This is a genomic window from Nostoc sp., assembly GCF_036916975.1.
In the GTDB taxonomy this organism is placed as follows: domain Bacteria; phylum Cyanobacteriota; class Cyanobacteriia; order Cyanobacteriales; family Nostocaceae; genus Nostoc.
Genome location: NZ_JBALFF010000031.1, coordinates 56,936 through 114,606 on the forward strand (window position 1 = coordinate 56,936; position 57,671 = coordinate 114,606).

The window sequence follows — 57,671 nt, forward strand, 5'->3', positions numbered from 1 at the left end:
ATTGTCATCGACCGATTGGGTAAACGAATTGCAGTTGAGCGATCGGAAAAATGGCTTAAGCTTTTGAGAGCCACATCTTTACCACCAACAGTATATATGGCGGCTAAGATTGCCACCTCGCTTCTCATTTGCACTGTGAGTCTTTTATTAATCTTCGGATTAGGAAGCTGGCAACTTGAGATGAGAATAGATTTAACTCAAGGGTTAGTTTTGATATCGAGCCTAATCTTAGGAATTATACCTTTTGCCATTCTCGGTCTTGCATTGGGTTATTTACTAGACCCCAAAAGTGCTGATTCCACTCTTAGCCTATCGCTAATTGTTGTTCCTGTTGCTTGCGGTTCAATTCCACTTCCAGTACCGCAAATCGTACAAGATTTAATTGCATTCTCGCCATTCTACCACTATCGGCAATTAGTTCTATCGGCGGTTAACTTCAATCACGATAACCAACTATTTCTACATTTACTTTGGCTACTTTGGGCTTGGGGTGCTTTTGGTTTATTGGCGGCTTGGTCTTATCAACGCGATCGCACCATTCAGTAGCTTCAACAGGATTGACACAAGAGATATGATACTTTTGATTTACTTGAGTTCACTTGATTAATTAATCTCTACCATAAGTGGACAATCCTCTGCAAGAGTTGCTACGCGATCGCATCCTTATCGATCATCTATTCAATAGTCGTGGTTTCGGTTTCAAACTGCACTTGTCGATACAAATTAGCGACGCCGAATAGCCCGTCGTATACATCGCTATTTCCACATCTGCCGAATTGCTACCCTAACCAACCACTAATGCTCTAGCATTTTATCTCGTAGATGTTTAATGCGATCGCGTCATTGCTCAGACGGAAAAACGTCAGCTAGAGGAGTGATGTCGCCAGCAGTAATTTCTTGCCGTACCATATCAGCTAGACGATCCCACTGAGTATCTGTTGTAGATTCAAACTGAGCTTTCCATCTTTGCTCATCTTCTATTTCGGCAAGGAGACGAGCAGCGATCGCATCCTGTTCAGCAACAGGTAAAGTTTTTAGTTGGGCGATGTCTACGACGGGCTATTCGGCGTCGCACGCTCAAGTAACTCAGTCATAGCTACCACACTCTTAAAACGTAAATGGCATCTTATCCATTATCGCTTCTTGGTGGCAAGTTGAGCGCTTCCTCACCCAAGCGATAGCCTTTCTGCGTGGGTAATTGCTGATTCGTGAGTATAAGATTCAGATTAACGTCCTAACATTTTATCCCGAAGATGTTTATGCGATGTGCAAACGGTTTGTTATGCCGCCGCGATCGCCGCAATATGTCACAATAGCAGGTAAAACAGTAAGAGTAGTTCTCACTAACCGTCATCCCCTATGCAAGTCAAAGATATGACCATCGAAGAACTCAAGCTTCTGATTCAAGAAACTGTTGCCGAAACGATTCAATCTCTAATGGTTGATCCTGATCAAGGCAAACAAATAAAGCCAGAAGTGAAAGAGCAACTACTCGACTCCCTACAACGTACTCAATCTGGAGAACGTGGAATCCCTGCTAAGGAAGTAGCAAAAAACCTGGGATTGACCTGGTAATGAGCTACGACATCGAATTTAAATCAGAGGCGATTATCGGGTTTGAAGCTCTCACCTCAACTATTCAAGAGCGCATCCTGCGTAAAATTCGCTGGTTGTCTGAGAACTTTCAGGACTTAACCCCTCAACCTTTGAGTGCTGATTTAAGCGGTTTGTTCAAACTCAGAATTGGGGACTACCGGATTATTTATTCCTTTGATACTGAAGCACAACTCATCACAATTCATAAAGTTGGGCATCGCCGTGATATTTACAATTAACAATCTGTCATCAGTGTCCCTTCAATCACACTCCAATTCAAGACTCAGTAGATTCACGTTAACGTCCTAGCATTTTATCCCGCAGATGTTTAATGCGATCGCGCAATTTCCCCGCCTCTTCAAATTCCAGTTTCTTCGCCGCTTCTTTCATCTGTGCTTCTAACAGAGTAATCAACCCTGGAATCTGTTCTAATGGCAGTTCATCTATATGTTCATCGACAACTTTCAAATCAGTTGCATTCAACCGCCGAGATACATCTAAAAAAGCCAAAATTGCATTACTTGATTTTTTGACAATTGGTTGCGGTGTAATCCCATGCAGTCGATTATGTGCCGTTTGAATACCGCGCCGTCTATCTGTTTCATCAATAGCTTTAATCATGCTACCTGTCATATTATCGGCATATAAAATTGCTTGTCCTTGGACGTGACGCGCGGCTCTACCAATAGTTTGAATTAAGGAGCGATCGGTTCGCAAAAAACCTTCTTTATCTGCATCCATAATTGCTACTAAAGAAACTTCGGGTAAATCCAAACCTTCCCGCAGCAAGTTTACACCAACCAAAACATCAAATTTCCCCTCGCGCAAGTTCTGTAAAATTTCAATGCGCTCAATAGAAGTAATCTCGGAATGTAAATACCTTACCCTTATACCGTGGTCTTGCAAATATTCGGTTAAATCTTCCGCCATCCGCTTAGTTAATGTGGTAATTAACACGCGTTCATGACGATCGGCTCTATCTTTAATTTCTCCCAACAAATCATCAATTTGTCCTTCTGTAGGACGCACAGAAATTTCTGGATCAACCACTCCAGTTGGTCGAATTACTTGCTCAACTATCCGATCTTCAGAAATTTCTAATTCCCAATTTCCGGGAGTTGCTGAAACAAAAATACACTGATTCACCTTTTGCCAGAATTCTTCTGCTTTTAAAGGACGGTTATCAGCAGCGCTAGGAAGTCGAAATCCATGTTCAATTAAAACTTTTTTTCTAGCTTGGTCACCGTTATACATGCCGCGAATTTGGGGTACTGTAACGTGAGATTCATCGATAATTAGTAGCCAATCTTTGGGAAAATAATCGATTAAACATTCTGGCGATTCTCCAGCTTGTCTTCCTGCTAGGTGACGGGAATAATTCTCAACGCCGTTGCAGTAACCCACTTCGCGCAGCATTTCTAGGTCATAGCGTGTACGTTGATCTATGCGTTGCGCTTCTAATAGTTTCCCAGCTTGTTCTAAGTCTAGTTTTTGCTGTTTTAACTCGGCTGCAATGTCATTACAAGCTACTTCTAGCCGTTCTTCTGGGGTGACAAAGTGACGTGCAGGGTAAACATTCACCGCCGACAAACTCTTGAGAATTTCCCCTGTCACCGGGTCAATATAGCGAATTGCGTCAATTTCATCACCAAAGAATTCGACACGAATAATCCGGTCTTCATAAGCTGGGCCAATTTCTAAGACATCACCCCGGACGCGAAATTTTCCCCGACCCATTTCTATGTCGTTGCGGCTATATTGAACATTTGCCAAATCCCGTAAAATTTGGCGTTGATTTACTTCCATACCTATCTGAAGAGGGATGGCAGCTTTCAGATATTCTGCTGGCATTCCCAAACCGTAGATGCAACTGATGGAAGCAACGACAATGACATCACGGCGTTCAAAAAGCGATCGCGTCGCTGAATGCCGCAACATATCTATTTCATCATTAATCGCTGCCGTTTTTTCAATATAAGTATCGGTAACGGGAATATATGCTTCTGGCTGATAATAATCGTAGTAGCTGACAAAATACTCGACTGCGTTGTTGGGAAAGAAATCTCGCAATTCGTTACAAAGCTGTGCAGCAAGGGTTTTGTTATGCGCCAGAACTAAAGTAGGCTTGCCAATTTTCTCAATAACTGCTGCTACCGAAAATGTCTTACCAGTTCCAGTGGCTCCGAGTAAAGTTTGGTAACGATTACCAGCTTGGATACTAGCAGTAAGTTGTGCGATCGCTTGTGGTTGATCGCCTGTGGGACTAAAGGGAGCTTGAAGACAAAATTCTGTCATACAGTTTTGCTGTAAATACCCTATCTCATGGTGACGATTCCGCCCTGTATCCATTCTAGCTGGCTTATTAGAGCAAATAAATAGTAATATTTATTTACAAAAATTATTAATTTAAATTTACTTATGTATCAGTTTTAAAGATTCTTATATCTATATGAGGTTTTTTAAGGTTAGACTCTAATGTATATGGGAAAAAATTTCATCTTTCCTTAATTATTGTAAAATTCAATTAACAAAACAGAGGTTTTCATTTATGACTATTAGCAACACTGGCAAAGCAACCAGTTCTCGGCAAAAGTATGCCAAGTCTCAAGGGGAAGCTAGAGAGGAAGTTGAAAATCAACAAGACCAGAGCTTGAATGCTGATAAAGTCGAGGAAGTTAATGAACTGCCAGTTGGAGCTACTGGGACACTCGCCATTTCTGGAATTCGTCCCATAGGCGCTAGCGACTTAGAAGTTGCTGAACACCTCTCAATTGCTGGGGTGCGTCCTGTTAGCACCAGTACCTTGGAAGTAGTTGAAACCTATAACTCAATGGGTATTCGTCCAATTGGCGCTAATAAATTTGAAGTCGTTGAAAGTATAAATCTCTCTGGGATTCGTCCAATTGGCTCAAGTTTATTGGTAATTGATGAAAGCTATTCCACCTTCGGTAATCGTCCAATCGCATCAAATGAGATTGATAATTCTGAAAGCCTAATGGGTTTTCTAGATTAGACAAAAAATATCCCCATAACTTTATAACCCAGTTCCGTACAAGAACTGGTTTTTTTTTACTATAAACTTAAAAGTAGAGATTACAATATTTGCACTTATTCTATGTCTTTTAGCATAGATACCTAAACTCTTCTTTCTTTATTTTATATTCAACCAACAGCCAAAACCCTTACTACAACTAACTTTATTAATTACGAATTACGAATTACGAATTACGAATTATTGAATCTGCCTTGTGGTGGAAGGCTTTAGCAAAAATTTTAAGCTAGTGTGTAAAGGTAATAACAAAATATTTCAAGGTTTGTTTACAGCTTTGAAGTAAATTTTTGTTTGATTAAATCAGGAGTACAAAATGAGCATTGAAGATCGCGCAAAAGCAGCTGCTAAAAATGTTGAAGGTAAAGCCCAAGAAGCTTTAGGAAATGTCACTGGAGATCCAGAAGATAAAGCTAAAGGTAAAGCAAAGCAAGCTGAGAGCGAAGTACGTCACGGGATTGAAGACGTGAAAGATAATGTCAAGAAAAATATTGACTAATAACTAATTTAAATTTTTTGCAGAAATAGGAATACAAATGGGGTGGATTCCATTTAGGCAAAAAATAATGAAGGATTGAAGATTGAAGGCTATACCTTTTTCCGCTCTTAGTAAGCGTGGAAAGTTAGAGAATTAGCTTGATTGGCATTAATATAGAGACGTAATAAATTACGTCTCTATATTATAAAATAAATGTATAACAAATTAGAGGAATAACCTCTATAGATTTCAAGTTTATAGTTTATTAAAATATAGGCCAAGATAAGCGATCGCTATAGGGCGATATCTACCACGAGCCTAGTTGCGCTAACAGGGCTATTTCATTCTATTTTTACGGCAGTTTTTAGGAATCTTTTTCAGAAAAATAAGAATTTAAACGCGATTTAAGTTGAGAACCGTAGTTTTTGCCCTCACCCTAAATCCCTCTCCCAAGTCTGGGAGAGGGACTTTGAAAACGTCACATTTTAGAATGAAATAGCCCTAGTTGCGCTAACTTTGCCCTGAAAATCATTCCAAATATCAAAAAATTGTAGTAATATACCACAGGCGTTAATTATCTTCAGCTACATCTGATTTTTAGCGCTTTTAAATTTACAATCAATGAGAATATACGGTGAGCCTAACTCTTTATTTCCTCCGTCACGGACAGACAGAATGCAGCCGCAATAATTCCTTTTGCGGTTCCATAAACTCAGAACTTACCCCAGAAGGGGTGGATATGGCAAAGGCTTTTGCTCAAGTATATAGTTCTATGGATTGGACAGCAATATTTTGTAGTCCAATGCAGCGAACTGTATTGACAGCAAAACCCTTATGTGAAGCAATAAAGATAGAACCACAACTCAGAGATGGTTTAAAAGAAATCAACTATGGTAAATGGGAAGGAAAAACGCCAGAAGTAATTAGCCATGAATATCACGATGATTATATTCGCTGGTCAGCAGATCCGGCTTGGAATGCTCCAACTGATGGAGAAATGGCTGTTACAATTGCTTCTCGTGCCTTACAGGTAATTGAAGAAATTAAACACAATTATAGTAGTGGTAATGTTTTAGTTGTTTCACATAAAGCAACTATCAGAATTATGCTGTGTAGTTTACTAGGGATTGATGTAGGACGCTTCCGTTTTCGTTTGGGATGTCCTGTTGCTTCGGTCAGTATTGTAGAATTTACCTCACATGGGCCGCTGTTAAAGGTTTTGGCAGATCGTAGTCATTTGGATGAGCAGTTGCAAAATTTACCAGGGACGTGAGGGAATAATCTAAACTATGTCACTTAGCCGTAGCGACCTCGAAGCCAAAAATGAACAGACAAGACTATTAGAAGCATCACACTCTGGAATAAAGCTAACTACTCTGAGCGAAGATGAGTTAGAGCGATCGCTCCATAAAACACTACAACAGCATCCGCCAAATTCTGATATTTGGATATTTGCCTACGGTTCGCTGATTTGGAATCCTTTAATCACATACGTCGAGCGCCGTGCTGGGATCATTTATGGTTGGCATCGGCGCTTCTGTACATGGATGATCCTCGCTCGTGGTACTCCAGAGAATCCAGGATTACTCTTAGGACTCGATCGGGGCGGTAGTTGTCGTGGGATTATTTATCGAATTGCTGCTGCTGATGTACCATCGGAATTACTGCTGATTTGGCGACGGGAGATGTTGGCTGGTGTCTACGTTGCTCGTTGGGTAAAGGTGTTTGATGGTACACAGCAATTCAAAGCGATCGCCTTCGTTGCCAATCGCCAACATCCCAGGTATGCCGATCGGATACCATTAACAACCACTGTTAATAGTATTGCCACCGCATCTGGAAAATTAGGTTCCTGCGCTGATTATCTTATGAACACTGTTGAGGGATTGATGGCAGAAGGGATTAAAGATAGACAATTACTTTTGTTACGCAAACAAGTACTGGCAAAACAACAAGCCCTTTTAGTTAGTGGCGGCTCTACTCAAGCTAATACTTCAGAATAACTGTTGTGAACCTCTAATTGAATAATTATACCGATAATGCTAAAATAATTTTTTTGTTAATAGATTAGTGAATTTTAATAAACATAAATTCTATTCAGTAGCATCCCAATTTTGGCTTAAATCTTTTCCCTCACCCCCAGTCCCTCTCCCAAATATGGGAGAGGGGAGATATAATTCTAGTTCCCCGAATCCCATATGACGGGGGATAGGTTAGGGGATGAGGGCTATCAAGGTTTTTGCACCTGACGGGATGCTTTCATTCTATTCAGTAGCGATCGCTAAAGCTGTTGTCTCTTGAGTATGGCTTACAGCCGTATTGACAACTGAGAGGGCAGTGGCACTGATACCGCACACAAAAATATCTACACAGGTTTCGATATAATCCTCACAGCTATAGCTGCCTTGAGTGCAATTTGCACTACGGCATAGCATTCCAGCTAATAACATTCCTTTAAACATATCAACTGCTGAAAATAGATCAATATCTGCTCTGACAGTACCTCGTTTCTGACTCGATTGCAGATAAGCTACCAGTTTTTCTCCTAAAGGCTTGGCAGCTTCTTGAATCACTTGTTTCGCTGCCTCAGGATGACGTTTGGCTTCTCCAATGAAGGTACGAATTAAGTCTTCCTGTGCTTCTAGCATAGTATTGTAAAGATGGCCATACCGGATTAAATCAATTTTTAGATCCTGCGTCCACGCTTGGGGGTGTGCAAGGGCTTCTGTTTGGAGCGCCAAGGCGTTTTTGATCACTGCTCCCAAAAGTTGTTCTTTGCTAGCAAAGTGGCGAAATAAAGTCACCTCATTCACACCAGCAACACGAGCTATTTCACGGGTAGTTGCTCCTTGAACACCTAAGCTAGCAAATACCTGTGAAGCGCCTTCTATCAAACGTGTACGGGTGAGAGTTGATGAACGGATGGCTTTATTCATTTATGCTAACAAGTACTTACTTCCATGATATGTTATGTGGAAAAAGCTGTGGCAATTTGAATAAAAATAATCTTGATACTAGCATTTTTAAAGTTATTGAAAATCTTATATTGGCTTAAACTTATTTCGGTGCAATAACTAATATTTTACTCATTTTAGTAACTGGAACAACTACTCCACTTCTTAAATAATGAGGCGCTTTTTGGATGGCAGTAAATCCCAGTCGTAAATAAAAGCCTTCGGCATAGAGGCTAGCAGTTGTAATTACCTTATTTATACCTTGATTAGTTGCTTCATCGCAAAAATGTTGGACTAAAGCACGCCCGACACCTTTACCTTGATATTTAGGATGGACATACAGCCCGATCAGTTCATCAACAATAAAACTAGCAAAACCTATAACAACATCTCCCGCGATCGCAACCCAGAAAGTTTCCGCTTTCATACTCTTCAAGATTTTTGAACCATCAGGTTTGTCGCGGTTATTACGCCAAGCTAAAAGTTCTTTTCGGGTGTAAAAAGTTGTAGGCAAAGCTTTGATGGCAGCAATATGAATTGCACTCAGCACCCACGCATCTGTTTCTTGGGCAGGCCGAAGAGATATTTGGTTAGCGCTCATAGGTTCAGCGCTGGTATGCAAAATTTTAGTTACGTAGCATTGAAAGCCTTGATTTCTCGTAGGGGCAATTCATGAATTGCCCCTACATTTCGTACTTGATGCGTAAGTCCTAAACTACTTTAGTGATCTTAGCAGTTTGCAATTGAGTCACAACTCGCTGGACAATCTGCCGTCTGATTTCCTGAGCATTGTGACTCGCAGCAGTAACGCGAGCAACTACAGCAGCAGGAGCAGTTTCGGGAGAACCACTGTTAAAAGGCGGTTGGGGATTGTATTCAATCCCTAGTTGAATTGCTTGAGCGATCGCTTCCCCGAATAACTCAGCAGCTAGAGCCAGCCCAAAATCAATGCCGGCTGTCACACCAGAGCCTGTAATTCGATTGCGATCAATGACAACCCTTTGGGTAACTGTCTCAACTCCCAACATCTCAAGTAAATCCAACGATAACCAGTGAGTAGTAGCGCGATAGCCCTGAAGTAAACCAGCCGCCGCTAAAAGCAGAGAACCAGTGCAGACAGCCGTAACGTAGCGGGCTTGTTTTCCTTGGGTTTTGAGAAAGTCGAGAAACTTTTCATCTTCCATTTTGGCATTGATCCCTGGCCCTCCTGGCACAAATAACACATCTAAGGCTGGGGCTTGAGCAAAGGTTGTGTCAGGTAGAAAAGCCAGTCCGAAATTGCTACGAATTGGTTCGAGTGTTTGGGCTAGCAAATATAATTGCACGTTTGGCAATTTTGCAAAGACTTCATAGGGCCCCGTGAAATCTAACTGCGTCAGATTTGGGAACAATACTATCCCAATGGATAGAGAAGAAACTTGTTCTGTAGCAATCATTATTTATACCCTTATTCACGAAAATCTTGATCTAATTGCTCCCCCAACTTGCCCAATAATATAACTCTTAAAATATAAATTACCGTAATTATATCGCCAAAAAGTATAATAAAACTAAATTACCCATAAATCTATCGACAAACCGTATATTATGGATAAAGCAATAAAATAACCAACTTCAAAAGACATATTTTGAAGTAATCAAGCAATATGTTTTGATATTTGGCTTATTTTGCAGTGCTTATTTGAATGTCTTCTTAAAGCTTGCTGATTCGACTATTTACCAAGCTGGAAGCCATTAGAAATTGAAAAGGAGTGAATGTGATCAACGCCATACAGATTAACGAAAACTTGACAACAACAGGACAAGTCATACCAAAACAGCTTGAGCAAGCTATTCAAGAAGGTTTTAAGTCCGTTTTAAATCTGCGATCGCCTGATGAGTTAGGATTTTCTCAGGATGAGCAAAAGGTAGCGGAAGCATTGGGGCTGCATTATACGAATGTTCCACTCAAGGTGGATTTAAAAAATTTAAATGAAGAGGCTATTACCAAAATCCTTACGACACTCGAACAAATCCCTAAACCAGCAGTGGTGCATTGTGCAGCCGGGATGCGATCGACTGGAATTGCGCTCTTAAGTATCGCAATCCAGGAAGGATTAACGCCAGAAGAAACCTTAGCAAGAGCTAAGAATCTGGGTTTTGGATTTTTTGAACACGCTGGTGTTAGTCCCCGGCTGAAGCAATTATTTGTGGACTATGTTAACAAACACGCGAAAGTAGCTGTGCCTAGTTGCTGAAACAGCAAGTTTAACAAACCTCTCCCTGTCCATAAACGTCAAGGTACAAATTTAAGGCGATCGCCCCATAATACCTGGTGGTTAAAAGCTTTTGCTTGAAGGGTATGAGGGTGCGATCGCCTTTCGTATAGCCATCAAGCTATGGGGAGAATAAGCACTGCCAAGAAAATCTAAAAATCTTATCTAAGACTATTGGATTATTTCAGAATAAGCGTTAAACTATTTCCATCAACCTAACCCAAGGTTTTTGGGAATTAATTAATGTCAAAAATTATATACGATGTCATCCAGCGTTTTGAGGTAGAAAACGGCGTTCCCCGTTTGATTTCAACAAATATTCAGGTGATTGAAGGCGGGGAAGATTTGCTGTCTTTAGCTACCAGTCTGCTGAATAAACTTGGTTTTTATGACAAGTTTGAGGAAAAACGCACATCTCAATACATAGGATATAAACTGAAAAATCCTGGAAAAGGAGCTAAACGTTATCAGCTTATTTTGGCTCAAAGAAAAGAAGGTTTATCTATTTCTATTCCTCAGGAGATATTAGAGCCGTATTTGCTAAAGCTAAACTTTTCAATCAATTTTTTTACAAAAATGCCTGAATTGAAAAATGTAGTAACAATGTTTCAAGAAATATCAAAATTTTATTGGATAAGACCTAGTAAAAGAAGCGTTTTTTTTGATTTAAGTAAAGAATATAGAGAAACTTTTGAAGGACAAATTTCAGGAGAATTTGAATTAAATTTTGAGGGTATAGCTTATAAAGAAGCCAAAAATACTTATTCTGATTCTAAAACTCAAAATATTAATGATATGCAAATCATTGATATAATCCAAAAAAAATATATAAGTAAGCATCCCCTTTCCAATTCTTTGGATAATAGTGACTGTTGTTTAAAAATTGGTAAAGACGACATAGGTAAAGATAAGCTTTTTCATTATGCTTACCAGGTAGCTATAAATTCAAAAGAAGTATTAGAAGAATTTGTCACTTATTTTGCAAAAATCCTCATGGAGCAACAATAATGTCTGTCAAAGTCAAAAGGCTAGTTAATGCCTACGAAGAAAGGATGTTAGAGTTTTTGCAAACTTGTGTAGATGATAGTTATAAAATTCATACACAGGTTAGTTTATGTCAATTTTGCGTACTAGACGAAAGCATTGATTGGGAACTAAAAAAATTCTTCTTTAGCTCTAATGTCGATGCTTTAATAACAAACCATGATTATAAACCTTGTTTGGTTGTAGATTTTCAGTCTTCATACCATGACTCAGATGAAGCAAAAGAGCGCGATCGCAAAAAAGCAACTATACTCGCTCTTGCAGAGGTTCCCTTACTTTATTCACGGGTGAAAGACTTTGGATTATTACATCTTTATTCTGAATCTGAAGAAGTAGTATGTAATTTATTTACAGGAAACCGACGCGAAAATGCCCAAGCCTTAATTAGAAAGTATTCCGAACAATCTTTTTCTTCTGATATTCGAGTTACAGCTTGCTAAACCAGAAGATGTTTGCACGCGAATCGCCATAAACTTCGGCGATGGCAAAATTAACAGACTATGGTATAGCTTTGGCTTCATAAAATTACTATAAAATATAAATAAGCTTTTATATCAAAGGAGCGGCTATCCTTCCAACAGCAGGACAAGCCCTAAAATGTGTCTACCTATGTCAATTATTGACGACTGCCTACAAACCAATTTACATGGTGCGTCTGGATGAGCGCACTGGAAAAATATTCATCTTGGCTGGAGAAGATATAGAAATTCTGATTAGTCGTGATGGCAACTGGGAATATCCATGAGTAAACCAAACTTTGATGCTATGAGCAAGGCAGAATTACGCGCTTACGTCCTTGCACACCAAGATGATCAAGAGGCTTTTTACGCATTTGCGGATCGTTTGACAGCAAAACCTCCCTCTGCGACTTATCCCGCATCAATGACTCCAGAAGAAATCCACAAGGCAATATTAGACATTATTCAACAGCAACAACTCAAACAGCATAGGCGCAGCCCGTCGTAGACATCACCAGACTCCGAAAAAACAGCATAAATTTTTAACACCCTTGCTCCCAGATATAACCAAGGTGGTACACTACATCAATGCTAGGGGTGCCTATATAACCAGGCTGAGATCACACCCTTAACACCTGAGTCTGGGTAATACCAGCGGAGGGAAGCTGTTTATTGAGGAATTACAATATGCGGACAGAATGGGTTGCTAAACGACGTGGGCAGAGTAATGTATCTCAAATGCACTACGCCCGCCAAGGTGTTATCACCGAAGAAATGCACTACGTCGCCCAACGGGAAAATCTCCCTGCTGATCTCATTCGTGAGGAAGTGGCGAGGGGACGAATGATTATCCCGGCTAATATTAATCACACTAACCTAGAGCCGATGGCTATTGGCATCGCCTCTAAATGTAAGGTAAATGCTAATATCGGCGCTTCTCCCAACTCTTCTAATCTTCAGGAAGAAGTTGATAAGCTGAATCTGTCCGTGAAGTACGGTGCTGATACCGTGATGGATTTGTCTACAGGTGGCGGTAATTTGGATGAAATTCGCACCGCCATCATCAAGGCTTCCCCAGTTCCCATCGGTACAGTACCAGTTTACCAAGCTTTAGAAAGTGTCCACGGCACAATCGAAAACCTGACTGCTGATGATTTTCTCCATATCATCGAAAAGCACGCCCAGCAAGGAGTAGACTATCAAACTATCCACGCAGGGATTTTAATTGAGCATTTGCCCTTGGTGAGAAATCGCATCACTGGTATTGTCTCTCGCGGCGGTGGTATTTTAGCGCGGTGGATGTTGCATCACCACAAACAAAACCCGCTTTATACCCACTTCCAAGATATTATTGAGATTTTCAAAAGATATGATGTCTCCTTCAGTTTAGGAGATTCCCTGCGTCCTGGCTGTACCCATGATGCCTCAGATGAAGCACAATTAGCTGAATTGAAAACCCTCGGACAGCTAACTCGCAAAGCCTGGGAAGATGATGTCCAGGTGATGGTGGAAGGGCCTGGACACGTCCCAATGGATCAAATTGAGTTCAACGTCCGTAAGCAGATGGAAGAGTGTTCTGAAGCACCTTTCTATGTTTTGGGGCCATTGGTGACAGACATTGCTCCCGGTTACGATCACATCACTTCAGCCATTGGAGCAGCGATGGCTGGATGGTACGGTACTGCAATGCTGTGTTATGTAACACCTAAAGAACATTTGGGTCTACCAAATGCCGAAGATGTGCGGAATGGGTTGATTGCCTATAAAATAGCGGCTCATGCGGCTGATATTGCTAGACATCGCCCTGGTGCAAGGGATAGAGATGATGAACTTTCTAAGGCGCGTTACAACTTCGATTGGAACCGTCAGTTTGAATTATCACTCGATCCAGAAAGAGCTAAGGAATATCACGATGAAACTCTGCCAGCAGATATCTATAAAACTGCTGAATTTTGTTCGATGTGTGGGCCTAAGTTCTGCCCAATGCAAACTAAGGTTGATGCTGATGCGCTGACAGAATTAGAGAAGTTCTTGGCGAAAGAAACTGTGACTCAAAGCTAATACCATTTTGGATTTTAGATTTTAGATTTTGGATTGAGAATCGTTACGGATATAGCGGTTCTCGCTTGAGTCAGGTACAAAAACCCCACCCCCAACCCCCTCCCCGCAAGCGAGGAGGGGGCAAAAAGCTTTGGTAGAGCGTACCCAGCCTACAATTATCCTTACAGCTATTTTCACGTAAATAGACCACTCACAGCGATCGCTCCGTCAAGGAGATAACGGGAAAAGTCAGGATTGCTGCCTGTTTCAATTCATATTTGGATTAACAGAATTTTATTAGTGGGATAGGTTCCAAGAAGTTGCGATCGCCTTTGAACATCATCGAAGTACATTCCCCTTACTGGATCGAGTTCAGGATAATGGTGCTTAAAACGTGTTCATGTAGGTCATGAGCGGATTTTCCACAGCTAACAGCATTATATAAAGATTGTATGAACTTGATTGTTGCTTGAGCAGAGATGTTATCAGTTTATATATAAAATTAACTTATGTCTTTTTGAGTAGAATTAGATATCACAAAATTATTTCTGATAAAAGAAGAAATTACGTTTTTGTCAAGAACAAAACAAAAATTCACAAGATATCGAATTTCAAATAAGTGAACAAAATACATCTCTGCGAAGAATAATTTTTCGTTTATAAATATTTATACTCCTATTTAAATGTATAATATATTACAAAAATTTATATGTTGAAGATTGGGTAAAGTAGTTTATTTGACTTGGGAATAGTGATAAAAAAAGTGTGTTAGCTAAGTAAATAGGTGTTAAAAAACAGAACTTGATTAAGAAATGTAAATTGCTTAAAAGCTCATATTTAAAGTATTTCTGGTGCTTTACAGAACTTTACCTAGTTTGGTTTAATTGTGCCTACCAACTTAAGTAAAATAAAACACTCGAAAAACTAATTTAAATAAGCTATTTAAGTTGAATTTTTGTAAATTATTCAAGTTCCTGATATTTATCGCTTAATTTCAAAGTCTCAACAAATAACGCAAATCACAAGGAGAAAATTATGTCTACACAACGAGCTAAATTTTGTAATACGCTTGTTACTACTCTTGCATTTCTCGGCATGGGTCTTCCCCTCAACAGCCTGCTACTCGATAAGGCTGCAATGGCACAATCTTTACTACCTAATTCTGCAACTTATGGTCAAGTGAAACTGACTAATTTGACACTTAACAACACTAGTAATGTTGTAATTGTTAATCCTGAAGAAAAGATTAATGGATCTACTAATTACACTTATAATTGTGCAGGGTGTCAAGGGGGATCTATTAATCAAATTATTGTGGGTATCGGAGGTCAAAATAACGCTCAAGCCTGTATCTACAATGGTTCTACCCAAGGTTCAGGCTCAAGTGGATTCACCTTAACAGCACCTAATGTACCTGGAATTTACTACATTCGCTTCCGCTATGCTCAAGCTTATGGATGCGACCAAGGGGCTTTGGGTTGGTGGCGAATCGATAAACCGCCTACATCTGAAGCCAATATAGGAATAATTATTGTGAGAGAGCCTACAGCACTCTGATGGGGCGCTTGTCGCCCCATAGCCAAAGAGCGATCGCACACTTTCCAATGTAACTGGAGTTTAGACTAGTCAGGAGTGCGAAACTGCTGAAAAATCAGATATAAAACTTTGTGAATAATCAATAGTTATATGTGCTAACTATTGATTATTCACAAAGTTAATTTTAACTATTTTCCCGCTATTTTGATGCTGTAGTATTTAATTATATTTAAGTTTAATTAATATAGGACTTACGCATCAAGTACGAAATGTAGGGGCAATTCATGAATTGCCCCTACGAGAAATCAAGGTTTTCAGTGCCTTGAAAGCGTAAGTCCTATAATAGTAATAATTTCAAGCTTTTCAAGACTTAACGGGAAAATTCATTACGATAGATGTAGTTAAAATACAGATAAAACTGCTGTAAGCTAATACGCTAGGCTTAAAATTCAATTTCAATGGTTAAGCTGCGAATCTTTCCTATATCTGCGTCAGCTTTATCTGCAACTTGAAGAGTCCAGGTTCCTTCGGGACTTTTACCTTTAAAGGCAGCAAGTTTAAGGGTATTTATCTCGTCATAAGTTGTTTTAATATTATCTGTAGCTCCACCCTGGCGATTGTGCAGAATTACAGGAAGTACACCTGTTTGCACTGGGGGAAAAAGAGTAACTATAAGATCCCCAATAAAAGTATGCTCAATGTCTACATTAACTTTGATGGATTTCATTAGGCTAGTACTAGCGATCGCCAACGATAATGTTGATGTTTGTAGGTCGTTAATTGGGATATCTTGCACTGCCTGGAATCTGCTGATGGGTGATCTTTGCGGTGGCTTGGCTAGTTCCACAGCTTTGAGAGCATTCATCCGACCGTAACCGTAGAAAGGACTACGACCATTGGTATCATATTTCCCTCCAGATGGATCAATGCGATCGCAGGAGCGTTTAATAATATCTCGCACTTCCTCACAACGCAGATTTGGGTTTCTAGCAATAATTAGGGCTGCGACACCAGCTGCACCCGGACAAGCACTAGAAGTTCCCCCGAATTGGTTCGTGTAGTTACCTGGGACATCACCCAGATTCGGATTACCCGAATTATAGCCAAGTACACCAGAGCGATCGCTTGTCCAAATTCCAGGGGTTTGAGAACTATCGCCATTGTTGCTAGGAAAGGCACACCAGACCGCCTTACCAAAGTCACTGTAAGCGCTTCTGGTGCCATAGTCGTTACAAGCTGCCACAGCAATCACCTTTTGGTAGCTGGCGTAGCCATCATTATCGACGCTTTCGTTACCATTGCCAGCCGCAAATAAAATTACACAGCCCTTACCGTTGCGTCCCTTATTAATTGCAAACTCCATAGCAAGGCGTGTCGAATCAGGTAGAGGTACTTTCTGGTTGTGTAGAGGATCGTTTGGATCATACCAAACTCCATCTGCTGGTCCCCAGCTACAAGAAATTACATCAGCACCATTTTGAGCCGCCCAAACAAAAGCATCTGCTTCATCCTGCGATCCTAGCGCCGAAGCTAAACGAATCGGCATCAGCTTTGCACCCGGTGCTACACCAGATGCACCAAAGTTGCCGTTGGCACAAGCTACTCCTGCACAGCTTGTCCCGTGGTTATCGTCGTTTCCCGGTCTGGGATTGTCAATTTTACGTGTGACATCACGCCGGGCAACAATTTTTCCAGAGGATTGGAACTCTTCATGCTCAAGATCCACGCCGTCGTCAATAATTGCAATAATCGCTCCTGTGCCATCGCTCAACTTCCAAGCTGCCTCAACGTTGACATGGGCGTTAATTAGCTTACCATTAATTGTTGTTTGCTTTAAGTGCCACTGCTGCGAAAAAACCTGACGTTGGCGTGATTCACGCACTAGTTCAGGATGGCACAGTTCAACTGATTCTTCATGCAAAAGTCTCTCGGCGATATCAAAGATGGCTATACCAGTATTTGTAGGTGCATTGACAAAATAAGCATTTTGTGCATATTCAAGTTGGCGTTTAATTGTTAAGCCGTAACGTCTTAAGACATTTTGACAAACCCCTGACTGTTCTTCGTTATGGAATTTAACGAAGAGGTTTTCGGTGTAAATTATCGGTTGATTGGATGCTGGATCGATAAGAACACGTCCGGCAAATTGGACTTCAGACTCATTGTTGAGAATATCACGGGCGCGATCGCGCAAAGCGACACCAAGAGTCGGAACTTTGGCTCGCAAAATTTCTACACCCGCTTGTCGAAACCGCGTTGCTAGCTCGAATTCATTAAGGATGCTGCGAGCTACGGGTGATACTGGTGCTACTTCAAAGGGTCTTGCACCGACAAGACCACTGCGGCTTTCGGTACGCACTACAACGTGTTCGTCACTGATAGCAAGTTCATATTGTTGGCCATTCTGGCCACCATAGCGAACTTGAACCATAATTTTATCTCCTGGGATATTTGAAATATTATTATCTTAAAAATCTGACAATTCACGTTATCTGGAAAATCTCACTTCTATAGCGCTTGGAGTTTGCATCAAGTACATTTTTAAACCTCACCCCCAACCCCTCTCCTTGCTCCCGGCTACGGTATACAGACAAGTCGTCCTCTACCTACATTTTTGTCAGAGTGAAACTGTCACACTCACCGATATCCCGCCCAGAACTAAAGTTCTTTGGCTTTTAGCTGAAGTCCACGCTTTGTGGACTGAACGAGCAATTTAGTCCACAAAGCGTGGACTTTAGCTATGAGACTCGGAATTCATTCCGAGGCGGGATAGAAACGCAGTGCGAGATTTATGAATCTTCAATATGAATAAAGGCGGATAGCTTGCATCCCGATGGAAGATTTGTATTCCATTACATACCATTGAAAAACGCTATAACATCATTAGAACTTGAAAAAAATGTTTTATTTCCCGGCTGAGTATTTTCTACAGGTGTATTCTTTACCCCTGATTCCTGAAGTGAGATTTCAAAAAGATTACTTTTCTGAGTATCCTGAACAAATTCGCGTTGGCAACGATGCTCAAGGCGGGCTACCCCTACGCACTGCTGTATCCTACACTCGGAAGCCTGGGTACTATGCAATACATTACAAGCACCCCCAGACCGTGGCACTAGGAGCAATTTTACAACTTAACGATGGTAAAATAGCAGTTTTTCCAGGCGAACCCAATCAATCAGAACAGAGGACACTAACTCCAATTTACACATTACAACCAAATGGTTCGATAGCAGTACCAACTGGGCTGGTTTTCATCCGCTTTGCTGAAGGCGTTGATGTGAAGTCGCAGCGCGAGGTAATTAATCGAGCCGGTTACGAAATAGTAGAAAGCCTTGACTATGCGCCTCACACCGCTTGGTTACGTGTCCAATCAGGTAATATTGCTGATGCGATCGCCCGGATTTCTCAGTTAAAAGTGATACCTACAGTTGAGAATATCGAACCTCAGATGCTTATGGAAAGAGGTTTGAGGCTAGGGCATTAATTTTTTCATTAACCTATAATCAACTCTACCACCGTAGGCAAAGCCCGTCGTAGCGATCGCTATTTTGGCAAAATGTCATCTAGTGAGTTTATCCTTCCCCGCTCCCCAATAGTAAAAGGCGATCGCAGTGGTCACAATTGCGAGAAACTGAAAGCAGATTAATTAGGAGAGGAGAACCTAATGAGTTGGACTAAAGTTCTTGCAGTCGAAGCACTTTCCCCAGGTACGCGACAAGTGGTGAAAGTTGGTAACCGGAAAATTCTGGTTTTGAATCACGAAAATCAGCTTTATGCTGTAGATAACAACTGTCCCCACTTAAAATTACCGTTGAAAAGTGGTAAAATCACTGAAGATGGGGCAATAGTTTGTACCTTCCATCGCAGTGCTTTTGACCTGCGGACTGGTGAGGTACAAGGCTGGTGTTCGTGGCCACCTGTTGTAGGTAAGGTACTCTCGATGGTTTCGCCACAAAAAGCATTGCCAGTATTTCCTATTCGTGTGGAAGAAGGTAGTATTTGGGTTGATGTTCAAGAGGAATAGCGCCCTCTGTCTGAACTTATTGGAATATATTAGCCGATCTATTTTTTAGGAGTTAAGCAACAAAAACCCCAGCTGATAAGTTTAGCTGGGGTTTTTCTCAAAATGCAACTATTTCAGAGATAAGTAAGTAGGCAAGATAAAACCAAACTATGTAACGAAAAGTAAAATCTCTGTATTTGGATCGTAGTTGCGCTTTAGCGCTAAAGCGCAACTACGAGCAGTGATGATTATTTGCGCCCACTTACTTATGCGCCCTTTGTGGTTCGTTCCTTATATATTTTGGCGCATCTTCATATCGTAATTGCGAATTGCGAATTGCGAATTGGTTTAACTTGTTGATTCTGAATGCTTAGTAAAGGAACTACTCTAGTAAAGTTGCCATACGGAAATTCAGGTTATATTAATTATGAATAATAAATTAAAATTATGTGGTTAGTAGCTGTTTTTATCTGTCTTGGTTGGATATTGTCTTTATGTTTGCATGAATTTGGTCATGCAGTAGTAGCTTATTGGGGTGGTGATACTTCCGTTAAAGATAAGGGATATTTGACCTTAAATCCACTCAAATATACCGAGCCGAGTTTGAGTTTGGTGATTCCACTATTTTTTCTCCTCATTGGTGGTATTGCTCTGCCGGGAGGAGCAGTTTATATTAATCAGAATCGATTACGCGATCGCAAATGGAAAAGTGCTGTTTCTGCTGCTGGACTGCTTGCGAATGTGATTTTAGCTTGCTTGCTGTCCCTGCCTTTTCAATTTGGCTGGTATTCCTTGAGGCTACATCAGAATTCGGTTTTGTATTTTTTTATTATTTCACTAGCTTATATAATTTCTCTGAATATATATATAGTTTTCATTAATTTATTACCTATTCCTGCTCTTGATGGCTATGGAATTATTGAGCCGTGGTTACCAAAACCAATTCAACAGCAATTTAACAAGTTTAGGAAATATGGAATTTGGGTGCTGATTGGTCTGTTATGGTTTGCTAGACCTTTCAATAGATTATTATGGGATTTGACTAATGAAATTAATCAATTTTTAGGCATTCCGCTAGACTTAGCCATTATAGCTAATGGGATATTTAGACAGTCATCACAGTATTTAGTACTAGGAATAATTTTGGTATTATGGATATTTAGAGATAAAAACAGAGATTTACAGCGCCAAGGCGATCGCCTATTTTCTTCGCAACAATACGAGCAAGCGATCGCCTGCTATGACAAAATTGTTAAAACGCAACCTAAAAATGCTGATGTTTGGTATTGGCGAGGCTATGCGCTTTATTTTTTAAATAAACATGAGGAAGCGATCGCCTCCTTTGACCAAACTATTCAAATTCAATCAGACTACCCTAATGCTTGGTTTCGGCGTGGTTATTCGCTTTATTCTTTACAAAGATATGCAGAGGCAATTATAGCCTATGAAAAAGCACTCTTAATTAAATCTGACGATCCAGAAATTTGGTATTATCGAGGAATTGTTCTTAAAGATTTAGAAAAATACGAAGAAGCTTTAGCAGCATACGACCAAGCGATCGCCATCCAGTCAGATTTCTACCAAGCTTGGTATAATCAAGGCGAAATTTTGGCAAAATTACAGCGTTACGATCAAGCGATCGCTGCCTATGATAAAGTGATTGCAATTAGACCAGATGATAGCAATACTTGGTGGTTACGAGGAAAAACCTTAGCAATACAGCAAGATTATCAAGCAGCTGTAGACTCTTATGAACGAGCAATCGCAATCGATTCTGACTTTTATGGTTTTTGGCTAGATCGTGGCAATGCACTTTATTATTTACATCGGTATGAAGATGCGATCGCCGCTTATGACAAAGTTATTGAACTAAAACCAGATAATACCGACGCTTTGAATTTTAAAGGTGTCGCTTTAATGGAATTACAAAGATATGAAGAAGCGTTAGTTGTCTATAACAAAGCAATTGAAATCAAGCCTGATTATCCTGAATACTGGTACAACAAAGCTTGTTGTTATGCGCTGCAAAGTAATGTAGCTTTGGCGATTCAAAATTTACAGCAATCAATAAAAGGCGAACCAGATATATTCTGGGAACTTGCTAAAACTGACCCAGACTTTGATAGAATTCGGGAACATTCGCTTTTCAAAAATTTAGTTGATAAGTAAGTGGTTCAAATTAAATATAAAACCTCACCCTCTATCCGGCTTCCCTCTCCAAAATATCGGAGAGGGATTGAGGGTGAGGTTTTATCTTATATTTAATTACGCCTACCTACTTAAGTAATATCATGTCCGCATAATTAGTTATGATTCCCACAGTCATTGCACCCCACCCCTTAATCCCCTCCCCGCAAGCGGGGAGGGGAGACAAAGCGTAGCTTTGGCGGGGTGGGGTTCTTCGGATTTAGTAAGTAATCAAGCGGACATGATATAAGTGGGTCAAATTAAAAATAAAACCTCACCCTCAATCCCTCTCCGATATTTTGGAGAGGGAAGCCGGATAGAGGGTGAGGTTTTATCTTATATTTAATTACGCCTACCTACTTATCTATAATCTTGCTTTTGAATACTCCCCAAACGAGCAGCATCACGAATATTATAGTCGGGTCGAGTAAAGCGATTTAGCTGCATCTCAAAAAAATCTCGATTGGCTTGTAAATGCTTGGGATTTGGGTCATCTAAAGGATATAAAAGTGCCGTTCTCAAGGCTTGAATTACCGCAGAAGTAACACAGTACATTGACCGTTGAAAACTAACTCCCAACTGAATCAACATATCTTCTTCACCCCGGCAATGTTGGCTGTAGTAATCAATAAGATATGGGGGCAAAAAGTGCAACATATCTTGCATTAATAATGTCGGGGGAATGCCAGCAGTACCCACTGGAAATACATCAGCGTAAAGAATACCATAGTGAAAGTCTTTCTGGTCTTCTGGTACTTGACGCGCTTGAGCATTATAAGATTTTGTCCCCCGGAAGGGTGCGGTGCGGTAGAAAACAGCTTCTACATAAGGTAATGCTGCTTCATATAGCCACATAAAACCCTTGGATTTGGGGACAATTTCGTAACATTCGCCACGAATATAAACGTGATGGTAAATGGGACGACCTGCGATCGCAAATATACCATTAACTAAGAAACTCATTGCCTCTGGGACGCTGCTAATGGTACCTTCGTCATAGCGATCGGACATTTCAAAGAACACTGGGGCCATGACTTCCCAGAATAAGCCCAGATTAGCGTAGTATGACATCTGGCGGCACTGTTCCAAAAACATATCGGGGAACAGGTTGTAAAGTCCCAGCATTACCGGGTTCCCTTGGAAGTAAGCTTTAATTGCCTTGTCAGCGTTGGCTTTGTATTCTTCTGAATCTAGGTAAGGGTCAAATTGTCCACCCATCCCTCTGTGCCATAACATCGCCCGCATACAAGCTTCGGCAAATTCCATGTTAATGCGATCGTGGAATAAGTGATGCAATAACTTCGGCATTTTGAAAGTTTCGCCCTTTTCAATAAATGCCAAAAGTTCTGGATGTGCAGTAGCTTCGCCGCGCCAAATTCGCAAATCGGCATCATCACCAGCATAATGATTATGCAGTTCTAAATACTTTTTGGGTAAGAAGTATTTAAAGAAGGGAAGCGGGTTTAAAAATTCGTTTTCAGCAATATAAAGTAGGTCGCGCCAGTAAAAATCCATCGGTACAGCATAAGCTTTATATAAACCGATGATTTGCATCAAATTTTCTGGAGTATCGGGTAACATTGCACCGCCTGCTTCAAAGCGGTGAATTACTTCAGCAAATTCGTGCTTGGAAGGAGGTAATTTAATTGCTGTTTTAATTGCTGTCATGGTAATCAGGAATGGGGAATGTTAAATAATTCGTAATTCGTAATTCGTAATTCGTAATTCGTAATTACGTTTTGTGACGAACGCACAAAGCGTCTCTAAGAGTTGAGTGCTGTTGTGGGGACGGTTTCCGACTCGCATTACAACGTGCGATTTAGCTGAGGCGTTCAATTCGCGCTGTCCTTCAAAGGGTAGGACTTAAACCCCCAAAGTTTGTTAAAGAGGAAGAAACTGTAATCTATTTCAGCGCTACTTCCGAGATTACGGTTTTTTCTAAGGAGGGAATTGCAGCCACCATTGTTGTAGTTGTGGATTCACTCCAACGGACTAACCAAGTGGGTTGTACTCCCAAAAAGATGATAAAAGCTGCCAAAATTAAAGCTGGTATTTTCTCAGACCAAATAACTTTAGGATAGTAGGCGAAGTTATCAAGTCTGCCAAAACAAGTGCGGTTGAGGAGGATGACAAAATAAACTGCGGTTAATCCGCTAGCTACTACACACAAAATTGTCGGAATCGGAAAGACAGAGAAACTACCTTGAAAGACGATAAATTCGGCAATGAATCCTGTTAAACCGGGAATACCTGCACTAGCCATCCCACTTAAAACTAGTAAAGCGCTAATTAGAGGTAAGCCGCGGATGGGACTCATCAAACCATTGAGTTTATCTAATTCGCGGGTGCCAACTTTGGCTTCTACGACTCCCACCAAGTGGAAGAGAATCGCCAGAATGATACCGTGGCTAAACATTTGGGCGACTGCACCAACGAGTGCTAAGGGAGTACTAGCAGCACCAGCTAGCACGATATAGCCCATGTGACCAACAGAACTGTATGCTACCATGCGCTTGATATCTTTTTGAGCGATCGCAACTACTGCTCCATAGATAGCGCTGACTGCTCCCCAAATTGCCAATGTCGGCGCAATAATACTCCAAGCATGGGGAAACATACCCAAGCCAAATCGCAACAATCCATAGGTTCCCAACTTTGCTAACACGCCACCGAGAAGAATCGCAATTGGTGCTGAAGCTTCAACATAAGCATCCGGTAGCCAAGTATGGAAGGGAACTAAAGGAATTTTAATCCCAAAACCTAATACTATCCCTGCTAGTAAAAGGAGTTGTTTTGCTGTTGATAGATTTTCTGTAGAGAATGCGTCAAAAGCAAAATTGGTAGAACCACTCAGCCATACCATACCCAAGAATGTTGCCAGAATTAATGCTCCTGAAACAGCAGTATAAATCAGGAATTTAATCCCAGCATAACCCCGTTTTGACCCTCCCCAAATGGAAATTAGTAAGTAAAAGGGGATTAATTCTAGTTCGTAAAACAGGAAGAATAGTAGTAAATTCTCTGCTAGAAAAGCACCTGCGACTCCTCCACTAACTAATAAAATCATGGAGTAAAATAACCGGGGGCGTTCAGTTTCTTTACTACTACTGTAAATAGAAATCCAGGTGAGCAGGCTATTTAACACCAACATTAAGATAGAAAGCCCATCAACACCTATTTGATAGCTCAATCCAAGGGTTTCGTTCCAGGGTAAATACTCTTTAAATTGCATCCCTGGATTGCTGATATCAAATTTTAGCAGGATAAACAGGTTCCAGAAGAAAACTATTCCCGAAAAAATTAATGCTGTTAAACGAATGCGATGTTTAGGGATACTTACAGGTAATATTGCTATGATAGCGGCGGCTAAAATTGGAAGCCAAATCAAAACACTTAACATGGTAATTTTTGTCCTTTGTCCTTTCTTCTTTGTCCTTCGTCCTTTGTCTTTTGTCCTTTATTACTTACTGACTAATGACAAAGGACAAAAAATCTAACTGACTATGCTGATTTTACCAGTATCTAAATCGTAATAACCCCCGACTATTTTCAGCTTTTCTGCCTTGATTAAATCAGATAAAACTGACGATGATTTCAATTTTTCAATTTGTGCTAAAACATTTGCTTTACAAGCATTTTCTAACTTATCTCCTGATTTTCCTTTTGAGCTTTCTACACTTGGTTTAATTGCCTCAAGCAAACTGCCAATTTGTCCTGGTACTTCAGCACCTTTGATTGCGGCACTTACTGCACCACATCTTTCATGCCCCACTACTATTATGACTTTGGAACCTAATACTAAACTACCAAATTCTAGGCTACCAATTTCTTCTCGTGTGGCAATATTACCAGCGACACGGCAGACAAATAAATCTCCAAGTCCTTGGTCAAAAACAATCTCTGAAGGCACTCGTGAATCTGCACAGCCTAGAATAGAAGCAAAGGGCTTTTGTCCTTTGGCAACTTCGACTAAACGCGAATGGGTTTGGTGGGGGCTTTTACGTTTATTTTTGACAAACCTTTCATTCCCATCTAATAATTCTTGCAATGCCTTGTCGGGGGTAATATCATCTTGGGCTGGGGCTTTCTCCTCGGCTGCAAGTAAGTTAGAGCTAAGTCCGGCTGTCAATACACCTGTACCGATCGCACCTGCACCAAACTTGAATAAACTTCTTCTGGAAAGATTGATTTGGGGATGTTGTCTGCTCATGGAATTCTTCTCAAAATATCAAACTGTTAACTTTTAGTTAGGATAGTTACTGCTACCCAAGTGTCGCAATTGGGAAAACCAAATTTAAAAACTGCACTCCCCAAAATTGCCAAGTTACCCACATTCCTAAAACACCTACTCCGAGAAGGACGGTTAAGGCATAAAACTGGGTTTGACCAGATGTACTGTATTTAAGACCTTCACCACCTAATAGCGAAAATAAACCAACAAAATTAACGATGCCATCGACTACAAAGCGGTCAATCATATCCGCAAGTTGGGAAATTTTGGCAACTCCAAAAATTATGGTCATTTTATAGAGTTTGGGGGTGTAAAAGTCGTATGCAAATAAATTTTGTAACCCTTGCCAAGGGAGGCGAATCGGTTTAGGAATGTTGCCTAAATAAATCACACCAGTTATACTGCAACCGAAAATACTCGACCAAATTAAAAGCAATGCGACATCTTTATTTAGGCTTGCCCAATCTGGTAAAAGTGATAAGCTTTGCAACACTAAAGGAAGATGTAGACTGACACCCACTAAAATCATCATTGGCAAAACCATCGGCCAGTGGGCTTCAGGCGATCGCTGACTCATTTGTGTAGGTTTACCGCCAAAAATTAAACCAAATTCTCTGGTTAAACTCACGGCTGTCAAAGCATTTACTGCTATCACTACTCCCACTAGCCAAGGTTGCGTTTCCCACAACCCATCTACTAGTTTCACCAACGCCCAAAAGCTACCCAGTGGTGGAAAACCAATTAATCCCAAAGTCCCGACGATAAAAGCTATTGCTGAAATCGGGCGACGTTTCCACAATCCCCCTAATTGGGTTACGTCTTGGGTGATGCTATTCCAGATAATTCCGCCAGTACTCATCACCAACAGGGCTGCGGATATCGCATGGGTGAGTACTAACAATAGCGCCGTTTCGTATTGTTGCACTCCTACAGCAATGAATACTAAACCCATGTAGGCACTGACAGAATACGATTGGCAGCGTTTAAGATCAATTTGAGCGATCGCAATTAAAGAAGCACCCAACGCTGTCACTACCCCAATAGCCACCATAGCTGAGGAAACTATGGGCGAGATGGTTAACACTGGTTCCAATTTAATCAGCACCCATGCACCACTAGCTACTACTACCGAATTCCGCAAAATCGTACTGGGAACTGGGCCTTCCATCGCTTCATCCAACCACAGGTGCAGAGGGAACTGAGCGCATTTACCCATCGGCCCAGCAATTAAGGCTAAACCTACCAGTGTCATTGTTGTCGGGTTGACGTTAGCAGTAGCCGCCCACTTGGCTAGTTCTGGATAACTCCAAGTTCCGGCTAAGGGCCATAATGCCAACACGCCCATTAGTAAGAATAAGTCTCCTACCCGCTTAGTTAAGAAAGCATCTCTAGCACCTGAGACTACTAACGGCTGGCTAAACCATAAGCCCACTAGTAGGTAGGTTCCCAGCGTCAAAACTTCCAAAATTACATAGCTGAAGAACAAGTTATTACATAAAGCAAGCGCACATAATCCCGCTTCAAATAATCCTAATAAGGAATAGAACCGTCCCCAACCCCAATCCATTTCCATGTAACCAATAGCATAAATCTGCGCTAGCAAATTCAAGCCAGCAATCACAACTACAGCGCCGACACTCACCGAGGATATTTCTAAAGCAATGGTGAGGTTTAAACCAGCTGTTGATAACCAAGGAATAAATACTTCTTGGGCTGGTTGATTCCAAGTTGCTTGTAAAGCGATCGCACTATGTACAAACGCCAAAAATGTCATTACCAAATTTACATAACCTGCCGGTCTTGGCCCCGTTTTCCGAATGATCCCCGGCGACCAAGGTACGGCTAATAAGCCACCTATTAAGGCATAGCACGGAACTAGCCAAACAGTCTCAAGTAGAAACTGAGCCATCAACTTACCTCTATATTTTCATCCAAAGTTTGGGGTTTTGAGTCAACTAGCGTTGATCCCTGCTAACCCAGCGATTTCTACGAGACGCTAAAAGCGAACGCAAACTCGCTATCGGCATCGCACATCAGACAACTTTATCTTTATTTAATTTTGTTAGAAATAGCTTACCGTTATATTTGTCCAAATGGAATTAAGTTATCTAAATAAATTTGAGATAACTACTGTAAATAAATCTTATATAAGAGACTATTGGAGTAATCAATAATAGCTATTGTTTTTTATCTATGAATTAACTGTATTTATCATGAGTTTTTACTTATTGACATAAATGATAAAAGACGCAAGTCCTTTGCGTCTCTAAAATTCAGCTAAAGAAATCACACTTGGGTAATTTTGTCAATTTGCCAACAAAAAGAAATAATTGCAGGCGCTTGGCTAAATTGGCTCATAGGTGCGGGTTTCATGTCTCGGTAGTCCAACAGTTGGACTAAGATCAGGTAAGCGATCGCTAAAATGACCGAAATCGCACCTGTAACAATGGCAATTATTTTCGAGCGGTTCATTAGTATTTCCGGTAATGCAAGTTATTTTGCTGTGTCTATATCTACATTAATACTTAAGACACACACCACACACTGGCCAATATACTTGCAGCCAATCAAAGTAACAGTTTAGACGTTCCGTTAGTAATCCATTCGAGTTATTTATCTTTACATAGTTTAGTTTTTTCGTGCCTACCTGCTTATTGAAGCAATATATGAATATGGAGTTTTGCTTACACTGCAAACATTTGCAAACTCTAAAAAGTCATCGCCAAGTTAAGATTAAAGTTAAGTAACAAGAGGCTTGTAGCCATTTGCGGTTACAGTTTCTTTATAGTTTATAAACATTATCTAAACAATAAGAGTGATAAACAAGCTACATATTTACTGTTATCTCGCTAGGATATTTACTAGGGCGGGATAGTTACTTATATTGAAATGAAAAGTCTCATGATTAGTATTACTAAATTAAATAAAATTGACTTTATAGTTGTAATTATTATTGTGATAATTGGGCTTGTGCATTTACCTTTTCCATTTGATGGAGATCAAGCATTTTTTAGGCTAGGTGCTTTAGAGATGCAACAAGGAAAGGTACTCTATCGTGATTTTTGGGATGTAAAACAACCGGGGATTTTCTGCTTTTATTATTTGGCGGGAACTTTGTTCGGTTTTAATGAGATTGGCATCCATGCCTTTGAACTTATTTACATGGTATTTTTTTCGATAATATTGCTGCTGACTTTAAAAAGCTATTTTCGGCATCAGATAATTGCAAGCCTAGTACCTTTGTTAACAGTTGGTGTTTACTATGTTGTTTCCGGCGCTTGGCATCTTACTCAAGTGGAAGCGCTGGTTGGTTTCCCATTATTCCTTTGTCTTTGGCTAACTTTTAAATCTTTTAAAAGCGAAGGAAAGCAAAGATTTATCCTGCTTTTACTCTCAGGCTTTATTGGCGGAATTGTCCTCCTATTTAAATTAATATTTTTGCTGATATTAGTTTCGTTTTGGCTGACTATATTGATGTATTCTCTATTAATAAAACGGCAGGGCATTCAACAAATATTTATTGAGATTTGTTTGCCAATTTTTCTAGGGATTATCTTTCCTCTTTTAGTCCTTGCCAGCTACTTTGCTTGGTATAATAGTTTTTCAATAGTGTATCAGACATTTTTTATATATCCACCTCTTATTCTTGCTAATTCTGCATTAAATCCAAAGGACTTAGTTTCGGGAATAAAATGGTTTTTACAGAATTTTTACCCTTTAGTTTTAATAACTCTTATTGCAATAGATGCTTCATTGCGTAAATCTAAAAATGTATTGACTTTGTTACTTGTTGTTTGGTGTTTTTTTGGTTTGAGTGTTATTGCTCTACAATATAAAGGATTTTGGGAATATCATTTTTTACTATTGTTTGTACCTATAGGTATTTTAGCAACTAAAGGGTTAGATGTATTATGGGACTCTTTAAAAGAATTAAGTTCCCAAATGCCGACATTTCTGTTAATATTTTTATTGTTCTTACCATTATCATCCACTCTTATAAAAAAGAGCGTGGCTCTGGTTAATAATAACTTTGCTTTAACTGAAGATACACGATTGAAATATCAGACTATCTTTAGAAAAAAATATCCATCCCTTCATTCAGAGGCTAACTTGATATCTCAACCAGGAAGCCTTAGTGGTGATATTTACGTAGCTGGCGATCCATCTATTTACTACTTTTCTGGTCGGAATCAAGCAACAATTCTACGTGGTTGGGCGCTTGAATATTATCTGCCTGAGCAATGGTTAGCACTTATAGAGCAGTTAGATTTATCAAAGCCTCCTTATATCTTTATTGATTATGTTCCCCAGGCTATAATCAAAAAAAGTTTTCCTAAACTGATAGAATTTGTTGAGCAAAAATACCAGATTTTACGTCAAAGTAATAACGGTATTTGGTATATCATCAAATGATAGGGGTAGGTTTCATGTTGTGGTAGTCTAGCAGTTGGACTAGGATGAGGTAAGCGATCGCTTCTTGAATTTACAGGGGTGAGCGTGTAGTTGAATTTGCTCACCTCTGTTAAGTAGAACATGACTTTAGATTTCTCCGGTCAAAATCTCCAAGGACGCAAGTTCAAAGGTAGCAAAGACTTTGTGGGCGCAAATAGATTTGGTGTAAAAAATTTTACTTTCTAGTGAGATTTACAAGTTAAGCCATTCAATAGTAATCTTCTAGTGTCAATGTTTACGCAAGTGTGGCTTGATTTCATGAATATGATGAACTTTAAAATCCAAGGCTTTTTTACGACGTTAATAATTGGTACTGTGTCAGCATTGACGATTTCAGATGCTATCTCTCAAAAGGTGAACGCCCAAGCTACGCCTTCTTGTAATAATGCAACCATAAAAGGTAGCTATGGAAGTAAATTGACTGGGACGTTTTCAGCAACGCCTATAGCTGTAGTTGGTTTAGTCCAGCTTAATGGAAACGGAAATTTTCAAGGAACAGATGCTGTTAGCAGTAACGGTAGTATATTTACAAACAGGACAATATCAGGAACCTATAATGTTAAAAAAGATTGTACAGTGCAGATAGTATTCACAAGTAGTCTTAATGAGAACGTTTTTTTAAGTGGTACTATTGTTGATGGTGGCAAGGAAATCTTTCTTTTCCAAACCAATCCAGGTTCAGTAATTACTGGTACTTTTAAAAAAGTTAACTGATTTACTCCATCTGTCTCAACGCTTGAAAATTAATGGGCGAAAGCAGAGTTCGTTTGTGTCGCTGCGAATTTCATTGCCTTGATATCAGGGCTATTTCGTTCTAGACATAAACCGCCCAGAACTAAAGTTCAGGTCTAATAGCTAAAGTCCGTTAAAACGGACTAAAACATGAGTCTTAGTCGTCTTTAGACGACTTTCGCTATACGCCTGGTGAATTCATTCTGAGGCGGACTAGATGAGAATGAAATAGCCCTGCCTCAGAATAAATTCTGAGGCTAATAGCAAAAGTCGTCTAAAGACGACTAATAAGTAGTAAGACAAAATTAATTACACAAATTTCGACCTGAAACCCTTATGTAGCCTAAAACCTAATATGTAAATATTTCTGTCCGATTACTTAAAGGCTTTTAGTCCACTTTAGTGGACTTGGGCTATTAGCCCGGAACTTTAGTTCTGGGCGGTTTATGTCTAGAACTAAATAGCCCTGGAGTTAGGGGGGATCTCTTTTGTGTAAGTCCTCTTCCAATTACGATTTATCTGGCCACGATCATATCTACTTTCTTCATTCTCAGGTAATTTTGGAATGTAGAGTTGAGTTTTTCCAAAATGTCTTTAACAGAAGAAATTCTTTCCCAATTACCCGGCGATGTTTTAGCAGGGTTACGCCAAAGCGATCGCATCTTAACATCTCTGCGCGAAAATTCCGCACCTATCCCAACCTTAGTTAAAGAAAATCAACAGCCTTTAGGTGTTGTAGACAACGATTTGCTTATCTGCGGTGGCACTTTAGGTATTTTAATTGGTTGCGCCTTGGCGGTAAAGGGACTGCGGGTAACGTTGATGGAACGAGGTATTTTGCGGGGGAGGGAACAAGAGTGGAATATTTCTCGCAAAGAATTAGATGTATTTGTAGAATTAAACTTGCTGACTGAGGAAGAATTAGAGAGTGCGATCGCAACTCAATATAACCCAGCGCGAGTTAGTTTTGCTGGCGGTGCAGAAGTTTGGGTAGAGGATGTTTTGAATATTGGTGTAGATCCAGTTTATCTATTAGCTACTTTAAAAACTCGATTTATCGCCGCAGGTGGAAAGTTGTTAGAAAACACACCCTTTACTGAAGCGGTGATTCATCCAGATGGGGTGATGGTAAATAACCAATTTAAAACTCGCTTATTAATCGACGCAATGGGACATCTTTCGCCCATCACTCAACAAGCCCGTCAAGGCAAAAAACCAGATGCACTGTGCTTAGTTGTCGGAAGTTGCGCCCAAGGTTTTGCAGAAAATAACTCAGGCGATTTAATATTATCATTTACAGCTTTGCAAAAGCAATGTCAGTACTTCTGGGAAGCTTTTCCCGCCAGAGATGGGAGAACAACTTATTTATTTACTTATATGGATGCACATCCCCAACGTTTAAGTTTAGAAGCTCTATTTGAGGACTATCTGCGTCTATTACCAGAATATCAGGGAGTGGAGTTGAGCAAACTGAAATTTCAGCGATCGCTATTTGGTTTCTTTCCCACCTATCGCCAAAGCCCCATCAAAACCCCTTGGAGTCGCATTCTACCAGCCGGAGATAGCAGTGGTAGTCAATCTCCTTTGAGTTTTGGTGGTTTTGGGGCAATGGTGCGTCACCTGAAGCGTTTAACGTTTGGTATTTACGAAGCACTAGAAACAGAACAATTATCTGCAAAGGATTTATCACTACTACAACCCTATCAACCAAGTTTGACTGTTACCTGGTTGTTTCAAAAGGCGATGAGTGTTGGTGTAAATCAGAAAATTGCTCCAGATCAAATTAACCAACTCCTCTCGGCGGTATTTGAAGAAATGCAACAGTTGGGTACACCAGTGCTAAAACCATTTTTACAGGATATAGTACAGTTTTCGGCACTAACAAAAACACTCTTAAAAACTGGTTTAGATCATCCGGTATTAGTTGCCAAGATAATTCCCCAAGTAGGTTTGACAAGTTTGTTAAATTGGATGTTACATTACAGTAATTTAGGTGTATACACTGCCTTGTTTTGGCTAAGTCCAATGTTAGAAATATGGATTAAGAATCAACCAAAAGAACAACAATATTATTGGCATCGTTTAATTGATGCTTGGAAGTATGGTTCTGGCGGTGATTACTCAGATTAAACGGGAGCATCCCAATTTTGGCTTAAATCTTTTCCCTCACCCCCAGCCCCTCTCCCTTCAGATGGGAGAGGGGAGACATAATTCTAGTTCCCCTTCTCCCATCTTTGGGAGAAGGGGTTAGGGGATGAGGGCAAACACAAAGTTTTTGCACCTGACGGGATGCTCCCGATCAAACTTAGAATTTTAGCTGTGTGAGGATAACATGATTGAACGCAAATCTTTAGGAATCAAATACTTTGCAATACTGATTGGTTTTCTGCGCGATCGCCAAGGATTTTTAGAGGAAGTTCGCCAAGGTACGAGATTACCAAATAAAATTATTTCTCTACTAGTTTGCAGTTCCTTATTTCTCGCCGCGTATGGCGGAATCATTGGTGCATACCATAGTTGGATGCAAGCTTTGTCTTCCGCTATTAAACTTCCAGCCCTTTATTTAATTACACTCCTAATTTGTATCCCAACATTGTACTTTGCTAACGTTATTTTTGGTTCAAAGCGGACTTTTGGACAACATTTAGCATTAGTTTTAACTGCTGTTTCAGTTACGAGTGTACTTTTATTCAGCTTTGCACCAATCACCCTCTTTTTCTTAATTACCACCAAGAACTACCAATTTTTAATTCTGTTAAATGTATTCATATTTGCATTAACTGGATTTATTGGTATTTCGTCTTTATATCAAGCCACAAATTTAGTTTTAGAACAAGATAATGAAGGTAGCAAGACACGCCAGAAGATTTTACAATTTTGGCTATTTCTTTACGCTTTCGTCGGTAGTCAGTTAGGATGGACTCTCAGACCATTTTTTGGCACGCCTGGTTCTGCCTTTGAACTATTCCGCGAAAGAGAAGGTAATTTCTATTTGAGCGTCATTAAATCTATTGGCTATCTCTTGGGAATCCATTAATTAGTAGTCTTGAAATCCTACCTAAAACTTGGTTTCGTTGCCCTAGCCCTAAAATTTAGTGATATAAATAAAGTTTCCAGTTGCCCAAAATTTAGGTATTTATAGGGCTGGAAGAATTGGAACCCTTGCGCCCTATACGTGTGTGTACACCGTAGGCTCCTCTGCTTATAAAGATCAATACGCTACAACAGAAGAAACCCTCTGCTAAACCTGTGAAAAAACGAGTAACCCTTACCTTCCCAAAACGCGCCGTACAAATGCCAGTCACTTACGTACTGGCCAAAGAGTTCAACGTTGCTGCTAATATTATCCGCGCCCAAGTTGCGCCAAATCAAATTGGCAAACTGGTAGTGGAACTATTGGGAGATATCGATCAATTAGATGCGGCGATCGAGTGGATGCGATCGCGCCATGTTAATGTTTCTTATACATTAGGCGAAATTGCGATCGACGAGGATGTGTGTGTCCACTGTGGCTTGTGTACTGGGGTTTGTCCTACCGAAGCCCTCACCCTCCACCCAGAGACATACAAACTCACATTCACGCGATCGCGTTGTATCGTCTGCGAACAATGTATCCCTACCTGTCCTGTACAAGCAATCTCCACTAACCTTTAATAATTCAAAATGTGTGCTTTCAAATTATCTACAAAAGTCAATAAAACTTAATTTAGCTAATTTGAGCTTGACATTTTATGATCGCACAAAAATTAATGATATTATCATCAGAAATGATTTAATATCATCCTTAAGTAGGTAGGCGTAATTAACATAAGATAAAATCTCACCCTCAATCCCTCTCCAAAGCATCAAAGAGGGAAGCCGCAAGCAGGGTGAGGTTTTATATTTAATTTGACCCACTTACTTAATATTTTTAGAAGCTATCGGACATCTAAAATCTCCGGGCAATTCAGGTTATGTGGAAAAGCTAACGATTAACCTAACCGCCTTCTTGAGAGTCTAAGAGGATGAATGAACAAGTTTTGGGCGAATATAATTCGCTACTACACAGGCTCTCGTCCGTCTGTGCAAACTAACACACTCATCAAGGATTTCAAACCCACGGAGGTGGGTTTAGTCTGTGTAGCCGCGATTTACAATCGCCCAAGTGAGTAACATATTAGACTTGTTCATTCAACCTCTAAGGGGAAAAAATCAAAGTCTCTTTCCTTAAAGGAAGAGAGAAATAGAAGTGAGGTTTTCCAGATACCGGGAAAAGTCAGATAAAATCGCCAGGGTGAATCTGCTCTTTAGACCTTTGATAGATATTGGATATTTCTCTAAGAGGATGCAAGTATTAATGCTCGTTAGCATACTTAATAATATTCATTGAATAAGAAATATCAAAACTAGATAGAAATTTTTAACTAATGTTATTATGCAATAACCTCATGAGGTAATCGTCATTTAAGATCAATTATGAAATTAGCCACACAACCCACGGTAAAAACTCTAGGAGACTACGCCTACCAAGCAATTGAAAAACACTTTAAGAAAACCTTGAAGTACGAAAAATCAGTAAAGAAAGATGAAGATCCAGAAGCGCTGCACCAAATGCGAGTGGGAATGCGTCGCTTACGGACAGCAGTAACTAGCTTTGGGCTAGCGGTGGATGTGCCGAAACCAGTCAACGATAAAAATATCGGTAAAATAGCCCGTCGTCTTGGTAGTTTGAGAGATTTAGATGTACTCAAAGAAAGTTTGGAAAACGATTATAAACCAAACTTACCCCGCAAAGAACAGGAATCTCTAAAAACAGCTTTTACAGCTTTGGCGAAACAACGTGAAGATGTACTATCGGATGTGCAAAAAACGTTAAAAGATGAATCTTACAAGTCTTTAAAAGATGTATTAGACAAATGGTTAGAGAAACCCAGCTATCAACCTTTGGCATCTTTTACCATTCAGCAGATCCTACCAGATTTACTTTTACCAGAAGTCAGTAATTTCTTACTGCATCCGGGTTGGCTAGTTGGCACCCAATTTGTAGAATCAGAAGTGATAATCCAGAAGAACTGGAAACCAGAAAAGATAGAAAAACAATTAACAACAGAAGGTGAAATTATTCACAGTTTGCGAAAAGAAGCTAAACGTCTACGCTACCAAATGGAGTTATTTACTGACTTATATGGCGAGTCTTACGCAGCTTACCTTACAGAAGTGAAAAATATCCAAGAAATTTTGGGTACGATGCAAGATAGTGCTGTTTTAACTGACTGGCTTACAAATGTCTTCAAGTCAGAAATTGAGAATGAGTTACCTACCCTTGCTACTTTGTTAACTGAAAATCGCTATCAGTCGTGGCAGAAGTGGCAACCCTTACAAGAACGGTATCTGAAAGTTGAAACTAAGCATAGCTTTCATTTAACAATACTGCACCCGCTTTCAGGAGTAATAGCCTAACGGGAGACACATCACTGTGTCTCCCTAGTCAGTACCCCTTAAGTTGATAAAGTTCTTATCTTGTAAAACCGACTCCTAGCGTATAAGAAAAATCAGGTTCAGAGTTGGTACCAAAGAAAGTTCCATTATTTTGAGGCAAGAAAGAATCTTTGCTCACTGAAACTGAGTACTGACCTGCACTCACTAAACCAGTGACTGATGACGAATTTTGACTGGTCACTAAAGTCCCATAGTTAAACAGTCCGATATTTGCCTTCCCGGATGTCGCTATGTTGATAGTGACGGTTCCTGGATTTGGTAAATAAAATGTAAAAATGTCAACATCAGGATTGCTACTCGATTGAACTGTTGTTAACTGGCCTGAAATATTAACTTTTGAGCCTGATGAGAAAGAACCTAAATCTTCAGGATTCCCTAGTGTGTTGTTTGTAGCTTCTCCAGCATTTTCCCGCTCATAGTAAAGGAAGTCATCGCTACTAAGTCTGAGATTGGTTTTTCCCTGCACAATACCTATTAGCTCATCTACCTGTCCCGATTGCCGTGAAAATATTCGTGTGTTGTTTCCAGAAACTTGCAGGCGGTAGTCCTGTGGAGTTCCTTTGAGTTGAATTTGATCTTGGCTAGAGTCGAAGTCAGTAATAGTAGCGAAGTCCCCAAAACCAGTAGTCGTAGGGTTGTTATCGTCGTAGAAAATATTTGAAGCGTCCCCTAAGACAAATGTATCTGCGCCAGCCCCGCCAGTTAAGATATCAGTTTCCCCTAGCCCCGGTGGAACCAGACTACCAGGATAAACACCGATGAGGATATCGTTTCCAGCCCCACCATTGAGTACGTCATTGCCAGGCCCGCCTTGTAGGCTATCATTGCCGTCCTCACCATTGAGGATATCATCGCCTAAATTACCATCTAGCGTGTCATCGCCCGCTCTTCCATTCAGAGTGTTGTTAAGACCATTACCATTGATGAAGTTGTTAAGACTGTTACCTGTACCGTCAGTGGCGTTACCTACGAATGCTAGTGTTAAGTTCTCCAGATTTGCGCCCAGTGTGTAGCTGATAGAAGACCGAACGCTATCTGTGCCTGAATTAATAGCTTCCCTAATCGTGTCACCAACATTGTCAATAATGTAAGTGTCGTCGCCTGTTCCCCCATCCAAGATGTCGATACCTGTGCCACCATTAAGTGTGTCATTGCCAGGTCCACCGACTAGACTATCGTTTAGCGTCCCACCATTAAGTGAATCGTTACCAGCCAAACCATTTAAGGTATCGTTACCGGACGGACTATTGACATTACCACCATTAGCCCAACCAACTATCGTGTCATCTCCCAAAGTCCCATTTTTGTTGTCAGGACTTGTAGTGCCGAAAATAAAAGCCATATTATTTCTCCTGAATTTCTCACTAACTTAGGACTTACGCATCAAGTACCAAATGTAGGGGCAATTAATGAATTGTCCCTACAGGAAATCAGGACTTTCACTGCCTTGAAAGCGTAAGTCCTATAACTAATACCTAAGCTGAGTCTCAGTCAAAGAACTATTTATCAGTTAAATGTATATTACTTGCCATTTGCGTAATCTTAAGTTAGAAAACATTAATTATTTTGTTAGAAACTTATAAAGAAAAAATATCCAATTATTTATTGTGGGCTGACCCAAAAAGCGCGTCTTTGGTTGCGGACAAGTAAGACGTCTAATCTAAAAAATTAGATAATTTATTTCCTGAAAATCTCTTAAATAATTAATCAAATGGTAGGTAATTAGGTCACACCGCTTCTATACAAGACGGTGTGTGAGTTTGCTTAAGAAAAGAGATACGCTCACAGTTCAAAATTTACGTATTACAACCCCCATAATATAGATTTAGGAGCTTGTCATAAGCATACCGTATTTTCCTCTATTTTTTTGAATCTATCCGTAAAAAAAATTTTAAATATCTATCATGAATGAATGTGCTTAAAAAATATTGCTTTGTCTAAATCAGTCATAGTAGAGGTTATAGCTACTGGATACAAAGGCTCCTCTAATGTGTTGTTAGAGTGGCTAAGTTGTATGTAAATTCAAGCAGCAGCTAAAATGAAGGTTTATAAGCGTCAAATATGAATGTTTTACTTCTATACCCCCGTTTTCCAAAAAGTTTCTGGTCTTTTGAAAAAACACTCGCTTTATTAGACCGTAAAGCAATGTTACCGCCTTTAGGCTTGGTAACTGTAGCCGCGATATTACCTCAAGAATGGGAGTATAAGCTAGTAGATCGAAATGTTCGCGTCTGTACGGAAGCAGAATGGGCTTGGGCAGATTTGGTTATTATGTCGGCGATGATTGTGCAGAAAGAGGATTTACTCTCTCAGATATTAGAAGCAAAACAGAGAGGTAAACGGGTAGCTGTGGGTGGCCCCTTCCCGACAGCGTTACCAGATGAAATGACATCTGCTGGAGCAGATTACTTGATATTGGACGAAGGGGAAATTACCCTACCCTTATTTGTAGCAGCGATCGCCCGGGGCGATCGCACAGGCATTTTTCGCTCTGGCGGTGAAAAACCAGATGTTACCAACACTCCAACTCCTCGCTTTGACTTGCTAGAATTTGAAGCCTATGCGGAGATGTCGGTGCAATTTTCGCGTGGATGTCCTTTTCAGTGTGAATTTTGCGACATTATTGTGCTATATGGTCGCAAACCCCGCACCAAAAACCCAGAACAAATATTAGCAGAACTTGATTATCTGTATAAACTGGGTTGGCGACGCAGTATTTTTATGGTGGATGACAACTTCATCGGTAATAAGCGGAATGTCAAATTATTTTTAAAGTCCCTTCTGCCTTGGATGGTAGAACATAACTATCCCTTTTCCTTTGCCACAGAGGCTTCAGTTGATTTAGCCCAAGATCAAGAACTGATGGATTTGATGGTAGTGTGTAATTTTGGAGCGGTTTTTCTGGGAATTGAAACCCCCGACGAAGAAAGTCTCACTTTCACTCAGAAATACCAGAATACCAGAGACTCGCTCACTGAGGCGGTGAATAGGATTACCCGTTCAGGGTTGCGAGTTATGGCAGGCTTTATCATTGGGTTTGATGGCGAGAAAGTAGGAGCAGGCGCACGAATTGTCAAGTTTGTTGAGGAAACAGCAATTCCCACAGCCTTATTTAGTATGTTGCAAGCGCTTCCAGATACAGCGCTTTGGCATAGATTAGAAAAGGAAGGACGACTCCGCAACAAATCAGCCAATATCAACCAAACCACGTTGATGAACTTTGTCCCAACTCGACCCTTAGAAGATATCGCTCGTGAATATGTGCAGGCGTTCTGTGATTTGTATGAGCCAGAGCGGTTTTTGGAACGTACATACAAACATTTCCGGCTTTTGGGCGAAGCAACCTACCCGAAAAAGGGCAAAGCTGCCAAGAAACCATTGAACTGGAAAGTAGTCCGAGCGTTTCTGATTATTTGTTGGCGGCAAGGTGTACGTCGTCAGACGCGCTGGCAATTCTGGCGCAACTTGTGGAATATGTATCAGCATAATCCGGGTGGGGTGAGTAGCTACTTAGCTGTTTGCGCCCAAATTGAGCATTTCTTGGAGTATCGCCAAATTGTCCGCGATGAAATTGAGGCTCAAGTAGCTGGATTTCTGGAAGCAGAAGCTAGGGTAAAACCGGAAGCAGAAGTGATGGAAGTGTTTGTTGCTTAAAATAATAACTTATATCACAATATGTAGGTCAGCGAGAAAAAACCAAACTATGTAACGAAAAGTAAAATCTTTGTATTTGGCTCGTAGTTGCGCTTTAGCGCTAAAGCGCAACTACAAACCAGTGATGATTGTTTGCGCCGACTTACTTATGTTTGGGTTAAGACAAATTGTTAGGTGGAATGGCACTTACTAAATGGATTTAGATCCCCGACTTCTTCAAGAAGTCGGGGATCTGGGCAGCATCGCTTCGGCTAAGTCTAATACAGACCTAACCAGAACAGCCCCTTTCTTACTAGTGTTGGGGAGTAAGATTCAAAACCTCTCTCTTTAAAGTTAATGCGTTCCCCTGCATTAAAAACGCTATGCTTTTACGGAATGCTGTACTAAGTAACGATGCCACCGGATAATTTAGAGATAAATGAAGCGATCGCAGCACAATTTGCTCAATTAGTACTGGATTGTATCGGGCGGGAATATCCCCACAGTGGTATCTATTGGGCTGATAGCGACAAGGATATCAAACCACCGCGTGAATTGACTCCTGCTTTTTATGGCTGTTTAGATTGGCATTCAGCCGTACATGGTCACTGGTTGCTGGTGCGTCTAATGCGTCACTTTCCTGAAGCCTCTTTTAATGCAGCATCAAAGCAAGCACTTGAGCAAAGCCTAACACCTGAGAAAATTCAAGGAGAAATTGCCCATTTTCAACGGTTGCCCTTTTTTGAATTTCCTTATGGTGTAGCATGGCTTTTACAACTGGCTGCGGAACTTCACGAGTGGAATCATCCTCAAGCGAAACAATGGCGGGTTATATTGGAACCGCTAGAAAAGTTGATTGCAGGTAATTTACAGCGCTGGATTAACGGGCTGAAACTCCCAAATCGCACAGGGATGCATAGTCAAACAGCTTTTGCACTTGGTTTGATGCTAGATTGGGGACGGATTACCGAAAATGCTGAATTTATTCAGTTAATAGAGAACAAAGCACGGCAATTTTATCTTAGCGATCGCAATTACTCATTACAATTTGAACCCCTTGGCTACGATTTTCTCTCTCCTGGCCTTGCCGAAGCAGACCTAATGCGGCGAGTCTTGCCAACAAAAGCTTTTACTGACTGGCTTACCGATTTTCTTCCCCAAATACCCATTGATAATTTTGCAAATTGGTTAGAACCAGTCAGAGTAGATAATCCTGAAGATTATATGCAAGCCCATTTTTACGGGCTTAATCTCAGTCGTGCTTGCATGCTTGAGGGGATCATCTCTAGATTAGCAAATAGCGATCGCCGCATCGAAACACTTCGCTCTGCTGCCCTTCACCACCGTCAGCATCGACTAGCAGATATTGTAAGTGAACATTATGCAGCTAGTCACTGGGTAGGAACTTTTGCTGTTTACCTCCTAACAAATCGTGGCTTACAAAGGCAAATTATTTAACGAGTCGCACTTTTGCAACTCGTGTAAAACATCTTCTAACTCCAAACTCCAAACTCCAAACTCCAAACTCCCAACTCCCAACTCCCAACTCCTCACTCCCAACTCCTCACTCCCAACTCCCAACTCCTCACTCGCAACTCCAAACTCCCAACTCCCAACTCCTAACTCCTAACTCCTAACTCCTAACTCCCAACTCCTAACTCCTAACTCCCAACTCCAAACTCCCAACTCCCAACTCCTAACTCAGCACAGTTTTGCCCAATCCTTAAAATATGCCAAGTAAATATGTCTTAGCTGACTGATACTGTCAGGATCATAGAGTAAAGAGTAAAAGGCAATCTATTTTGACTTTTAACTTTCTCCTTTTGTTCAACTTTCCACAAGGGTAGGTTTAATCTTGACTAAATTGAAGGTTGGTATCAATGGCTTCGGTCGAATCGGGCGACTTGTGCTTCGTGCTGGCATCGATAACCCTAACATTGAATTTATCGGCATTAACGACCTAGTACCACCAGATAATCTCGCTTACTTATTAAAGTACGACTCAACCCACGGCAAATTAAAATTCAAGGTTGAAGCCAAGGAAGATGGTATCGTTATTGACGGACACTTTATTCCTTGCGTGTCGGTGAGGAACCCAGCAGAGTTACCTTGGGGACAATTAGGCGCAGATTATGTAGTGGAAGCTACCGGGCTTTTCACCGACTACGAAGGAGCCGCAAACCACCTGAAAGCAGGTGCAAAGCGAGTCGTAATTTCCGCTCCTACCAAAGATCCAGATAGGGTTTCTACCCTACTAATGGGTGTAAATCATCACTTATTTGACCCCAGCAAAGATATAATTGTATCCAATGCTAGCTGCACTACAAACTGTCTAGCTCCCATAGCTAAGGTGATCAATGACAACTTTGGGTTGACTGAAGGTTTAATGACCACAGTCCATGCCATGACTGCTACCCAGCCAACTGTAGACGGACCCAGTAAGAAAGACTGGCGGGGTGGTCGAGGTGCAACCCAGAATATTATTCCCTCTTCCACAGGCGCAGCTAAAGCTGTAGCGTTGGTTTTACCAGAATTGAAGGGTAGGCTGACTGGTATGGCATTACGAGTTCCGACTCCCGATGTCTCTGTAGTTGATTTAACTTTCAAAACTGCCAAAGCTACTAGTTATAAAGAAATCTGTGCTGCCATGAAGGAAGCAGCCGCAGGTTCACTAGCGGGTATCTTGGGCTACACAGATGAAGAAGTAGTTTCCACAGATTTTCAAGGCGATACCCATTCTAGTATCTTCGACGCAGGGGCTGGAATTGAGTTGAATTCCAACTTCTTTAAGGTAATTGCCTGGTATGACAACGAGTGGGGCTACTCAAATCGCGTCATTGACCTGATGTTGTCTATGTCACAAAAGGAAAAACTCGCACCGACAGCAGCTGTGGTTTGATTGGTCATTAGTCATTAGTCATTAGTCATTAGTCATTAGCTTTTGACTCTTGACTAGGGACTTTTGGGATTTGGGTCAAATGGTAAATACCGCGAAAAAATGCCATTTAGTATCTTTACTTAAAAAAGCAGTGATATAAAGCACATGTTAATTTGAATAGCTTGGGCGATCGCTCGAAGCATCCAAATTTGCAGGTTACTCCTCAACCCACAATCCCTATGCGTCGAACCAAAATCATTTGTACTGTTGGCCCAGCTACATCTGCACCCGAAAAGCTGCACGGCTTAGTAGAAGCTGGAATGAATATGGCGCGGCTGAATTTTTCCCACGGGGCTTATGAATTCCACGCCCAAACTGCTCATTATCTCAGACAAATTAGCACTGAGCAGCAAAAGCCGATCGCAATTATGCAAGACCTCTGCGGGCCAAAGATTCGTTTGGGAACTTTACCACCGTCCGGGTTAAATTTAGAAGCTGGTAGTGAAGTCACCTTTGTTTTGCAAGAAAAGGGTGAAAGTATCGACGAACTACCCTTACCATTGCCGACTTTGTTCGCAATGGTGCGACCAGGCGAACCGATTTTGATAAATGATGGTCGCGTCAAGTTGATTGTTACCGATCGCGATGCCGATCGCATTCGCGCACAAGTAAAAATTGGCGGGTTAATTTCTACGCACAAAGGAGTAAACCTACCACAAACTCCTTTACCTGTTAGTTCGATCACCGAAAAAGACTTGCTGGATCTGCGCTTTGGGATTCAGTTGGGTGTAGACTGGGTGGCGGTGTCCTTTGTGCAATCGCCACAAGACTTGGAACCCGCCAAACGCATGATTGAAGCAGCTGGCGCTTCCATCCGCTTAATTGCGAAAATCGAAAGAGCAGAGGCAGTAGAGAACTTTGACTCCATTCTGAAGGTTGCGGACGCGATTATGATTGCCCGTGGCGATTTAGGGGTAGAAGTGCCAATTCACGAAGTACCCTTAATTCAAAAAGATATTATTCGCCGTTGCAATCGGGCTGGCAAGCCGGTGATTACAGCCACCCAAATGCTAGAGTCGATGATTAGCGCCCCCGATCCCACCCGCGCCGAAGCCACCGATGTTGCCAACTCCATCTTAGATGGAACAGATGCGGTAATGCTTTCTGGTGAAACAGCTGTCGGACAATATCCCGTCGCCGCCGTCGAGATGATGCACAACATCGCCGTGCGGACAGAACAGGCTCTAGATGAGGGTAGCAAACATGCCTGGTGTCATGAAGCAGGCAGTCTCAGCGTGACTGAATCTGTAGCAGAATCCGTCTGTCGCATCGCTTATGAAACAGGCTCACGAGCAATTCTCTGTAACACTTCATCAGGAAGTACGGCGAGAATGGTGTCTAAATATCGCCCAACTTCTCCCATTATTGCCCTTACCTCTGACATCACGACTTATCGCCAACTAGCGCTTTCTTGGGGCGTAGAAGCTTTGTTGATCCCACCAGTCTACAATGCCGAAGAGATGTTTACCAATGTCGTGAACACAGTTGTAGACATGGGTTTAGCGAATAAGGGCGATAAAGTAGTAATTACCTCTGGTGTTCCAATTGGTAAATCAGGAACAACTAGTTTAATCAAAGTGCATTCCATTGGACAGCCAATTTCTGCATAAGGCACTTAAAATAAGGCTGTGGCTCAAGATAGTAAGCAAAATTGGGCAACGATCAAAAAAAATTGCCAGAATCAGAATTGAAGGAACTAGAGAGTGGGAACTAGGGAGTGGGGAGTAGGGAGTGGGCATGGTGGAGCCAAGGAGCAGAATAATAACTTCTAACTCCTAACTCCTAACTCCTAACTTTTAACTCCTAACTTTTAACTCCTAACTCCTAACTCCTAACTCAGCACTCAGCACTAATTTGATGGGGAATAAGTAAATCCTGTAACATTCATTACGGAGTATTTTATGTCTAAGAATTTACTGGAACAATTGCGACAAGTGACTGTTGTAGTCGCAGATACAGGGGATATCCAGGCAATTGAAAAGTTCAAGCCCCAAGACGCTACCACCAATCCTTCACTGATTACTGCTGCGGCACAGATGCCAGAATATCAGGGAATTGTCGATCAAACTTTACTCCAAGCGAAGAAAGATGCTGGAGCCGGAGCCACCCAAGGACAGATAGTTTCTCTAGCTTTTGACCGTTTGGCAGTTGCTTTTGGATTAAAGATTTTACAAATCATCCCCGGTCGCGTATCTACAGAAGTGGATGCTCGCTTGTCTTACGATACCGAAGCTACCCTAACTAAAGCACGAGACTTAATTGCTCAGTATAAAGCTGCTGGAATTGGCCGCGATCGCGTGTTAATTAAAATTGCCACCACCTGGGAAGGCATTCGCGCTGCGGAAATTCTCGAAAAAGAAGGTATTCACTGTAACCTTACCTTGTTGTTTGGTCTTCACCAAGCGATCGCCTGTGCAGAAGCTGGCGTTACCTTAATTTCTCCCTTCGTCGGCCGGATTCTCGACTGGTACAAAAAAGATACCGGACGCGATAGCTACCCAGCAGCCGAAGACCCAGGAGTTTTGTCAGTCACCAAAATCTACAACTACTACAAGAAATTCGGCTATAAAACCGAAGTTATGGGAGCTAGCTTCCGTAACCTTGGTGAAATTACTGAACTTGCAGGTAGTGATTTGCTAACTATTTCGCCATCACTTTTGGCTGAATTGCAAGCAACAATTGGAGAACTCCCACGCAAACTTGACCCTGCCAAGGCAGCAAACTTGCAAATTGAAAAGATATCTGTTGACAAAGCTAACTATGACAAGATGCACGCTAGCGATCGCATGGCAACCGACAAACTAGATGAGGGTATCAAAGGTTTCACCAAGGCATTAGAAGACCTTGAGAAACTTTTAGCAGACCGACTAGTTCGCCTTGAAAAAGAGGTAGTCGCAGCTCATTAGAACGTAACAATAGTTAGTGGTTAGTGGTTCAACCACTAACCATTAGTTAGTTGCATCAGCGATCGTTCGTTATTAACCCAGAATTTCAAAGTCCCTCTCCCAGATTTGGGAGAGGGATTTAGGGTGAGGGCAAAAACTACGGTTCTCAACTTAGCTCCGGTTTAAATTCTTATTTTTCTGAAAAAGATTCGTAAAAACTGCCGTAAAAATAGAATGAAATAGCCCTGGGGCAATTCAAAGTCCCTCTCCCAGATTTGGGAGAGGGATTTAGGGTGAGGGCAAAAACTACGGTTCTCAAATTAGCTCCGGTTTAAATTCTTATTTTTCTGAAAAAGATTCGTAAAAACTGCCGTAAAAATAGAATGAAATAGCCCTGAGAAGGGACAGAGACAAAACACTTTAAATACATCTGTCGAAATGGTGATGGATAGTATTATTACAGATGCGCCAAGCTGCGTGCTAATTTTGAAAGCATGTAAAGAATTTGTCAATTCTGAATAATGGAAAACTTCAATAAGTAGGTAGGCATAATTAAATATAACATCAAACCTCACCCTCAATCCCTCTCCTTAGTAAGGAGAGGGAAGCCGGAGGCAGGGTGAGGTTTTAGGTTTTATATTTAATTTGACCCACTTACTTATAATCTGTAAAAACGAGGAGTATTTTTAAAAGTGCAATCACTTACATTTAACTTTATTAAACTTCTGATTAGATTGAAATTTCCTAATGTTAAAGAAATTACAAGCAAAGAATTAGCTCAATTGCTATTAGATTCTGGAAAGCCAGGACTATTAGTGCTAGATGCACGAAGTCAGGCAGAATATGCGGTGAGCCATATCGAAACAGCAACGCAGATAGACCCACTTACACCTGACTTAGCAGTACTTTCAACAGTTCCAAAAGACAACCCAATTGTTGTCTACTGCGCCGTTGGCTACCGTAGCGCCAAATTAGCCCAGCAGCTTAATAAAGCTGGGCTGAAGTGCATTTATAACTTGAACGGTGGGATTTTTCAGTGGGCAAATGAAGCAAGACTCATGTTTAGAGACGAGCATCCAACACAGGTTGTACATCCTTACAATGCAATCTGGGGAAAACTGCTCAAATCTAGTTACCATGCTCATAAGCAGTAAAGTTGAATTTTACCGTTTTTCCCGCAATTTATATTTTTCATATTTAACATGATATCTTGATTTAGTCCAGCTTTTTGCTGCTGTTGACAACTTATGTCCTGGTAGGTTTATAACCAAAGCCAATAAATGAACTTAAAATCTGATTTAGATATAACAAACAATCACCAACAAAGACACTATGACCTCGATTGGTTAAGAGTATTGGCGGTGCTATTGCTAATTTATTTTCATGCCGCCACAGTTTTTTATCAAGGCGAATTAGGCGAATTTTATATTAGAAATAACTTACTAAGTCCTGTCCTTGGATGGTTTATTTTTTTTGTTCATCAGTGGCACATGCCATTGTTTTTTTTAATTTCCGGGGCTGCCTCTTGGTTTTCTCTTCAGTTGCGAACACCGATGCAGTATGTGAATGAGCGTTTTAAGCGACTATTAATTCCCTTCATATTTGGTACGTTGGTGTTAGTTCCTCCTCAAGTCTATTACAAACTTCTGACTCATCACGAAAATATCGGTTCCTATTTACAGTTTTACCCACAGTTTTTTAACGGGATTCGTCCTCAAGGTAATTTTGAGTGGGCGCACCTATGGTTTGTGATTTACCTATTTGTAATATCTATTGTTAGTCTCCCTCTGTTGTTATTCTTTAAGCAAGATATGGGGCGGCGTTGGTATTCTACTATTGCAACTTTCATGAAACAGCCAGGAGCCATTTTATTACCTGCTCTACCATTGGCTATGATTGAAGGTGCATTCCGTCCCAAATGGTTTGGATTCCAAAATCTTTATGATGACTGGGCAAATTTGCTGCTGTACTTTTGTTACTTTGTCTATGGTTTGATTCTGTGTTTTGATACCAGATTTAAACAAACAATTGTTCAACATCAAAGGCTCGTTTTCTTTATGGCAATAGTTACCATGTCTATTATCTTTGCAATACAAGTAACTGAGGTACTTCCTGTACGTGGCTATTCTGGGGAATATATTCTTTACCAAATGTTGCGAGGCTTAAATTCTTGGTGTTGGGTAACTACCATACTTGGGCTAAGTCAGCAATATCTATCATTTACTAATAGTATCTTGCAATATACAACCCTTGCAGCTTATCCAGTTTTTTTGCTGCATCAGACAGTTTTGGTAGCGATATCTTTTTATGTTGTGCAATGGAATTTAGGTATAGCAGCAAAGTTTTTAATTATTAGTACAGCAACGGTTTTAGTGACAAATCTTTTCTATGAAATTTTAATAAAACGTCTGAATATTCCCCGATTTTTCTTTGGGCTAAAGCCTATCAACATCAACAAGTAAAATAAACATAACAATAAAACTACTAAATCGGTATGTCTCAAGTTTCGATTATCATTCCTACTTTAAATGAAGCAACTAACTTAGGGCGGACATTGCGCCAACTGACTTTACTTAATCCTCTTGTTTCTGAGGTGATAGTGGTAGATGGTGGCAGCGAAGATCAGACGGTGACAGTTGCAAAGCAAATTTTTGAGTCATTTAATCAAACTTTGAACGGACAAATTCTTTCATCCCAACAGCCAGGGCGTTCTCTTCAGATGAACTATGGAGCATCAGCAGCAACTGGAGATATTCTTTGCTTTCTTCATGCAGATACTTGGGTTCCAGATGATCTAATCAGCGTCATTAACAAGACTCTCGCAGAACCTACCATTGCCTGTGGGGGGTTCATTTCTCTGATGTCAGGAACTCAAACAACTCGTTGGGGTATCTCTCTACATAATTATCTAAAAACTTACTACGCACCACTATTATTTAAGCCTCACCTATTTTTTCGAGGATTGCGTCTGTTGTTTGGAGATCAAGTAATGTTCTGTCGTCGGATTGATTTTTGCGATTGTGGCGGATTTGATGAGGCATTACCGATTATGGAGGATGGAGATTTATGCTTGAAATTAGTTAAAAAAGGACGTATTTATCTGGTGAACCGTATTGTTCAATCTTCAGATCGTCGCGTAGCCAAATGGGGTAGCTTCAAAGCAACTGCAATTTATCTTTATATTGGGCTTTTGTGGGGAATTGGCGTTGATGCAAATTATCTCAAACAGTTTTATCAAGATATTCGCTGATTTAAACTCCAGTCATAATGAAGATAGGATATCGGCGTTGAAGCATTAAGTGGATAGTCTGTTTTCAAGTATGAACGAATGTATTCGGGAATGGAGGGTACAACTTTTAAAAAATCTTGACGATACCACTTGAAGATTTTATTACAGTAAAGTGTTTTACTCTCCATGTCATAACGGACTTTTTCAGGGTTATTTATGAAACGACGTGCATCTTCATCTAATTGCTGAATAACTTGCTCAGGAAAGTAAGCTCCTGAACGTAGTAAAGGACAACCAACTGAAGCACAAACGATCGCAAAATGAATTCGTGGCTCCTGCAATTTGTCCCGCAGAATAGAGTTCTCAATTTCTGCTAAACTGTAACTTTCCCCAAAGATAGAATAAGCGCGACGTTGGAAGAACCACAAAAAAGCTAGCCAGTTGGGAATCCCTAAAATTTGCGGACGAATCGATTTTATGGGGTATCTCTCCAAAATTGTCGAAATGGTGAACGCATTGTAAAGGTTGATCCACAATGCTAATTGTTCGAGATTGCCGCTATTAGATTTAAAAGCCAGATTTTTTTTGCAGGACAACCAATCTGTAATTGCTTGGGGTTGCTCCTTTTTCCAAGCAGCATAGTCTACACGACCCTGTTGATCAACATACTGACGCAATAATCTGTCCCAAGGTTCAAAATCAATCATTATCGCTGTGTTGATATGTTAGCCGTTGTTTTTTTACCTATAACAATCAAAAATGAGAAATAGGGGGGCTAAAAGTAGGTGTTTTTAAGCTTACCAGTGATTTTCTGTTTTACGAATGATTTAGGATTGCTATACATTATAAAGTCAATAGCAAGTTAAATCTAGATGATTTTTTTACTGTTACTATAGCATTCCTAAATCATTTGTGAAAATTATATATCTCTTTCTTCTTCTTTTTGCGTTCTTTGCAGTTTGTTTCCTTTTTAAGCACTTCTTCAGTTATGAGAAAGCCTCTAATTTAGAGTGTAATTAGAGGCTAGTAACTTTGTTATCTGCTTTTATCAAAGCTACTTTTATTACCAAATATTTCCCTGTAGCTATGAAGTATTTGAAGGCATATATAAAGAATCGCCCAAGTTAAGTTTATATGTAATTCCTGATACAAAATAAAAGCACTGCGATTATGCAGTCGAAAATTCCAGCAGGGCTAATATCTTAATTTCTCACTATAGATATATAAAGCTGAATTTAACGCTGAAACTTATGATAGATTATAAAATTTTTTTTTGGTTACAACCTTAAATATATCAGTATTAACTAATGGAATTAAAAAAAGATTGACTGCAATGGAAAATATCAACGCGGCAAAAATGACAGAGCGTTATATTGCTTTGGCTATCGGAATCGCTTATTTACTTTTAGGTTTAGCTGGCTTTATACCAGCTTTAGTTTCATTGCCAGGAACGAACGAATCTTTTATTGGACTTGATGAATCTACTGGCGCTTATTCTGCGGGTTTTGGTTATATCTTTGGTGCAATTCCAACCAACTTTTTGCATAACCTTGTACGCTGCGCTGTAGGATTGTTTGGAATTATTTCTTACAGCAATGCTAGCACTGCACGCCTGTTCAACCGTGCTTTTGCAATTTCTTATGCCTTGCTGGCTGTCATGGGATTGTTGCCCTTCGCAAAGACATCTTTTGGCTTAATGCCACTGTTTGGTTACAATGTTTTGCTCAATGCATTAGCTGCGATCGCAACTGCTTATTACAGCATTGTCATACCAGCTAAAGTCAAGGGCGTTAATGTAGCGGAAAATATTTAACATCTTTTTGTATCCAATAAGATTTGGTGGCAGAAAAAATAATTTCTGCTTGCTGTCAATCTTTTTTCAACCCGCCCTTTGGTGTACTCTCAGTTAGTTGCTGATTGAGCGATCGCAGTGACACAAAACAATCCTTCTGACTGGACACGACGGCAAGTACTCCAGTTCGGGCTACCAGGAATGATTTTACCACTCGCTGCCTCTCAACTATCCAATTGCCAAAAGTGGAACTTATTGTTATGGAAACCTCAAAGCAAGTTGATTCTAGAGCTACTGAAGGACGGTTGTTGTCCCGTCCAACTCGCGCCACAACAAGCGCTTTGACAGGGTTACACCCATTAGGTCTAGATGGGCAGCGAGATGGTTTTATCTATGTACCTGAAACCTATCGAGCAGATCAGCCCGCGCAACTGGTGTTGATATTGCATGGAGCCGGAGGCGATGCAGAGGGTGCGCTAAAAATCCTCTATGATCTGGCAATTATACCTTGAATTTAACGGCTTCCAGACAGTTCCTCCTGCGATCGCCGAAAGAGCTATGGAGTGGTTTACTTCAATCAGCGCCAGATAAAGTGTTTCATTCGTGAGTCTCCTAATTTGATGCAGTCAGCTTTTCGGCGTCTCTTCGGTATGGAAGAACGAAGTTAGTCAGATTTACGTGACTCTGCCATTGGAAGTAACAACCAAGGTAGAGGTTATAGCAACAACTTTTTAGTAGTGTAGAGGCGTAAAGTAACCTGGAAATTTCTCAATGGCATATCAGGGCGTAATTTTGGATGTAGATGGGACGCTTGTCATTAGTAATGATGCCCATGCTCAAGCTTGGGTAGAAGCATTTGCAGCATTTGGCTATGAGGTACAGTTTGAGCAAGTTCGACCACTGATTGGCATGGGAGGCGACCAGATTATTCCTAAGTTTGCGCCAGGACTTTCCGATGAAGAAGGAAAAGGTAAGAAAATCGCCGACAAACGCAAAGAACTAATCATCAACAAGTTTGGGGCAAATCTGACTCCCGCCAGTGGGGCGCGGCAACTAATATTAAAAATGCAGGATGAAGGGTTGCGTCTAATCATCGCTACTTCGGCAACGAATGAAGAACTGTCAGTATTGCTCAAAGCTGCACAAATTGATGATTTACTCAGTCAGGATGAGGCGGCAACATCTAGCGATGCCGAAGCTTCTAAACCTGCTCCAGATATTGTGGAAGCTGCTTTGAGTCAGTTGAAGATGCAGCCATCCAAGGTGGTGATGCTGGGCGATACTCCCTATGATATTGAGTCTGCAAATAAAGCTGGTGTTGGCGTGATTGCGTTTCGTTGCGGTGGTTTTGATGATGGTCAATTAAAAAATGCGATCGCAATTTACAACGAGCCTGCTGACTTATTAGCACATTATGACAGTTCACCTCTAGCACCCAAAGCATTAAAAAGTGGTCAAGCAAAAAACTGATTTATACTTGACCCCATGTTCGTAGGGGCATAATACTGCCATGCCCTTACTTATTGTTGCCTCTACTAAGTGCTGGCGATCAGCTAGGCTGGGCGGTTACGCGATCTCACTTGGTTAAAATCGCTCAAACCATTCTCTAGTAAGCATTTCGCATTTTCGGATAACTCTATTGCACCTAACTAAGAACGGCTATAACACTTGATATTTTTGTGCTAAGTAGGTAGACGTAATTAAACATATAATAAACCTCACCCTCAATCCCTCTCCGATGTTTTGGAGAGGGAAGCTGGAGGTAGGGCGAGGTTTTATATTCAATTTGACCCACTTACTAAGCAAGACGACGTAACACCATGATAGAACGGTCTGTAACTGACACAGTTTGCTCACCCATAATCAATTTTCCTGGGCTAATAAAGCGAGGTTCGTTGGTGTCAATAACTATCTCCCATTCTCTGTCCTTAAAAACATTGGGTAAGGCAAACTCCATCATTTCGTAGTGAGCATTAAAAAATAGCAGAAAGCTCTCATCAATAATCCGTTCCCCACGGCGGCCAGGAGTAACAATGCCCTCGCCATTCAAGAAAATTTCCATAGCTTTGGCATAACTAACTAGCCACTGCTTTTCAGTCATTTCGCTGCCATCGGCATTAAACCAACCAATATCACTGATCCCAAAACCGCGAATAGCACGCCCTTGAAACCACTTACGCCGCCGAAATACTGGATGTTGATGACGAAAATAAATCAGTTCGCGGCTAAAATCTAGGAGTTCGGAATTAGACTTTTCTAAACTCCAATCACGCCAGGAAATTTCATTATCTTGGCAGTAGGCATTATTGTTACCCTTCTGAGTGCAACCAATTTCATCTCCTGCTAATAGCATGGGTACGCCTTGAGACAGCATTAGAGTTGCTAAAAAGTTGCGTCGCTGACGTTCCCGTAAGCGGATTACGTCTGGGTCATCGGTTTCTCCTTCTACACCGCAATTCCAAGAGCGGTTATGGCTTTCCCCATCCCGGCTATCTTCGCCATTAGCCTGATTATGCTTTTCGTTGTAGCTGACCAAATCATTGAGCGTGAAGCCATCATGAGCAGTGATGAAATTAATACTGGCACTAGGATTACGCCCGTTTGCTTGGTAAAGGTCAGGGCTACCAGTAAAACAATAAGCAAATTGTCCGAGGCTATCATCCTCACCACGCCAAAAATCCCGGACAGTATCACGATATCTGCCATTCCATTCAGACCAACGTAAAGGAAAATTGCCAACTTGATAACCGCCTTCTCCCAAATCCCAAGGTTCAGCAATCAGTTTCACATCTGCCAAAACTGGATCTTGATGAATAATATCAAAAAAAGCTGCGAGATTATCTACTTCATATAGTTCTCGCGCTAATGCCGAAGCTAAATCAAAGCGAAAGCCATCAACATGCATTTCTGTTACCCAATAGCGCAAGCTATCCATGATTAACTTCAAAACTTGGGCATGACGCACATTCAGAGAGTTGCCGCAGCCTGTGAAGTCCATGTTGTAACGGGGATTATCTTTAATCAAGCGATAGTAGACAGTATTATCGATGCCTCGCAGTGACAATGTTGGCCCTAAATGATTGCCTTCGCCAGTGTGGTTATAAACTACATCTAAAATTACTTCAATGCCAGCAGAGTGTAAGTCTTTGACCATCTGCTTAAACTCGGTGACTTGTTCTCCGAGTGAGCCACTAGCACTGTAACCAGAGTAGGGTGTCAAATAATTAATGGAATCGTAACCCCAATAGTTTTTCAGTCCTTTAGTTACGAGAAATCCTGGAGAGGATAAAAAGTGATGCACAGGCATCAATTCTACAGATGTGATTCCTAGTTGTTGGAGATATTGAATTGCGGCTGGATGTGCTAGCCCTGCATAAGTACCACGTAATTCTTCTGGAATTTCTGGGTGTAGCTTAGTAAAGCCTCTAACGTGAGTTTCATAAATAATAGTTTCGTGCCACGGTATAGAAAGTAGTTTGTCGTCTCCCCAATCAAAAGACTGATCGACAACAATACACTTCGGCATAAATTCGCCATTATCTAAATCAGAAAAAGCTAGGTCTTGTTCTGGTGCATCTAAAGAGTAGCCAAAATTAGCTGGACTATCGGTAATTTCCCCATCAATTGCCTTAGCATAGGGATCAATTAGTAGTTTATTAGGGTTAAAGCGATGACCAAGTTCTGGGGCCCAAGGGCCATGTACTCTAAATCCATAGCGTTGCCCTGGCCCTACTCCTGGTAGATAAGCGTGCCAAACAAAATTATTTTTTTCTGTTAAATGCAAGCGAATTTCATGATTATCAGCATCAAATAAACAAAGTTCTACGCCTGTTGCATTTTCGGAAAATAAAGCAAAGTTTGTGCCTTTGCCATCCCAGGTAGCACCCAAGGGATATACATTCCCAGGCCATATAGCTACATACATAAGTTAAGTACCAAAAGCTAATTTTAGTGTTAATAACAAACTTGGAAGATGTGTTTAATAGTAATTTTTATAAGTTCATTTTAAGGTTAAGGCTAATAAATTTGAATTAACTAAATATTACTACTTTCTAATTAAAAATTTTTAAAATTTGATAAAAATAACTTATTTTACTTTTAGGCAATAATAAAACTTTTAGATTATTAAATGAAAATATTCGGATCGTCCTTGTTATTGCTAGACTCATAAATCCACTAACAAGTTTATTTGCAAATTTTTTAGCTTTATTACTTTACAAAAAAATACAAATCTCTATATCTACCAAAGTGAATAAATTTATTTATACCAAGCTGTATATTTACTTAAAACATCTTTTATGAAACTAAACATGCAATTTTTTATGGACTTATTGTTGTAGCATTTATATGTAGTAGCAGGGATGATTTACAGTGATAAGATGTCAAACATGGATTGCTTTTAGCGAATGCGCGATCGTTGTGGAATAAATAACTTTACAACATCAGCCCTCTGTCTTCATTCTCTTTTTTTAAGAAAGATATTGTTATGAGCCAGTATATTTTCAGTAGCCTCACAGATGATGAACTGAATTTTTCTGAAGAAACAGAGGTTTTTGTCTTCCCCACTTCTTTCGCCCAGCAGCGATTGTGGTTTCTCGACCAATTAGCACGGGGCAATCCATTTTACAATGTGTCAACAGCACTTTGCCTGAAAGGTTCCCTCAACTTTACCGCCTTAAAGCAGACATTCAACGAAATTGTGCGTCGCCACGAAACCTTACGCACTACGTTTGTTATAGTAGAGCAGCAACCAGTGCAGGTAATCGCACCCAGCTTAACCATACCTCTTGCCCTAGTAGATATACGCAATTTTGACCAAGAACGTGAGACACAAGTACGGCAAATTGCAACCGCAGAGGCTCAACATCCTTTCAATCTCACCACCGGGCCATTGCTGCGAGTGAAGCTGCTACAAGTAGATGAAGCAGAATATGTGCTGCTGCTAAGTCTACATCACATTGTTGCTGATGGCTGGTCAATTGGGGTACTGATTAGAGAACTGGGAATATTATACAAAGCTTTTGTAGAAGATAAACCATGTCTGATGTCTACGCTTCTGCCAAAATTACCCATTCAGTATGCAGATTTCGCCCAATGGCAACGCGAGTGGCTGCAAGCAGTGGGGGAAAATGGTTGTTCGCCTTTAGAAACGCAGTTAGCTTATTGGCAAAAGCAATTAGACGGCATTTCGATGCTGAATCTCCCTACCGACCGAGTAAGGCCAGCAGTTCCAACTTATAGGGGTGCAAAACAATTTCTAGAACTACCACACTCCTTAACTCAAGCGCTAGAGGCACTTAGCTACCAAGAAGATGTAACCTTATTCATGATTTTGCTTGCTGCGTTTCAGACTTTGCTCTATCGCTACACGCAGCAAGAGGATATTGTAGTAGGTTCAGCGATCGCTAATCGTAATCGTAGCGAACTAGAAGGGTTAATTGGTTTTTTTGTCAATAGTTTGGTGCTACGTACCGATTTATCAGGGAACCCGACGTTTCGGCAATTATTAAATCGAGTCCGAGAGGTAACTTTGGGAGCATACACCCATCAAGATTTGCCCTTTGAAAAGCTGGTAGAGGAACTTCATCCAGAGCGAGATTTGAGCCGCCATCCCTTATTTCAGGTCGTATTTAGCTTACAAAATACTCCCATTGAAGCGCTAGAGTTACCTGGGTTAAAGCTTTCGTTATTCGACTTCGACAGCAAAATTGCAAAGCTTGATTTAGAGTTCCATCTGTGGCGAGACTTACAAAGTCTGAAAGGACAAGTGGAGTATAGTACTGATTTATTTGATCAAAGCACCATTACGCGAATGCTGAGGCATTTCCAAATACTGTTAGAAAGTATTGTCGCCAATCCCAAACAGCGTATTTCAGATTTAGCTTTACTTACTGAAGCAGAACGACAGCAGTTATTAATTGATTGGAATGACACTAAGAAAAGTTACCCAAATAGTAAGTGTTTTCATCAGTTATTTGAAGCACAGGTGGAAAAAAGTCCTGATGCGACTGCGATAAACGCAGGCTCCGCCTACGCACTAGTATTTGGTAATCAACAACTCAGCTACAAAGAGTTAAATATACGCAGTAACCAACTGGCAGATTATCTTAAAAAAATAGGAGTAAAAAATGAATATTTAGTTGGTATTTGTATGGAGCGATCGCCAGAAATGATAATCGCCATATTAGGCATCTTCAAAGCTGGTGGCGCATACCTACCTTTAGATCCCAGCTATCCTCAAGAGCGTCTAAAATTCATGTTAGAAGATGCACAAGTTTCTGTCTTGCTAACACAAGAAAATTTACTTTCCCATTTTACACAATTCTCAAATCAAATTATTAGTATAGATAAAGATTGGGCAGATATTACACAACATAGCCGAGAAAACCCCAACAATTGCATAACACTTGAAAACTTAGCTTATGTCATCTACACCTCTGGCTCAACAGGGCAGCCAAAAGGCGTTTTAATAGAACACCGAGGGCTGTCTAATTTGGCAGCAGATCAGATTGAGGTTTTTAACTTGCAACCGAGTAACCGCATTCTGCAATTCGCATCATTGAGTTTTGATGCCTCAATTTTTGAGATTGTAATGGCATTGGGAATAGGAGCAACCCTTTATTTAACAAATAAAGAATGCCTTCTATCTGCAAAAGCTTTGCTCCAATTATTACGCGAAAAATCTATTACCCACGTTACCC

At 40.6% G+C, this 57,671-nt stretch carries 51 protein-coding genes and 1 riboswitch (2 of these 52 running past the window's edge); of the genes, 37 read left to right on the plus strand and 14 right to left on the minus strand.

Features of this window, described 5'->3' with window-relative positions; translation table 11 throughout:
• From V7K73_RS05935 to V7K73_RS05950, 4 genes are all read left to right on the plus strand, one after another.
• Positions 1-546, plus strand: partial view of an ABC transporter ATP-binding protein/permease gene (locus V7K73_RS05935; protein WP_334878015.1) — the final stretch only. Its footprint begins 933 nt before the window's first position; the window shows 546 of its 1,479 coding nt (coding positions 934-1,479); its start codon lies beyond the left edge, outside the window; it ends in the stop codon at positions 544-546.
• 652 nt (positions 547-1,198) lie between these two features.
• Positions 1,199-1,378 carry a hypothetical protein gene (locus tag V7K73_RS05940; RefSeq protein ID WP_334878017.1) on the plus strand — a complete coding sequence of 60 codons (180 nt, stop codon included), beginning with the start codon at positions 1,199-1,201 and terminating at the stop codon, positions 1,376-1,378.
• Positions 1,375-1,575, plus strand: coding sequence for a hypothetical protein (locus V7K73_RS05945; protein WP_334878019.1), 201 nt, complete (start codon positions 1,375-1,377; stop codon positions 1,573-1,575). The genes V7K73_RS05940 and V7K73_RS05945 overlap by 4 nt, the downstream gene beginning before the upstream one ends.
• Positions 1,575-1,835: a type II toxin-antitoxin system RelE family toxin gene (locus V7K73_RS05950; protein ID WP_334878021.1), complete on the plus strand. Its 261-nt coding sequence runs from the start codon at positions 1,575-1,577 to the stop codon at positions 1,833-1,835. Before V7K73_RS05945 ends, V7K73_RS05950 begins: the two co-directional genes overlap by 1 nt.
• A 58-nt stretch (positions 1,836-1,893) precedes the next feature.
• Here V7K73_RS05950 and uvrB read toward each other — a convergent pair whose 3' ends face one another.
• Complete coding sequence (gene uvrB, locus V7K73_RS05955) at positions 1,894-3,891, minus strand: excinuclease ABC subunit UvrB (RefSeq protein ID WP_334878023.1); 1,998 nt, start codon at positions 3,889-3,891, stop codon at positions 1,894-1,896.
• A 253-nt stretch (positions 3,892-4,144) separates the two neighbouring features.
• Between uvrB and V7K73_RS05960 the strand changes: the two genes are divergently transcribed.
• From V7K73_RS05960 to V7K73_RS05975, 4 genes are all read left to right on the plus strand, one after another.
• Entirely contained in the window at positions 4,145-4,609 is a 465-nt protein-coding gene (locus V7K73_RS05960) for a hypothetical protein (RefSeq protein WP_334878025.1), read from the plus strand.
• Positions 4,610-4,961: 352 nt separating this feature from the next.
• Positions 4,962-5,144 (plus strand): CsbD family protein, encoded by a 183-nt coding sequence (locus V7K73_RS05965; protein WP_099103871.1) that lies wholly within the window; start codon positions 4,962-4,964, stop codon positions 5,142-5,144.
• A 613-nt stretch (positions 5,145-5,757) separates the two neighbouring features.
• The gene (locus tag V7K73_RS05970) at positions 5,758-6,396 is read left to right on the plus strand and encodes a histidine phosphatase family protein (RefSeq protein WP_334878026.1); all 639 of its coding nucleotides are present in this window, start codon (positions 5,758-5,760) and stop codon (positions 6,394-6,396) included.
• A 16-nt stretch (positions 6,397-6,412) separates the two neighbouring features.
• Positions 6,413-7,126 (plus strand): gamma-glutamylcyclotransferase, encoded by a 714-nt coding sequence (locus tag V7K73_RS05975; RefSeq protein WP_334878028.1) that lies wholly within the window; start codon positions 6,413-6,415, stop codon positions 7,124-7,126.
• Between the two features lie 261 nt (positions 7,127-7,387).
• Here the strand turns inward: V7K73_RS05975 and V7K73_RS05980 are convergent, their stop codons facing one another.
• The 3 genes from V7K73_RS05980 to V7K73_RS05990 all read right to left on the minus strand — a co-directional run bounded on the left by V7K73_RS05980 (position 7,388) and on the right by V7K73_RS05990 (position 9,513).
• The gene (locus tag V7K73_RS05980) at positions 7,388-8,059 is read right to left on the minus strand and encodes a TetR/AcrR family transcriptional regulator (protein ID WP_334878030.1); all 672 of its coding nucleotides are present in this window, start codon (positions 8,057-8,059) and stop codon (positions 7,388-7,390) included.
• Between the two features lie 121 nt (positions 8,060-8,180).
• Positions 8,181-8,678, minus strand: coding sequence for a GNAT family N-acetyltransferase (locus V7K73_RS05985; RefSeq protein WP_334878032.1), 498 nt, complete (start codon positions 8,676-8,678; stop codon positions 8,181-8,183).
• A 109-nt stretch (positions 8,679-8,787) separates the two neighbouring features.
• A complete protein-coding gene (locus V7K73_RS05990; RefSeq protein WP_334878034.1) occupies positions 8,788-9,513 on the minus strand; it encodes a DJ-1/PfpI family protein in 726 nt (241 codons plus the stop codon).
• A 321-nt stretch (positions 9,514-9,834) separates the two neighbouring features.
• Between V7K73_RS05990 and V7K73_RS05995 the strand changes: the two genes are divergently transcribed.
• The 7 genes from V7K73_RS05995 to V7K73_RS06025 all read left to right on the plus strand — a co-directional run bounded on the left by V7K73_RS05995 (position 9,835) and on the right by V7K73_RS06025 (position 15,431).
• The gene (locus V7K73_RS05995; RefSeq protein WP_334878036.1) at positions 9,835-10,314 is read left to right on the plus strand and encodes a beta-lactamase hydrolase domain-containing protein; all 480 of its coding nucleotides are present in this window, start codon (positions 9,835-9,837) and stop codon (positions 10,312-10,314) included.
• 261 nt (positions 10,315-10,575) lie between these two features.
• Positions 10,576-11,340: a hypothetical protein gene (locus V7K73_RS06000; RefSeq protein ID WP_334878038.1), complete on the plus strand. Its 765-nt coding sequence runs from the start codon at positions 10,576-10,578 to the stop codon at positions 11,338-11,340.
• Positions 11,340-11,816: a DUF2726 domain-containing protein gene (locus tag V7K73_RS06005; RefSeq protein ID WP_334878040.1), complete on the plus strand. Its 477-nt coding sequence runs from the start codon at positions 11,340-11,342 to the stop codon at positions 11,814-11,816. The genes V7K73_RS06000 and V7K73_RS06005 overlap by 1 nt, the downstream gene beginning before the upstream one ends.
• Before the next feature lie 128 nt (positions 11,817-11,944).
• Entirely contained in the window at positions 11,945-12,121 is a 177-nt protein-coding gene (locus tag V7K73_RS06010; protein ID WP_442936740.1) for a DUF6888 family protein, read from the plus strand.
• Positions 12,118-12,342 carry a DUF6887 family protein gene (locus V7K73_RS06015; protein WP_334878043.1) on the plus strand — a complete coding sequence of 75 codons (225 nt, stop codon included), beginning with the start codon at positions 12,118-12,120 and terminating at the stop codon, positions 12,340-12,342. The genes V7K73_RS06010 and V7K73_RS06015 overlap by 4 nt, the downstream gene beginning before the upstream one ends.
• A 75-nt stretch (positions 12,343-12,417) precedes the next feature.
• A riboswitch (TPP riboswitch) is annotated at positions 12,418-12,514 on the plus strand.
• 7 nt (positions 12,515-12,521) lie between these two features.
• Complete coding sequence (gene thiC / locus V7K73_RS06020) at positions 12,522-13,895, plus strand: phosphomethylpyrimidine synthase (protein ID WP_334878045.1); 1,374 nt, start codon at positions 12,522-12,524, stop codon at positions 13,893-13,895.
• A gap of 1,014 nt (positions 13,896-14,909) precedes the next feature.
• The gene (locus V7K73_RS06025) at positions 14,910-15,431 is read left to right on the plus strand and encodes a hypothetical protein (RefSeq protein WP_334878047.1); all 522 of its coding nucleotides are present in this window, start codon (positions 14,910-14,912) and stop codon (positions 15,429-15,431) included.
• Positions 15,432-15,852: 421 nt separating this feature from the next.
• On the opposite strand, the gene V7K73_RS06030 is transcribed toward V7K73_RS06025, so the two are convergent.
• Positions 15,853-17,841: a S8 family serine peptidase gene (locus V7K73_RS06030; protein ID WP_334878049.1), complete on the minus strand. Its 1,989-nt coding sequence runs from the start codon at positions 17,839-17,841 to the stop codon at positions 15,853-15,855.
• A 468-nt stretch (positions 17,842-18,309) separates the two neighbouring features.
• Between V7K73_RS06030 and V7K73_RS06035 the strand changes: the two genes are divergently transcribed.
• The 3 genes from V7K73_RS06035 to V7K73_RS06045 all read left to right on the plus strand — a co-directional run bounded on the left by V7K73_RS06035 (position 18,310) and on the right by V7K73_RS06045 (position 21,582).
• Positions 18,310-18,894, plus strand: coding sequence for a hypothetical protein (locus tag V7K73_RS06035; protein ID WP_334878051.1), 585 nt, complete (start codon positions 18,310-18,312; stop codon positions 18,892-18,894).
• Between the two features lie 180 nt (positions 18,895-19,074).
• On the plus strand, positions 19,075-19,434 hold the full coding sequence (locus tag V7K73_RS06040; RefSeq protein ID WP_334878053.1) for a Rieske (2Fe-2S) protein: 360 nt from the start codon (positions 19,075-19,077) through the stop codon (positions 19,432-19,434).
• Between the two features lie 426 nt (positions 19,435-19,860).
• Positions 19,861-21,582 carry a tetratricopeptide repeat protein gene (locus tag V7K73_RS06045; protein ID WP_334878055.1) on the plus strand — a complete coding sequence of 574 codons (1,722 nt, stop codon included), beginning with the start codon at positions 19,861-19,863 and terminating at the stop codon, positions 21,580-21,582.
• Between the two features lie 378 nt (positions 21,583-21,960).
• Here the strand turns inward: V7K73_RS06045 and V7K73_RS06050 are convergent, their stop codons facing one another.
• The 5 genes from V7K73_RS06050 to V7K73_RS06070 form a co-directional block, all read right to left on the minus strand.
• Positions 21,961-23,268 carry a CO2 hydration protein gene (locus V7K73_RS06050; protein WP_334878057.1) on the minus strand — a complete coding sequence of 436 codons (1,308 nt, stop codon included), beginning with the start codon at positions 23,266-23,268 and terminating at the stop codon, positions 21,961-21,963.
• A gap of 235 nt (positions 23,269-23,503) precedes the next feature.
• Positions 23,504-25,000 (minus strand): NADH-quinone oxidoreductase subunit M, encoded by a 1,497-nt coding sequence (locus V7K73_RS06055; RefSeq protein WP_334878059.1) that lies wholly within the window; start codon positions 24,998-25,000, stop codon positions 23,504-23,506.
• 93 nt (positions 25,001-25,093) lie between these two features.
• Complete coding sequence (locus tag V7K73_RS06060; protein ID WP_334878061.1) at positions 25,094-25,810, minus strand: carbonic anhydrase; 717 nt, start codon at positions 25,808-25,810, stop codon at positions 25,094-25,096.
• A 52-nt stretch (positions 25,811-25,862) separates the two neighbouring features.
• Entirely contained in the window at positions 25,863-27,740 is a 1,878-nt protein-coding gene (locus tag V7K73_RS06065; RefSeq protein WP_334878063.1) for an NAD(P)H-quinone oxidoreductase subunit F, read from the minus strand.
• Positions 27,741-28,117: 377 nt separating this feature from the next.
• Positions 28,118-28,303, minus strand: a complete 186-nt coding sequence (locus V7K73_RS06070; protein WP_334878064.1) for a hypothetical protein — start codon at positions 28,301-28,303, stop codon at positions 28,118-28,120.
• A gap of 429 nt (positions 28,304-28,732) precedes the next feature.
• Here V7K73_RS06070 and V7K73_RS06075 point away from each other — a divergent pair, with 429 nt between their 5' ends.
• The 7 genes from V7K73_RS06075 (at position 28,733) to V7K73_RS06105 (ending at position 36,454) form a co-directional block, all read left to right on the plus strand.
• Complete coding sequence (locus V7K73_RS06075; RefSeq protein ID WP_334878066.1) at positions 28,733-30,244, plus strand: hypothetical protein; 1,512 nt, start codon at positions 28,733-28,735, stop codon at positions 30,242-30,244.
• A gap of 270 nt (positions 30,245-30,514) precedes the next feature.
• A complete protein-coding gene (locus V7K73_RS06080; RefSeq protein ID WP_334878068.1) occupies positions 30,515-30,997 on the plus strand; it encodes a hypothetical protein in 483 nt (160 codons plus the stop codon).
• Positions 30,998-31,603: 606 nt separating this feature from the next.
• Positions 31,604-33,145 carry an FAD-binding oxidoreductase gene (locus V7K73_RS06085; protein WP_334878070.1) on the plus strand — a complete coding sequence of 514 codons (1,542 nt, stop codon included), beginning with the start codon at positions 31,604-31,606 and terminating at the stop codon, positions 33,143-33,145.
• A 202-nt stretch (positions 33,146-33,347) separates the two neighbouring features.
• Positions 33,348-34,052, plus strand: coding sequence for an actin-binding WH2 domain-containing protein (locus V7K73_RS06090; protein WP_334878072.1), 705 nt, complete (start codon positions 33,348-33,350; stop codon positions 34,050-34,052).
• A 212-nt stretch (positions 34,053-34,264) separates the two neighbouring features.
• A complete protein-coding gene (locus tag V7K73_RS06095) occupies positions 34,265-34,669 on the plus strand; it encodes an NIL domain-containing protein (protein ID WP_229494508.1) in 405 nt (134 codons plus the stop codon).
• 354 nt (positions 34,670-35,023) lie between these two features.
• On the plus strand, positions 35,024-35,167 hold the full coding sequence (locus tag V7K73_RS06100) for a hypothetical protein (protein WP_334878077.1): 144 nt from the start codon (positions 35,024-35,026) through the stop codon (positions 35,165-35,167).
• A 303-nt stretch (positions 35,168-35,470) separates the two neighbouring features.
• Positions 35,471-36,454: a CHAD domain-containing protein gene (locus V7K73_RS06105; RefSeq protein WP_334878079.1), complete on the plus strand. Its 984-nt coding sequence runs from the start codon at positions 35,471-35,473 to the stop codon at positions 36,452-36,454.
• A 55-nt stretch (positions 36,455-36,509) separates the two neighbouring features.
• On the opposite strand, the gene V7K73_RS06110 is transcribed toward V7K73_RS06105, so the two are convergent.
• Positions 36,510-37,835, minus strand: coding sequence for a calcium-binding protein (locus V7K73_RS06110; RefSeq protein ID WP_334878081.1), 1,326 nt, complete (start codon positions 37,833-37,835; stop codon positions 36,510-36,512).
• Between the two features lie 719 nt (positions 37,836-38,554).
• Between V7K73_RS06110 and V7K73_RS06115 the strand changes: the two genes are divergently transcribed.
• The 8 genes from V7K73_RS06115 to V7K73_RS06150 all read left to right on the plus strand — a co-directional run bounded on the left by V7K73_RS06115 (position 38,555) and on the right by V7K73_RS06150 (position 49,199).
• On the plus strand, positions 38,555-40,147 hold the full coding sequence (locus tag V7K73_RS06115; RefSeq protein WP_334878083.1) for a B12-binding domain-containing radical SAM protein: 1,593 nt from the start codon (positions 38,555-38,557) through the stop codon (positions 40,145-40,147).
• A 393-nt stretch (positions 40,148-40,540) separates the two neighbouring features.
• Positions 40,541-41,584: a DUF2891 domain-containing protein gene (locus tag V7K73_RS06120; protein WP_334878086.1), complete on the plus strand. Its 1,044-nt coding sequence runs from the start codon at positions 40,541-40,543 to the stop codon at positions 41,582-41,584.
• 397 nt (positions 41,585-41,981) lie between these two features.
• Entirely contained in the window at positions 41,982-43,025 is a 1,044-nt protein-coding gene (gap, locus tag V7K73_RS06125; protein ID WP_334878088.1) for a type I glyceraldehyde-3-phosphate dehydrogenase, read from the plus strand.
• Between the two features lie 218 nt (positions 43,026-43,243).
• The gene (gene pyk, locus V7K73_RS06130; RefSeq protein WP_334878090.1) at positions 43,244-44,674 is read left to right on the plus strand and encodes a pyruvate kinase; all 1,431 of its coding nucleotides are present in this window, start codon (positions 43,244-43,246) and stop codon (positions 44,672-44,674) included.
• Between the two features lie 291 nt (positions 44,675-44,965).
• The gene (locus V7K73_RS06135; protein WP_334878092.1) at positions 44,966-45,970 is read left to right on the plus strand and encodes a transaldolase; all 1,005 of its coding nucleotides are present in this window, start codon (positions 44,966-44,968) and stop codon (positions 45,968-45,970) included.
• A 713-nt stretch (positions 45,971-46,683) separates the two neighbouring features.
• Complete coding sequence (locus V7K73_RS06140) at positions 46,684-47,103, plus strand: rhodanese-like domain-containing protein (RefSeq protein WP_334878094.1); 420 nt, start codon at positions 46,684-46,686, stop codon at positions 47,101-47,103.
• Between the two features lie 126 nt (positions 47,104-47,229).
• Complete coding sequence (locus tag V7K73_RS06145; protein WP_334878096.1) at positions 47,230-48,411, plus strand: acyltransferase family protein; 1,182 nt, start codon at positions 47,230-47,232, stop codon at positions 48,409-48,411.
• A 32-nt stretch (positions 48,412-48,443) separates the two neighbouring features.
• Positions 48,444-49,199: a TIGR04283 family arsenosugar biosynthesis glycosyltransferase gene (locus tag V7K73_RS06150; protein WP_334878098.1), complete on the plus strand. Its 756-nt coding sequence runs from the start codon at positions 48,444-48,446 to the stop codon at positions 49,197-49,199.
• On the opposite strand, the gene V7K73_RS06155 is transcribed toward V7K73_RS06150, so the two are convergent.
• The gene (locus V7K73_RS06155; RefSeq protein WP_334878100.1) at positions 49,184-49,885 is read right to left on the minus strand and encodes a DUF547 domain-containing protein; all 702 of its coding nucleotides are present in this window, start codon (positions 49,883-49,885) and stop codon (positions 49,184-49,186) included. The genes V7K73_RS06150 and V7K73_RS06155 overlap by 16 nt on opposite strands.
• 626 nt (positions 49,886-50,511) lie before the next feature.
• Between V7K73_RS06155 and V7K73_RS06160 the strand changes: the two genes are divergently transcribed.
• Positions 50,512-50,991: a DUF4383 domain-containing protein gene (locus V7K73_RS06160; RefSeq protein WP_334878102.1), complete on the plus strand. Its 480-nt coding sequence runs from the start codon at positions 50,512-50,514 to the stop codon at positions 50,989-50,991.
• A 55-nt stretch (positions 50,992-51,046) separates the two neighbouring features.
• Here V7K73_RS06160 and V7K73_RS06165 read toward each other — a convergent pair whose 3' ends face one another.
• Complete coding sequence (locus V7K73_RS06165; RefSeq protein WP_334878103.1) at positions 51,047-51,184, minus strand: hypothetical protein; 138 nt, start codon at positions 51,182-51,184, stop codon at positions 51,047-51,049.
• Positions 51,185-51,230: 46 nt separating this feature from the next.
• On the opposite strand from V7K73_RS06165, the gene V7K73_RS06170 reads away from it, so the two are divergent.
• Both V7K73_RS06170 and V7K73_RS06175 read left to right on the plus strand, forming a co-directional pair.
• Positions 51,231-51,482: a hypothetical protein gene (locus V7K73_RS06170; RefSeq protein WP_334878104.1), complete on the plus strand. Its 252-nt coding sequence runs from the start codon at positions 51,231-51,233 to the stop codon at positions 51,480-51,482.
• 259 nt (positions 51,483-51,741) lie between these two features.
• Complete coding sequence (locus V7K73_RS06175; RefSeq protein WP_334878106.1) at positions 51,742-52,440, plus strand: HAD family hydrolase; 699 nt, start codon at positions 51,742-51,744, stop codon at positions 52,438-52,440.
• 328 nt (positions 52,441-52,768) lie between these two features.
• On the opposite strand, the gene glgX is transcribed toward V7K73_RS06175, so the two are convergent.
• Positions 52,769-54,895 (minus strand): glycogen debranching protein GlgX, encoded by a 2,127-nt coding sequence (gene glgX / locus V7K73_RS06180; RefSeq protein ID WP_334878108.1) that lies wholly within the window; start codon positions 54,893-54,895, stop codon positions 52,769-52,771.
• Positions 54,896-55,456: 561 nt separating this feature from the next.
• Here glgX and V7K73_RS06185 point away from each other — a divergent pair.
• Positions 55,457-57,671 carry the 5' portion of a non-ribosomal peptide synthetase gene (locus tag V7K73_RS06185; RefSeq protein ID WP_334878109.1) on the plus strand. The gene runs 1,925 nt beyond the window's last position, so only the first 2,215 of its 4,140 coding nucleotides appear in the window; its start codon is at positions 55,457-55,459; the stop codon falls past the right edge of the window.

Excerpts from the sequence above, each read along its gene's own strand:
- V7K73_RS06030 (WP_334878049.1), bottom strand. The coding sequence starts at position 17,841 with ATGGTTCAAGTTCGCTATGGTGGCCAGAATGGCCAACAATATGAACTT.
- V7K73_RS06155 (WP_334878100.1), bottom strand. The coding sequence starts at position 49,885 with ATGATTGATTTTGAACCTTGGGACAGATTATTGCGTCAGTATGTTGAT.
- V7K73_RS06175 (WP_334878106.1), top strand. The coding sequence starts at position 51,742 with ATGGCATATCAGGGCGTAATTTTGGATGTAGATGGGACGCTTGTCATT.
- V7K73_RS06065 (WP_334878063.1), bottom strand. The coding sequence starts at position 27,740 with ATGGCTCAGTTTCTACTTGAGACTGTTTGGCTAGTTCCGTGCTATGCC.
- V7K73_RS06105 (WP_334878079.1), top strand. The coding sequence starts at position 35,471 with ATGAAATTAGCCACACAACCCACGGTAAAAACTCTAGGAGACTACGCC.
- V7K73_RS06110 (WP_334878081.1), bottom strand. The coding sequence starts at position 37,835 with ATGGCTTTTATTTTCGGCACTACAAGTCCTGACAACAAAAATGGGACT.
- V7K73_RS06000 (WP_334878038.1), top strand. The coding sequence starts at position 10,576 with ATGTCAAAAATTATATACGATGTCATCCAGCGTTTTGAGGTAGAAAAC.
- V7K73_RS05945 (WP_334878019.1), top strand. The coding sequence starts at position 1,375 with ATGACCATCGAAGAACTCAAGCTTCTGATTCAAGAAACTGTTGCCGAA.
- V7K73_RS06085 (WP_334878070.1), top strand. The coding sequence starts at position 31,604 with ATGTCTTTAACAGAAGAAATTCTTTCCCAATTACCCGGCGATGTTTTA.
- V7K73_RS06035 (WP_334878051.1), top strand. The coding sequence starts at position 18,310 with ATGTTTTATTTCCCGGCTGAGTATTTTCTACAGGTGTATTCTTTACCC.
- V7K73_RS06015 (WP_334878043.1), top strand. The coding sequence starts at position 12,118 with ATGAGTAAACCAAACTTTGATGCTATGAGCAAGGCAGAATTACGCGCT.
- V7K73_RS06145 (WP_334878096.1), top strand. The coding sequence starts at position 47,230 with ATGAACTTAAAATCTGATTTAGATATAACAAACAATCACCAACAAAGA.
- V7K73_RS06070 (WP_334878064.1), bottom strand. The coding sequence starts at position 28,303 with ATGAACCGCTCGAAAATAATTGCCATTGTTACAGGTGCGATTTCGGTC.
- V7K73_RS06075 (WP_334878066.1), top strand. The coding sequence starts at position 28,733 with ATGATTAGTATTACTAAATTAAATAAAATTGACTTTATAGTTGTAATT.
- uvrB (WP_334878023.1), bottom strand. The coding sequence starts at position 3,891 with ATGACAGAATTTTGTCTTCAAGCTCCCTTTAGTCCCACAGGCGATCAA.
- V7K73_RS06160 (WP_334878102.1), top strand. The coding sequence starts at position 50,512 with ATGGAAAATATCAACGCGGCAAAAATGACAGAGCGTTATATTGCTTTG.
- V7K73_RS05985 (WP_334878032.1), bottom strand. The coding sequence starts at position 8,678 with ATGAGCGCTAACCAAATATCTCTTCGGCCTGCCCAAGAAACAGATGCG.
- V7K73_RS06115 (WP_334878083.1), top strand. The coding sequence starts at position 38,555 with ATGAATGTTTTACTTCTATACCCCCGTTTTCCAAAAAGTTTCTGGTCT.
- V7K73_RS05980 (WP_334878030.1), bottom strand. The coding sequence starts at position 8,059 with ATGAATAAAGCCATCCGTTCATCAACTCTCACCCGTACACGTTTGATA.
- V7K73_RS06170 (WP_334878104.1), top strand. The coding sequence starts at position 51,231 with ATGGAAACCTCAAAGCAAGTTGATTCTAGAGCTACTGAAGGACGGTTG.
- V7K73_RS06040 (WP_334878053.1), top strand. The coding sequence starts at position 19,075 with ATGAGTTGGACTAAAGTTCTTGCAGTCGAAGCACTTTCCCCAGGTACG.
- V7K73_RS05960 (WP_334878025.1), top strand. The coding sequence starts at position 4,145 with ATGACTATTAGCAACACTGGCAAAGCAACCAGTTCTCGGCAAAAGTAT.
- V7K73_RS06045 (WP_334878055.1), top strand. The coding sequence starts at position 19,861 with ATGTGGTTAGTAGCTGTTTTTATCTGTCTTGGTTGGATATTGTCTTTA.
- V7K73_RS06150 (WP_334878098.1), top strand. The coding sequence starts at position 48,444 with ATGTCTCAAGTTTCGATTATCATTCCTACTTTAAATGAAGCAACTAAC.
- V7K73_RS06100 (WP_334878077.1), top strand. The coding sequence starts at position 35,024 with ATGAACAAGTTTTGGGCGAATATAATTCGCTACTACACAGGCTCTCGT.
- V7K73_RS06090 (WP_334878072.1), top strand. The coding sequence starts at position 33,348 with ATGATTGAACGCAAATCTTTAGGAATCAAATACTTTGCAATACTGATT.
- V7K73_RS06025 (WP_334878047.1), top strand. The coding sequence starts at position 14,910 with ATGTCTACACAACGAGCTAAATTTTGTAATACGCTTGTTACTACTCTT.
- V7K73_RS06135 (WP_334878092.1), top strand. The coding sequence starts at position 44,966 with ATGTCTAAGAATTTACTGGAACAATTGCGACAAGTGACTGTTGTAGTC.
- V7K73_RS05965 (WP_099103871.1), top strand. The coding sequence starts at position 4,962 with ATGAGCATTGAAGATCGCGCAAAAGCAGCTGCTAAAAATGTTGAAGGT.
- V7K73_RS06005 (WP_334878040.1), top strand. The coding sequence starts at position 11,340 with ATGTCTGTCAAAGTCAAAAGGCTAGTTAATGCCTACGAAGAAAGGATG.
- thiC (WP_334878045.1), top strand. The coding sequence starts at position 12,522 with ATGCGGACAGAATGGGTTGCTAAACGACGTGGGCAGAGTAATGTATCT.
- pyk (WP_334878090.1), top strand. The coding sequence starts at position 43,244 with ATGCGTCGAACCAAAATCATTTGTACTGTTGGCCCAGCTACATCTGCA.
- V7K73_RS06050 (WP_334878057.1), bottom strand. The coding sequence starts at position 23,268 with ATGACAGCAATTAAAACAGCAATTAAATTACCTCCTTCCAAGCACGAA.
- V7K73_RS06055 (WP_334878059.1), bottom strand. The coding sequence starts at position 25,000 with ATGTTAAGTGTTTTGATTTGGCTTCCAATTTTAGCCGCCGCTATCATA.
- glgX (WP_334878108.1), bottom strand. The coding sequence starts at position 54,895 with ATGTATGTAGCTATATGGCCTGGGAATGTATATCCCTTGGGTGCTACC.
- V7K73_RS05975 (WP_334878028.1), top strand. The coding sequence starts at position 6,413 with ATGTCACTTAGCCGTAGCGACCTCGAAGCCAAAAATGAACAGACAAGA.
- V7K73_RS06120 (WP_334878086.1), top strand. The coding sequence starts at position 40,541 with ATGCCACCGGATAATTTAGAGATAAATGAAGCGATCGCAGCACAATTT.
- V7K73_RS05990 (WP_334878034.1), bottom strand. The coding sequence starts at position 9,513 with ATGATTGCTACAGAACAAGTTTCTTCTCTATCCATTGGGATAGTATTG.
- V7K73_RS05950 (WP_334878021.1), top strand. The coding sequence starts at position 1,575 with ATGAGCTACGACATCGAATTTAAATCAGAGGCGATTATCGGGTTTGAA.
- V7K73_RS06080 (WP_334878068.1), top strand. The coding sequence starts at position 30,515 with ATGTTTACGCAAGTGTGGCTTGATTTCATGAATATGATGAACTTTAAA.
- V7K73_RS06060 (WP_334878061.1), bottom strand. The coding sequence starts at position 25,810 with ATGAGCAGACAACATCCCCAAATCAATCTTTCCAGAAGAAGTTTATTC.